Raw genomic sequence first — 57,671 nt, forward strand, 5'->3', positions numbered from 1 at the left:
AAAAATGGCATGCTTCTCTGGTGTGGTGCCTTTTGAACACCAGTCAGGAAGCTCCATTTACAAAAAGCCAAAAGTATCTTCCTATGCAGACAAATCGATTAAAAGTGTATTGCATTTAGGGGCATTGAGTGCTATTAGACTCGATAATGATCTAGGAATCTATTACAGAAGAAAGGTTGATCAAGGCAAAAATAAAATGTCTGTTTTAAATGCTGTTAGAAATAAAATCATCCATCGTATTTTTGCCGTAATTAGAAACCAATCTTTTTATCAAAATCGTTTGGTGGTGTCATAGAAATCAACCAGACAAAAATTAGACTTCTTTTAATATATCAAATGTCTTCGGTAGTCATTTCATCTTCAGGAATCTTCAGACTTGTTTTAAAATTTGGAAACACCAAATTCATCATCGCTTCATTTTTTAGTTGTTTAGCTTCCATGAAATACCAGAATTTTGCTTCACTATTATAAATTCCAAATAAGTAACTTTTAGATTTCATTCGCTTACCGCTCATAACCATCTGATTAAAACCTTCAATATAACAACGGTATTGGTCATCTTCAAAAACAACATCTGAAACTCCTAAAATTTCGGCTTTTTCAAAAACAAAACCACTTTCTTTCATCGTATTAAACGTTGATTTTAATAACTCAATAGCTTTTTCTTTACCTCCCATTAGTTCCAAAATACTCGGGTAGGTATAGTCTAAAAGTTTATCAAAATCCATTTTGAGAGTGGCTTGAGAAGCTGTTTTAGCATCTCTTAAAGCTAGTGCTTTTAACTCTTCGGTAGATTGAGCAAAAGTAATGCTACCACAAAACAGTAGTAGCATTACTATAGTTGAAAATGCTTTATTCATCTTTATTTTTGTCTTTTTTATTATTTTTCATAGCCTCACCAATTTGATTACTCGCTGTAAAACTAGCAACCATATCATTCAACATTTGGCTTCCTGCCTGTGGTGAATTAGGTAATAAAATTAAGTTACTGTTGGTTTCTTGTCCTATAGCCTGTAACGTATCATAATGTTGCGTTACTACTATAAGTGCAGATGCTTCTTGCGAGTTAATACCAACTTTATTTAGTACTTCAACAGATTCCTCTAAACCACGCGCAATTTCACGGCGTTGGTCTGCTATACCTTGTCCTTGCAAACGCTTGCTTTCTGCTTCTGCTTTTGCTTTTTCAACAATTAAAATACGAGCAGCATCACCTTCATACTGTGCAGCAGTTTTTTCTCTATCGGCAGCATTAATTCTATTCATAGCCTCTTTTACCTGAGCATCTGGATCAATATCGGTTACTAATGTTTTAATAATATCATAACCATAATCTTGCATAGCATCATTCAATTCAGATTTTACAGCAATAGCAATGTCATCCTTTTTTAAGAAAACATCATCTAAAATCATCTTAGGCACTTCTGCACGAACCACATCAAATACATAACTCGTAATTTGATCATGTGGATAATCCAATTTATAAAAAGCGTCTTCAACCTTAATTTTGATTACTTTATATTGTACAGACACTTTTAGACGCACAAATACATCATCTTTTGTTTTTGTTTCTACAATAACATCTAGTTGTTGAATTTTTAAACTTAATCTACCAGCAATTCTATCTACTAATGGAATTTTTAACTGTAAACCTGATTGACGAATGCTTTGAAACCTACCAAAACGTTCTATAATAGCTGCGGTTTGTTGCTTTACAATAAAGAACGACGAAATTAATATTATTAATGATAATACGATAATGGGAATAATGAGATAATCCATGATATTTATATAAAAAATGTTAGAAAATAACGAGTTACTAATTTAAGTTATATTTGCACACCTATCCCTATAAATAGTTATGAAAAAACAACTTGTCTTATTAGTAGTCATAGCAACCTGTTTTGTTACAACAAATTTTGCGCAAAAAGGACATTATCGAATCTCTAATGGCTTTGGCATTAATGGAGGTATCACCAAATTTGATATTACTACCAGTAACTTTGTTACCAAACAAGGAGATGGTTTTTTAGGTGGATTATCGGCTATGGTTGATATTCCTCACATGTGGTATAATATAAGCTATGGTATGCAACTATCTGAGAGTACTATTGAAATTTTAGGAAGGCCTAGTATCGCTAGTACAGAAGAAGCATTTATTGAATATAAAATGTTTGCTGCTCAATTGGCTTTTTTGGGTCATATAAAAATAATTCCAAATTATTTTACTATCGATTTAGGCCCTATGCTGCAATATAACAGTAAATTAGAATTTAAAAACAAAGATGAAAAAGGGTACTATATAAATAATTATACCAATTTATCTGCAGAAGATATTACTAATATTTCTCAATTTAATTTGAATGGCGCCATTGGCGCTTCGGTAGGTATAAAAAACATAAAACTGAAAGCACAATACCTTTATGGTTTTACAAATATTTTGAAAAAACTTGAAAATCAAGACTTAGATGCTACAGGTGGTAATGGGCGTTTTAAAGGAAATCAAACCATGCTAGTTCTTGGTTTAATTGCCTCGTTTTAATAGTATTCGCTCTTTCCCTTTTTTATTAATCTTTAAAGTTAAAGATTGATAAATTGTTCTTCTGTACAAACATAGGATGACAAACAGCTGTATTTAATTGAATTATATAAGATGTTTTTAATAAAGTTTACGTCGAGTTTAGGTTATTTTATAACGTTTCATAAATAAAAAAAGAGCTTAGTGCTTATTATCGCAAAGCACTAAAATGTTCTTTTTAATTTATCTAAACCAAAACTTATAAAGAAGCGATGGCTGCCTCAATACGCTTAATGCTCTCGTTTTCACCAATCATATACATAATATCGAATACATCGGGGCCTTGCAAAGCACCAACCAATGCTAATCGTAATGGCATCATCACTTTACCAAAACCAATCTCTTTATCTGTGATCCAGCCTTTAATTTTCGTTTGAAGTGTATCTACAGAAAAATCTTCTATCGTATTAATTATTGAAACTAATTCTAACATAAGATCTTTTGTACCGTCTTTAAAAGCTTTTTTCGATGCCTTTTCATCATAACTACTTGGTGCTTGAAAAAAGAAATGACTCAGCTCCCAAAAATCAGAAATAAACGTAGCGCGTTCTTTTATTAAACCAACAACCATAGCAATATAATTAACATCTATCTCACTTAATTCTGAGCGGCTATTTTTAAACAACTCTGCTAAAATAGTATTGTCTTGTTCTTGCATATAATGATGGTTAAACCATTTTGTTTTATCAGGATCAAAACGAGCTCCAGATTTATTAACTCGGCTTAAATTAAAAGCTTCAATAAGTTCTTCTAAGCTAAAAATTTCTTGTTCGGTACCTGGATTCCACCCTAAAAATGCCAAGAAATTTACCATGGCTTCTGGAAAATAACCATCTTCTTTATAACCTCTAGAAACCTCTTTATTTTTTGGGTCTGTCCATTGCAAAGGAAATACAGGAAACCCTAATTTATCACCATCACGCTTGCTTAATTTTCCTTTTCCTGTTGGTTTTAAAATTAATGGTAAATGTGCAAATTCTGGAGCATCCCAACCAAATGCTTTGTATAATTGATAGTGTAATGCTAAAGATGGTAACCATTCTTCTCCACGAATAACATGTGTAATTTCCATTAAATGATCATCTACAATATTTGCTAAATGGTAGGTTGGCATCCCATCACTTTTAAACAATACTTTATCATCTAAAACATTGGTGTCTATCTTAATGTCACCACGAATAATATCTGTTAAATGAAGTGTTTCATCTTGTGGCGATTTAAATCGAATCACGTAATCATCGCCAGCATCTAATTTAGCCTTCACTTCTTCAACACTAAGTGATAAGGAATTACTTAATTTTAAACGGTTATGCCAGTTATATATAAATGTTTTTCCTTTTGCTTCGTGGTCTTTTCTATGAAAATCTAATGTTTCAGAAGTATCAAAAGCATAATAAGCATTGCCAGAAGCAATTAATTCATCTGCATATTGTTTGTATAAATGTTTCCGTTCGCTTTGTCTGTAAGGCCCAAATGCTTCGCTTTTGGAGCTTGTACTGAGCGCAGTCGAAGTAGGTCCTTCATCATAAGGCATACCACACCAATTAAGAGCATCAACAATGTATTTTTCTGCACCTTCAACATATCTGGTTTGATCGGTGTCTTCTATCCTAAGAACAAACGTTCCGTTATGTTTTTTTGCAAATAAATAGTTGAATAAAGCTGTACGAACACCGCCTATATGTAAAGGTCCTGTTGGACTTGGTGCAAAACGCACACGAACGTTTTTGGTCATGTTTTATAAATTTGTTTGCAAAGATACAGATAAGCTATTATAGAAAAATACCAACACAGAGATTTTTAGTAATGACTCTATTCAAATTCTTAAGCTAAAAAAGAATTTCTTGAAACGAACTACCCTCGAGGCAGAGCCGTAGACTAACAGCTACAGTGTATCCACATCTTAAAAAAATCATTATTTACTTTTCTTTGCGCGTCCAAAGAAAAGTAACAAAAGAAAAGACGCCCCTTCGATAGGAATTTCTTCTTTTGCTTAGGCTCAAGAAGAACCAAGCACAAAACTTCGACGTCGCTCCAATGCGTCATCCAATACCATGCTCCTGGGTCTCGAAGCTTTTGTCCTTTATTCTTACGAAGGGTCGGGGCTTGCCTAATGGTCATTTCTTAACGAGCATCTTAGACTCTTTTTTATAATCCTCTATTTAAATGTTCAAAAGTGGGGCTATGTGCTGCCCTTCTGGAGGTGTTGAGGCTTCTACCTGTATAGATATAACATCATCATGATACAACTTTTCTAATATTATTTATGACTAGTCTAGGCAATATTTGTGGGTACACAGTAGCTGCCGACAGGCATGTCCACGGGAATGACAACTTCAACGAAAATCCTGAAGCAGAGCCTCGGGGAATTCTTAAACTATTAAATAATAGCATAAGTTTTTAAGATATAATCTCATTGAATACTTAATTATAGCTTCTTAAGGCCTTTTTATTATCATTCATATAAAAACAAAAGACCAGAATAGTTGAAAGCCTATACATTTATAACGTTGAGAAATAAATTGTAATGATAAAGTTATGGGTTGTATTGAGAGTTATAACACCCTACTTTTTATTACACTAAACTCCCTCATGCAAATTATACTTGTGAGGGGGTTTTATCTTTAAGTCTTTAAAATACTTCTAAAAATTCACCTTTTAATAGTTAACATCTACATAGATATTAACAATTAACACTTAATTATAAACGCTATACTAAATAAAATTGTAGTTTAGTAAGTCATTATAATAACTTTTCAATATTTTATTTAAGAACAATTAAATTTGTCAGCCCCAGATATTAGTAATCTATACCATGAATAGTAATTTTAAAAGCATACAGAATAAGTTAGAGGCATTTATTAAGCGTTATTATACAAACGAATTACTAAAAGGTGCCATTTTATTTTTTGCCATAGGCTTATTGTATTTTTTATTCACACTATTTATCGAGCATGTTTTATGGTTAAGTACCATGGCCAGAACCATTTTGTTTTGGTTATTTATAGCTGTAGAGGTAGCTTTAATTGCTAAATTTATCGCAGCACCTTTAGCCAAACTATTCAAACTTCAAAAAGGCATTAATTATGAAGATGCTTCAAGAATTATAGGGCAACATTTTCCAGAAGTAAATGATAAATTGCTTAATGTTCTTCAGCTACATCAAAACAAGTCACAGTCTGAATTACTATTAGCAAGTATAGAGCAGAAGTCGTTAGAACTTACTCCAATCCCATTTAAATTAGCTATTAATTTTAAAAAGAATATACATTATTTAAAGTATGCAGCTATTCCTGTTTTTATCTTATTGCTAACTTTTTTAACCGGTAATTTTAATTGGTTTAGTGATAGTTACGAACGTGTCATTCATTACAAAACAGCTTATGAGCCACCAGCACCATTTCAATTTTTTGTGGTAAATGATAATTTAAAAGCTATTGAAAATAAAGATTTTAAGTTGATAGTAAAAACAGCTGGAGAACTCACGCCAGAAAGTGCGCAAATAACTTATAATAATGAAACTTATTTTTTACAACAAAAAGGAGTAGGAGAGTTTGAATATGTGTTTTCACAACTTAAATCGGATATTAGTTTTCAATTATCAGCCAACGAGGTAACCTCTAAACCTTATGGAATAAAAATAATTAAAGTCCCTTCTTTATTGAGTTTCGAAATGGTTTTAGATTATCCAGGGTATACTAAAAAGAAAGATGAAACTATTAAAAGTACAGGAAATGCTTTGGTTCCAGAAGGCACTAATATTGTTTGGAAACTAAAAACGAAAGCTACGGATCAAGTTCATTTATATGCTCATGATACAACTGATATGTCTTCTAATGAATCTGGTGTTTTTGAAACTTCCAAACGTGTTTATAATAATTTAGATTATAGTTTAAGTACTAGCAATAAAAATCTTAAGAATTACGAAAACTTAGCATTTAGTATTGCTGTTGTAAAAGATGAATATCCAGAAATTAACTTGAAAGTAGAAACAGATAGTTTGGATTTACAATCGCTATATTTTTACGGACAAGTAAGCGATGATTATGGTTTTAGTAAACTACAACTTGTATACTATCCGTCTGATGATGAAAAAAATAAACAGTTTGAAACCATTTCGATTTCTAATTCCAATATTGCCGATTTTGTAAGTGCTTTCCCAAATAATTTAAATATTGAAGCTGGTAAATCGTACGATTTATACTTTCAAGTATTTGATAATGATGCAATTAACAAATACAAAACGGCTAAAAGTAATGTATTTACTTATAGAAAACGCACGAAAGAGGAAGAAGAACAAAAGAATTTAGAAGAACAAAGTAAAACCATTAAAGATTTGAACAAATCTTTAGAGAAGTTTGATGAGCAGGACAAACAACTAGAAGAACTCACTAAAACTCAAAAAGAAAAATCTTCTTTAAATTTTAACGATAAGAAGAAGTTAGAATCATTTTTAAAACGTCAGGAGCAACAGGACGAAATGATGAAAAACTTCAATAAAAAGCTGAAAGATAATTTAGAAGAATTTCAGAAAGAAAACCTAAAAGAAAATGTCTTTAAAGAGGATTTAAAAGAACGTTTAAAAGAAAATGAAGAGCAGCTTAAGAAAGATGAAAAAGCGCTGGATGAATTAAAAAAACTTATAGAAAAAATAAATAACGAAGATGTCATCACTAAAAAGTTAGAAGAACTTGCTAAACAAAATAAAAACAAAAAGCGAAGTTTACAGCAGTTGTTGGAATTAACAAAGCGATTTTATATTGAGAAAAAATTAGAAAAACTAAAAAGTGATTTAGAAAAACTTGCTGTAGAACAAGAAAAGCTATCCAACAAATCTGAAGATGAAAACACCAAAGAAAAGCAAGAAGAACTCAATAAAAAATTTGAAGAATTCTCTAAACAAATAGAAGATTTAAAAAAAGATAGCAAAGCTTTAAAAAAACCAATTGATATCCCTCAGGATAAATTAGAGGAGAATGATATTAAAAAAGAACAAGAAAAAGCATCTGATGCGTTAGAGAAAAAAGAAGAGGAACAGGCAGGTGAAAAACAAAAGGAAGAAGAACAACAAGAAGAAAAGCAAGAAAAACAGAAAAATCAAAATTTAAAGAACGCTCAAAAAAGCCAGAAAAAAGCAGCTCAAAAAATGAAAAAAATGAGTGAGCAAATGCAAAGTGCCATGCAAGGTGGGGGCGGAGAACAAATGCAGGAAGATGTAGATATGCTTCGTCAAATTTTAGATAATTTGGTATTATTTTCTTTTGATCAGGAAAGTGTCATGAATCAGTTTAAAAACATAGATGCCAACCATAATAAGTTTGCATCGTATTTACGAAAACAAAACTATTTAAAAGAACATTTTGAGCATATCGATGATAGCTTGTTTTCATTGTCACTTCGTCAACCTAAACTTTCTGAAAAAGTCAATAAAGAAATCACAGACGTTTATTACAACATTGATAAAGCTTTAAGCCTGCTAGCAGAAAATCAATTATATCAAGGAGTTTCTAATCAACAATTTGCTGTTACTGCAGCAAACAATTTAGCCAATTTTTTAAGTGATGTTTTAGATAATATGCAAGAAAACATGAGTATGTCTCCTGGAAAAGGAGGAAAAGGAGAGATGCAATTACCAGATATTATTATGAGCCAGGAAGAACTTAATAAGATGATGGAAGAGGGTATGAAGAAAGGCGAAAAAGGAAAACCAAAAGAAGGTGAAGGAAAAGGTGAAAAAGATGGTGAGAAAGAAGGTGAAAGTGAAAAAGGAAAAAAAGGCGATAAACAAGGAGGCAAAGATGGAGAAGGAAAAGAAGGGAATCAAAAAGGGGGAGAAGGCGAAGGAACTAATGAAGATATGAATGGTTTATTATATCAAATATACCAACAGCAGCAGGAATTAAGAAAAGCTTTAGAGGAACGATTAGCAAAAGAAGGAAAGGGAAAAGGAGGCAATGGAGATAGATTGTTAAGAAAAATGGAAGACATTGAATTGGATCTATTAAACAAAGGGTTTACAAATCAAACACTTCAAAAAATGATGCAATTAAAACATCAATTATTAAAACTAGAAAACGCTACGTTTCAACAAGGCGAGGATAATAAAAGAGAATCCGAAACGAATAAAAACAATTTTAATAACAATACAAATAATCAAATTCCGACTGCTAAACAATATTTTAAAACCACCGAAATATTAAACAGACAAGCTTTACCTTTGCAACAAGTTTATAAAAAGAAAGTGCAAGAATATTTTAAGCAGGATAATGATTAACTTCAATTACGAAACCGATTTTTCTTTAAAGAATGAAGACCTAATATCCAACTGGATTTTAAATACTATTTCTGAAGAAACACATAAACTTGAAGAAATTAATTATGTGTTTTGTGATGATGAATATCTTCATAAATTGAATGTAGAATTTTTAAATCATGATACATTAACAGACATTATTAGCTTTGATTATTCTGTTGGGAAATTAATACAAGGAGATATTTTTATATCTATAGAAAGAGTAAAAGATAATGCCAAAGATTTCTCTGTTTCTTTTAAAGACGAACTGAATCGAGTTATCATTCATGGCATACTTCATTACTGTGGTTATAAAGATAAAACAGATGCAGATGCTAAAGTCATGCGAGAAAAAGAAAACTATTATTTAAAACAATTAGCTTAGTATAAAACAATAATTTCAAAGTAACATTTTGAGATTTCTATTTAAAATATCTTTCTCTCATAATTATAGATTCTTAAAGCATATAGTTATTAACCTATTAAAACTATAGGTAAAGTAGGAGTATAAAAAATATGTTTTACAGAAACGACGTATATTTGCAAACTTAAATTATTGATATGTTCCACGTGGAACAACCATCTGTTTAAAATAAAAAATTATGTTTAACGAAGTGTATGATGTTATAGTTGTAGGAGCAGGACACGCAGGGAGCGAAGCTGCTGCTGCTGCTGCAAATATGGGTAGCAAAACACTACTTGTTACTATGAACCTACAAAACATTGCTCAAATGTCTTGTAACCCAGCTATGGGAGGTATCGCAAAAGGACAAATAGTTAGAGAGATTGATGCGCTTGGTGGGTATAGTGGTATTGTATCTGACACCTCTGCTATACAATTTAAAATGCTAAACAAATCCAAAGGACCTGCTATGTGGAGTCCGAGAGTACAGAGCGACAGAATGCGCTTTGCTGAGGATTGGCGTTTACTTTTAGAAGGAACTCCTAATCTTGATTTTTATCAGGAAATGGTATCTGGCTTGGTAGTAGAAAAAGGAAGAATTACTGGTGTAAAAACATCTTTAGGAATTGAAATAAAAGCCAAATCTGTAGTCTTAACCAATGGTACTTTTTTAAATGGATTAATTCATATTGGAGATAAAAATTTTGGAGGAGGTAGAGCGGGTGAAAAAGCAGCAACTGGAATTACAGAACAGTTAGTTGCTCTAGGTTTTGAATCTGGAAGAATGAAAACAGGTACACCTCCAAGAGTTGATGGCCGTAGTTTAGACTATTCCAAAATGGTTGAACAACCAGGTGATGATAGCCCAGAAAAATTCTCTTATTTAGATATTACAAAACCACTAGAAAATCAACGTTCATGTCATATGACCTACACAAGTCTTGAAGTACATGATTTGCTTCGTGAAGGTTTTGATAGGTCTCCAATGTTTAATGGTAGAATTAAAAGTTTAGGCCCTCGTTATTGTCCATCTATTGAAGATAAGATTAATCGATTTGCAGATAAAGATAGACATCAATTATTTATAGAACCTGAAGGATGGAATACCTGTGAAGTTTATGTAAATGGCTTCTCAACATCGCTTCCAGAAGATGTCCAATTTAAAGCATTACGATCTGTAGTTGGTTTTGAAAATGTAAAGTTTTTTAGGCCAGGTTATGCTATCGAATATGATTACTTTCCACCTACACAATTAAAACACACTTTAGAAACCAAGCTTGTAGACGGTCTATATTTTGCAGGTCAGATTAATGGAACAACTGGTTATGAAGAAGCCGCATCTCAAGGATTAATGGCTGGTATAAATGCCAGTTTAAAGGTTCAAGAAAAAGAAGCATTCACTCTTAAAAGAGATGAAGCTTATATTGGTGTTTTAATAGATGATCTCATTACAAAAGGTACAGAAGAGCCATATAGAATGTTTACATCTAGAGCAGAATATAGAACATTATTGCGTCAAGATAATGCAGATTTAAGATTAACACCTAAGGGTTTTGAACTTGGTTTGGCAAGTGAAAAGCGCTTAAGAAGAATGGAACAAAAACACAACGATGCAGAAAAATTTGTAGCATTCTTTTCTAAAACAAGTGTGAAGCCCGAAGAAGCAAATCCTGTTTTAGAATCTAAAGGGTCTGCTTTAGTTAAACAATCTGATAAGATGTTTAAGATCTTTTCTAGACCAAATATTACAATTGATGATGTACGAAAATTTAAAGCTGTCGAACAATATATTCAAGAAAATAATCTAGATAATGAAGTCATAGAGCAGGCAGAAATTCAAGTAAAATATTCTGGTTATATAGCCAAAGAAAAAAATAATGCAGATAAATTAAGTAGGTTAGAGTACGTAAAAATTCCAGAGAATTTTGATTACTCAAAAATTAAATCGATGAGTTTTGAAGCACGCGAAAAACTAAAAAATATACAACCAACAACCGTATCTCAAGCATCAAGAATTAGTGGTGTTTCTCCTAATGATATTTCAGTATTATTAGTTTATATGGGCCGGTAATTTTTAATTGTTCCACGTGGAACGTTTCATTTTAAATTCAAAAAGTTGATTCCAACATTATTAGTTGATAGTTTAATAACAAAATAAGTTAATTATAAGAAAAAAAATTCTCAAGAAAAGTGTATTGAATTCTTAAATTGGGTTGATAAAAATCATCCAGAAGTTAAAGCTTTTATATATGATCAAACTGAAAAAAGTGCAATAAGATATTTAAAAGCTATTAATTTATATCAAGAAACTAACTAGAAAATTAATTCATTATATATTACACTTATAGATTATATTTTCCTTTTATTAAATAAATATTAGAATAACCTTAATGAAAAATAGTTCCCCTTATTTAACTGTAAAAGATCATTCAGTTTCTAGTGAAACATTTAAATTAATTCAAAATAATGAATACGGTTTTCTAGAAACGATCCCTCAACCTTCTTTAGAAAAATTACCAGATTATTATAAAAGTGAAGATTATATTTCTCATACAGATTCTCAACGAAATTTATTTGAAAAAGCATATCATATAGTTAGAAGTATCTCTTTAAAAAAGAAACTAAAACTAATCAATTCTTTTTCTTCTGAAAGCAAAAATCTTTTAGACATAGGATGTGGAACTGGTGATTTTTTACAGACAGCTAAACAAAATAATTGGATAATCTCGGGAATAGAACCTAATCAAGAAGCCCGTAATATTGCAAACAAAAAGACAAATGATTCTGTTTTTGAAATAGAACAACTTTTAAAATTTAAACCAGCGAGCTTTGATGTTATTACGCTATGGCATGTATTAGAACATTTACCTAATTTAGAAAATCACATTTCAATTTTTAAAACATTATTAAAACCAAACGGTACTTTAATAATAGCTGTTCCTAATTATAAAAGTTACGATGCTAAACATTATAAAGAATTTTGGGCAGCTTACGATGTTCCAAGACATCTTTGGCATTTTAATAAAACATCCATATCTAAATTAGTTTTAAAAGCTTCTATGAAAGTCATAAAAATAAAACCAATGTTTTTTGATGCGTTTTATGTAAGCTTACTTTCAGAAAAATATAAGCATGGAAAAATGAATCCAATTAAAGGTTTTTGGATAGGATTTATCTCAAATTTAAAAGCTATCAAGTCTAAAGAGGCATCTTCTTTAATTTATATCATCAAAAACAGCTAAAACCTATTTAAAGTTAGTTGAATTAATCTAAACCATATAAAACAACCAAATACTAGTCTGTTTTTTAAAAGTCTCTTAAATCGTTTTAAATAGCTTCATTTTAAATAGATAATACTTATTTATATCTATAGTTAGTATAAAATTTCATTATAATCTAAATTCAAAATAATTCTGCTTTGAATTTTAAGCTACTTTAGTATTTTTGTTCAGATTTTAAAAAACAATAAAATGAAAAATATACTTTATGTATTATTAGTAGCCTTAGCTTTTACTTCTTGTCAAAAAGAAAAAAAAATAGCTTTTATAGATAATGGAAAAGTAATAAACGATTATCAAGAGAAAAAAGATGTAGAAGCTAGATTTCAAAAAAAACAAGAAGCCTTTACAAAGAAATTTGATAGTATTGAACAAATGTTCAAATTGGAAGTACAACAGTTTCAAAATAACGCAAAAAAACTATCACAGTCTAAAGCTCAAGAAAAATACCAAGAACTTGGTCAAAAACAACAATTCATAGAGCAGCAAAAACAAATTGAAGCACAACAATTCCAACAGTCATTTCAAACAGAAATTGATTCTTTAATAGTAAAAGTTAAAGATTATGTGCATGATTATGGAAAAACTAATGGCTATACTTATATTTTAGGAACTAGTGATGCCGCAGCTACAGTTCTTTATGGAACAGATGAAAATAATTTAACAAAAACTGTTTTAGATGCTTTGAACGAAGCTTATAAAAAATAGAAAATCAAAAATTAATAAATTTATTAATCCTGGCTTCGGCTGGGATTTTTTGTTTCAACAATTTAAAGCCTTATTATACAATTTAAATAAGTAAGATTTTTCCTAATATTAAAAAATTTCTATTTATTTAGAAACATTTTACAAACGCTAAGTATTAATAATTTATTCAACTACTAATTCCTTAGTAGTTTTATCATCTACAGCTTCTCCATTTATATCAATACCTATATATTTCCACGAACTAGATATATTTTTATAAGTAGATTATCTAAAGATTACTTTAATACCATCTGAAGAAAGAAAGACACTGAACCTAACTTATAAACAATATCTTTCTAATTGAAATCTGATCGACAGCTTCGTAATAAGTATAAAGGTTCAGTTAAATTTCACTAACACTAAAATTAGAATTAGCTTTATTATATTTAAAAGAAAAATTGAAATAAAAACAGATGAATGAGAGTTATCCACATTATATATTATAATACTATTTTCTTTTTAAAATTTAAAAAAACAATGGTGGTTATTATAGTATGTTAATAGCTAGGATAACTTTTTTAAGTTTTGTTTTGATAATAATTAATTTACGTTCTATTAATGGTTTATTAACAATAGAATTTATTTTAATAAGTTCATCTTTAATGATTTTAAACTTTATATACACAGTTGTTAACAACCAATATTAACTACTTTTTCTAATAACTATTTTATTTTTTTGTGTTCACATCTAATAATTTTGGTCTGATAACATTGCCAAAAAAAATGATTTAAATTTTTGGTAAACTCACGTGAGTTTTTGATTGGAAAAATAAATGGAATAACAATATTTTTCTTTTAGAAAGTAATGAACACTTATTAACAAGTAATGAATATAATAACACACATTGTTAACTACAGATTTGTACTTAAAGCTATCGACTTTTATTTGAAACCTTGGTATCTTTTTTAATAATGATGTTTATCAATTAGTTATAACCCTATCCTTGTTCTTTATTCAAATAGTGAAGTAGTCTTATTATGTATAAGTAAAGACATTATAGATTTTTAATATATAGTTAGTACCTTTATACCTTATAAAAATAAGATAATAAAATCATGACAATTTCTATAGGAAACGATCACGCAGGAACAGATTATAAATTTGCTATAAAACAGTATTTAGAAGACAAAGGATATACTGTTAATAATTACGGAACCGATGCAAATGATAGCGTAGACTACCCAGATTTTGTACATCCTGTGGCACAAGATGTTGAGAATAAAAAAGTAGATTTTGGTATTCTAATTTGTGGTAGTGCTAATGGTGTTGCTATGACAGCAAATAAATACCAACATGTGCGTGCTGGTTTATGTTGGACCAAAGAAATTGTGGAACTTATCAGACAACACAATAATGCCAATATATTATGTATTCCAGCTCGCTATACTGCTATACCGCAAGCATTACAGATGGTAGAAACGTTTTTAAATACAGAATTTGAAGGAGGTAGGCATCAAAATAGAATAGATAAAATTCCGTTATCTTGTTAACACAAATAAAATTATAATAACACATCTAAATTGTTTACCCAATCAAGTTGAGCACAGGTCTTTTTTACTATAATTTCGCTAAAAATAGAAACAGTAACTAAGGCTATGCTTTAGATTATAACTTAAAATAATTCAATTTCTTTATGCATTATTATATATTTAAATTGTTATAAATGGGTCATTCACATACTCATAATCATCACCATTCTCATAACGACTTAAAAGGGCGTAACCTTTTTATATCTATTTTATTAAATATATTAATTACTGTTGCTCAGGTAGTAGGCGGTATTGTTTCTGGTAGTTTAGCATTGTTAAGTGACGCATTGCATAATTTTAGTGATGTGCTTTCTTTAGTGGTAAGTTATATAGCTAATAAATTATCGAAAAAAAAAGCGTCTATTCATAGAACATTTGGATATAAACGTGCAGAAATTTTAGCAGCATTTATAAATGCATCTACGTTAATAATCGTTGCCGTTTTGTTAATAATAGAAGCTATAAAAAGATTTCAAAATCCTGAAGAAATAGCATCTGATTTAGTTATTTGGTTATCTCTTTTAGGCATCGTAGCTAATGGTTTTAGTGTGCTTTTATTAAAAAAAGATTCTGAGGCTAATATGAATATGAAAAGTGCCTATCTACATTTATTAACAGACATGATGGCCAGTATAGCTGTACTAATAGGTGGTTTGCTAATGAAGTATTACCAATTATATTGGGTAGATAGTGTATTAACATTTGCTATAGCACTCTATTTAATTTGGATGGGTTTCGACTTATTAAAAACGTCCACAAAAGTTTTAATGCTATTTACACCAGATGATATTCCTATAAAACAAATAGTGGCAGAAATCAATGCTTTCGATAGTATTAAAAATGTCCACCACGTTCATGTATGGCAATTAAACGAAGAAGAAATTCATTTAGAAGCACATATCGATTTTAATAATGATATTACCTTGTCTGAATTTGATATTGTTTTACATGAGATAGAACATTTAGTGTACAATAAATACGATATAAATCACGTAAATATTCAGCCTGAGTTTGGTAAGGATGATGCTAAAGATGTGATTGTACAGGATTGATAATTAATGTCATTCATAGCAAAGCGAACTTGTCTGCCGTAGGTAGAGAATCTCAAAATGATTAGCTCAAAAATATGGATAACATGTTAAGAATAGAAGTAAAAACATTCGAAGAATTAACAAAACAAGAACTATATAGTTTATTACAAATACGAAGTGAAGTCTTTGTAGTAGAGCAAGATTGTGTATATCAGGATATTGATGGAAAAGACCAAAAAGCATTACATGTTTTAGGTTTTAAAGAACATAAACTAGTCGCCTATACACGTATTTTTAAACCAGGTGATTATTTTAAAGAACCTAGTATTGGCAGAGTTGTGGTGATTAAAAGTGAACGTGCTTACAAATATGGCTATGATATCATGAAAACATCAATTAAAGCCATTACAGAGCACTTTAATACATCTTTAATAAAAATATCAGCACAAGTCTATTTAAAGAAATTCTATGCTAATTTGGGCTTTACAGCTATTGGAGAAGAATATTTAGAAGATGATATTCCGCACATTGCTATGATTAAAGAATAAATTAGCGCTTTAAAGCGAAATGCCCTCTAATAACTTCACCAGAATTCAGGGTGATTACATACCAATAATCATCTGTACTTAAAAGGTTGCCATTAAAGGTACCGTTCCACCCTTGAGAATTAGGAGGTAATGATTTTAAAAGTTTTCCATACTTATCGAAAATATGTGTCATTTTAATAGAGTTACTAGTATCGAAAACTTGCCATAAGTCATGGCTACCATCGTTATTGGGCGTGAAATATTTAGGAATGTAATAGTCATCCTCAATAATTAACACACTAAAGCTGGATTCATTGCTATCGCAAGTTGTTTCATTATAAATATAAAGGGTTTGCGAACTTGTAATTACATCTCCGGCATTAAGTTGAATACCATTTCCTCCAGATTGTGTAAAATAAGTTCCATTGCTTAGAGCAGGCAAAGTATAAGAAATATTGGTTACTACATTGTCAAGAAGGTCTACATTAACAAAATTACTGCAATCGTTTTGAGATGCTATATAATTAGAAAAAGTAACTGGCTGCCAGGTTGAATGATTTCCAGAAGGGGTATCAACAACCACGCAATTTAAATCAGGATTAACCCTAAAGTCCATTAAAGTAATACTGCTATTATTTCCATTTCTAATATTTAATCTACATAGATTATTATTACTACAATCCAATTCTATTAAATTCGAATTATTAGATAGATTTAATTCTGTTAATTGATTAAATGAACAATTTAAGTTTGTGAGTAAAGAGTTTACAGAAAGTTCTAAGTTGCTTAGTTGATTATTTTCACAGGTTAAAAAAGATATATTTAAGTTGTTGGAAAGATTAAGATCTGTTAATAAATTATTACCACATTGAAATATGTTTAACCTATTATTTTGAGACGTGTTTATGGATGTGATTAGGTTGTTATCACAAACCAAGTCTCTTATGTTAAGGTTTTGTGTTACATCTAAACTGGTAAGCATATTATTTCCACAAACGAATGCCCTCAAGTTTGGGTTTTGAGTAACATTTAAATTGCTTAGTTGATTAAAATGACACCATAAGATTTCTAAACTTGTGTTTTGCGTTACATCTAAATTTGTTAGTTGATTATTATTGCAAAATAACTGAAAAAGGTTTGTATTTTGTGTTACGTCTAAATTTGCAAGATTGTTAGATTGACAGTTAAGTATTTCTAATGCAGAAAAGTCTTGAATACCTGTGAGATCTGATATATTAAAACCTTCAAGATCTAAGTCTATAATACTAGCTATATTTGCAGTTGGCACAGAGCCATCCAAAGGACCAGAATCATGTCCTAAATCAATCAATCTTTGTTCAAAATTATTGTCTGGAATAAGAGTTTGAGAAGAAATACCAATACAACTTAGTAATACAAGCACTAAACTGCAAAAGTATTTTCTATTTACCCACATAGGTTATTAAAATTTCTACACGCCTATCAAATTTAGGGTCGCCGCCAAGCGGAAATTTTCGACGCATTCCTAAATGGCGCATCCGTTTTTTATCAACGCCTTTTTTTGCAAAATAGTCATATACATATTTTGCCCGAGCTTCAGATAAGTTACGTTTTTTAGTTTTTCTGTCTACAGCATCTCTACTATATTGCGTACAACAGACATGACCCTGTATAGTAAAATAAATATCTTTACGCTCTACAAGTACTTTAGCAATAGCTTCTAATGTTTTTTTGGATCCGTATGTTACCGTACTATAGCCAGTTTTAAATAAAATATTTTCAAAAACTATTTTATCACCCACTTTAAGGTCTCCTTTTATTAATTCGGGAGTATCTTTCTTTTTAACAACAGGCTTTTTTTCAACAGGTTTAGGTTTTGGCTTTTTTGGTGTTACTATAATTTCTACTTTTCGATTTAAGCCTCTTATTTTTAGTAGGTTTTTTTCTTCTACAATTTTTAATAAAATCTCACCTTTTCCATCAACATTAGTAATTAATTCGTCACTAATTTCATTGCTGGAAAAAATAGATTTTATAGCATCAGCACGTTGTTGAGATAGTTTTAAGTTATAAGTATCCGCACCAATATCGTCACAAAACCCAAAGATTGAAATGGTTTCAATATCTACATCAGTTAAAGTTGAAATAAAAAGAAGTAAACGATTTTTTTCAGTTGGTGGTAGGTTGTATTTATCCGTATCAAAATAAACTTCATGCCTTAATTCCTTTTGAGAGAATGCAAATACAGAGTTAAACGTTATTAAAATTAATACCAATAATTTATTCATAGTAGGGTAATAGAACAGGTATAAATATACTATTTTTAATTTTTTTATATAGAACTCATTTTGACTTTTTCAATTTGCTAAAAAATGGCTGTTTTCAGCTCTGTTTTTGTCTTTTTTTCCTTCCGTAGCTCTGCTATGCAACTCAAAAAAGTCTTCAACATAGGCAAAAACTTCTAATTTTCGCTTAAATCCAAAAAGTCTAAATGAGTTCATAATATACTAATAGGTAAATCTTACTTTAAGTAATTAAGATAAGTTGATGGGTTACTTAGTATTTCTGTCGCTTTTTTGATTCTAGGATCGTTTACCTTATAATACTCATATAATCCTTCTCTGTAAACATATCTTTTTACTATATCTTCGGTTAATAATTCTAACAAATAATTTTTATTTTCATCTATAACACTAGTTTTAGAGGCCTTTAAGTTAGCTATTAAGGTATTAAAATCGGTTTCAATATTGTCGTTCAATTCTTCTTTAGTGGCTGCTTCGAAAGCTTTATAAAGTGCTTTTTCCGTATCCGTTTCAAAAGAAAACTTATTAGTCTTTAGAAAACTTTTAAAATTTAAAAAATCTGTATCAGAAAGCTTTAAACTATTAATATCTTTTAGGTCATGCTTATAATAATAGTCTGTACCATAATTGAATATTAAGTCACTGTTTATAATAGCATTTGTGATGGCCGAATTTTTAGAAGGGTTAAAAATAACATCTGGAAACACACCGCCACCATCAAAAACTTTACGTCCATTTTTTGTCTTGAACTCGTTATAATTTTCCTGCTTAACACGAACAGCCTCTCCTTTTTCATTTCTATTCCAGTAATCTAAAGACTGTATACATCTACCAGAAGGCGTATAATATCTTGAAATAGTTATTTTAACCTGTGTTCCGTAAGTAAGTTGTTTTGGGCGTTGTACTAAACCTTTTCCAAAACTTCTAGCACCTACAATAACAGCACGATCTAAATCCTGTAAAGAGCCCGACACAATTTCGCTTGCAGATGCACTATTACCATCAATTAAAACCACTAAAGGTATTTCGGTATCAATAGGCTCGCTTTGCGTGTAATAGGTTTTATTATATTTTTTAACTTTAGATTTTGTAGTAACCACTAACTGCCCTTGCGGAACAAAAAGATTCACAATTTTAATAGCTTCATTAAGAAGCCCACCAGGGTTTCCTCTTAAATCTAAAATAATGCGTTCTGCTCCCTGAGCTTTTAAATCACGTAAAGCATAATTAGTTTCATAATGTGCTTTATTATTAAACCTACTTAAAACAATATAACCCGTTTTATCATTAACCATCGAAAAATGAGGCACAGCCTTAATTTCTACTTCAGCTCTTTTTATAGTAGCTTTATGTGTCTTGCCTTGGCGTTTATAAGTAACTTCAACAGGTGTATCTGAAGCGCCCTTTAATAAATCGCCAGTATTTTCTTTGTAGGTTTCAATAACAATATCACCAACTTTTATAATCTCATCACCTGCTTTTAAACCCGCTTTATCCGCTGGATAATCTTTGTAAGGCTCTACAATGACCAGTTTATCCTTAAAGGTTTTTACTTTAGCACCTATGCCCGTATAATCGCCTGTATTATTAATTCTGGCAGCCTCCACATCCTGCTCGTTCATAAAATTGGTATACGGATCTAAATCTGCTAACATACTCTTAATAGCAGTATCCATTAAATCACCAGGATTTATTTCATCAACATAGTTCATGTCGAGTTCCTTAAAAAGTGTTGTAAAGATCTCTATTTGCTTCGCTATTTCGAAAAAATCATTTTTAAAAGCAGTTCCTGTAAAAAATACAGTAAGCACTAGTATAGGAATTATGATTTTCTTTTTTAGTAAATGCTTCATAATGGAAGTATATTATTGTTCTGAAATTTTGCCGGAAAATTTTTCAAACAAACGTTTCATTCTAGATTCTACTTGAGTTATGTTTGGTTTGTCTTTGCCAATGTACAAAATCATAAACGCATATTGTGTTGTAATGTTGTTAAAGTACAAGGTTTTGTTTAACCTGTAAACCTCTCTTAATAATCGCTTTATACGATTTCTATCAACAGCTGTTTTAAAATTTCGCTTACTTACGGAAACCCCTGTTTTAGCTATAACATCATCATCAAAAGTTGTTTGAAGATAAACTAAACGTAAAGGAAAAGCCGAAACAGATTGTCCTTCGCTAAACAATCGCTCAATAAGCTTTTTACTTTTTAGTTTTTCTTTTTTAGGATATGACTCTGACATGGATAAAAATATGACTACAAAAATAGGAATAACAATTAACACCTCAACAGCAATATTTCTGCATGATAAAAATCATATTTAAACTCGTTGAACTATAGTAATTTAATAGTTTAAAAGATTAAACATTATAAAATGGGCGATTTAAATGTTACAAAGCTAAAGACTAAAAAAGATCGTGCTAATTATATCCATCATTTATTAAACGACATTGAAGCACTAGATTTAATGATTGAAAAGGATATGATTGAAGACGATGTTTTTAGAATAGGTGCCGAACAAGAGTTTTGTTTGGTTAACAATCAATTTTTACCAGAAAGTAGATCACTAGAGCTTTTAAAAGATATAGACGACAAACATTTTACAACAGAAATTAGTAAATATAATCTTGAAATTAACTTAGATGCTTTGCCTTTAGGAAATACTTGTTTTTCGCAGTTACATAAACAACTAGAGGCTTTGTTAGAAAAAGCTAAAAGCAAAGCATTAAAAAAAGATATAAAAATTATCATTACTGGTATTTTGCCTTCACTTTCTATTAATAATTCTACTGAAAAAAACATGACGAACGTAGAGCGTTATTCCGTATTAAATGACGCTATTAAAGGAATGAGACAGCAAAATTTTGATATTCATATTAAAGGAACAGACGAATTAAATTTGTTGCATGATTCTGTTATGCTAGAAGGTTGCAATACGAGTTTTCAAATGCATTTACAGTTAAATCCTAAGACATTTGTGGATAATTATAATTGGGCTCAGGCTATTTCTGGACCTGTTTTAAGTGCCTGTACTAATTCGCCATTATTATTTGGTAAAGAACTTTGGAGAGAGACTCGAATAGCCTTATTTACTCAAAGTATTGACACTAGAGCTAATTCTTACTTATTAAATGAAAAGCGATCCAGAGTAAATTTTGGTAGTAAATGGCAAACAGGGACTGTTACCGATATTTTTAAAGACAATATTTCCAGGTTTAGAAGCTTTATCACTACCGATTTCAATAAGAATAGTGTAGATATGTTAAATAATGGTGACATTCCAGGGTTAAGAGCATTGGGCTTACATAATGGTACGGTTTATCCTTGGAACCGGGTTTGCTATGGAAGAACGAATGGAAAACCAAACTTAAGAATTGAAAACAGGTATATTCCATCGGGACCTACTACTACCGACGAAATAGCAAATATGGTTTTTTGGGTAGGCATCATGTTAGGTAAACCAAAACGATATAATAATATTCATGAAAAGTGGAATTTTAAGGATATTAAATCAAACTTTTTTAGTGCGGCCCGATATGGAATGGCAACACAATTTTTTTGGAATGGCAACTATATATCTGCCTATAACTTAATTCTAGATGAACTTTTACCTATGGCTTACAAAGGCTTATACAAAGTTGGTATAGCACCAAAGGATGCTGAATATTATTTAGGAATTATAAAGGATAGAATTCTTGGTAATAGTGGTTCTGAGTGGTTGGTTAGAAATTATAGGCAGCTGTTAAAAAAATATAAACGTTTTGAGGCTATGCAAATATTAACCTCCGAGTTGTATAAAAAACAAGAAAAGGGGTATCCAGTTTCTACATGGCGTAAAATTAATGAAGGTGCCAAACTTACTTTTAAAAGCCAAAGAGTTGTGAAACATATTATGAATTCCGATATTTTTTCTGTTGACAAAAAAGATAGCATTGAATTGGTTTTAAATATTATGGAATGGAAGGGCATTCATCATATGCCAGTTATAAATAGCCATAGAGAATTGATCGGTTTAATAAGTTGGACAGATATTATATGTTATTTAGAACATCCTAAACAGCGAAACCATGCTGTTAGTAAAGTAATGAAAACAGATGTTATTACAACTAGTGAATATACCAATGTTCAAGCTGCTTGGAACCTTCTCAAAGAACATAATATTAGTTGCCTACCAGTAGTAAAACATAATAAGTTAGTTGGCTTAATCACAAGAAATGATTTTTAATTCATGGTTGATGTATATAGTAAAGCACGCGATAATAGAATAATAGTAACTAGAATAATTGGTAAAATTGAGGGATCGAAACCTGGATCAACTATGGTCTTTTTTGGTGGAATACATGGTAATGAAACCTCAGGGGTTTTTGCTTTAAAGGATGTTTTAAAAACAATTGATCCTTTACAATCTAAAGGTGTCATTTATGGAATTTCGGGTAATTTAAAAGCGCTTGGATTAAGCCAAAGGTATCTTGATGAAGATTTAAACCGATTGTGGACTAAAGATCGTATAAAGATTATTAAAAACAAGTCTGTTTTAAATAAAGATGAAACTGAATTATTAGAGCTTTTAAGTATTCTAGATACTATTTTAGACATTGAAAAACCGCCGTTTTATTTCATCGATTTACATACCACATCAAGTAAAACACTACCTTTTATAACCATTAATGATGCGTTAATAAATCGAAAATTTTCCAAACAATTCCCTGTACCTATTGTGTTGGGTATTGAAGAGTATTTAAATGGGCCTTTATTAACTTATATAAACGAATTGGGCTATGTTTCTTTAGGGTTTGAATCTGGGCAGCATGACGATTTAAGCGCTATTACAAATAGCATCGCATTTATATACTTAGCCTTAGTGTTTTCGGGTATTCTAAAAGCGGATCACGTTCCCAATTTTTCAGATCACTATAAACAATTACAAGAACAAGCGGCTAATATCGTTGATGTTTTTGAAGTCATTTATCTTCATAAGATACAACCCCATGAAACGTTCAATATGATAAATGGATTTAGAAGTTTTCAAGCCATAAATAAAGGGGTGCCATTAGCCATAAATAATAGTAGAGAATTAAAAGCGAAGTATAATGGGCACATATTTATGCCCTTATATCAAAACAAAGGTGCAGAAGGGTTTTTTATCATAAAACGTATCAAACCTTTTTATTTAAAACTATCAAGACTTTTAAGGCGTATCAGGTTTGATAGTTTATTAGTAGTCTTACCAGGTGTTTCTTGGTTAGACAAAGAAAAAGGCATTTTACAAGTGAATCTGAAAATTGCCAGGTTTTTTGTTAAATCATTTTTTCATTTGTTGGGTTATAGAAATAAACAAATAACAAGAACTCATTTAAGACTTAATAATCGCGAACGGGTTGCCAAAACAAGTATCTATAAAAATGAATCATGGTATTAAGATTTGGTTTATATATTTTCATCTTGACCAACATTAAAAACACCATGTATTATTTTAGGTCGAACATTAGTAATGAATAAAAACTTATTACAAGAATAATAATTCGATAGAAAGAGAAGAAAGGGTTCGATTTCTCAAAAATAAGACCTCTTTTTACTCACTTTTTTCAGCAAATCCAAGAACATAACCGCTAGGATCCTTTACATAAAACTCTTTCATGCCGTACCAAGCTATTTTTGGTTCTGTCTTTTCGGAAACTTTATTTTTAATTTCATTGTAAAACTCATCCAATCCTTCAATTTCCATATAAAAAGTAGCAGAAGCACCAAGAGTTAAGTCTTTTAACATGACGATATCTTTTTTGAACGTATCTGTTCTTTGAAACATAATTTCTACATGGTCTTTAGACATTAGTGCATATACGTATTGCTTTCCATCATCAATGGATTGTTCTATCCCATCTTGCGTATCTGGTACTGCCATTATAAGTGTAAACCCCAAAACAGTATTATAAAACTGCACCACTTCTTTAATGTCCCTTACTTCTAAATTAGGTGTTAATTTATTTGCTTTCATACTAATATGCTTTTTAGTTAATAAGCACAAAGTTATTATTCCTCAAGTGTAGATAATTGTAAAAATCGGTCGTTCTCGTTTTGGTATAACTCTTTGGGTGTGGCTCCTGTGTATTTTTTTATTTCTTTTATAAAATGAGGTTGGTCAAAATAATTTTTAGCTGGAAATAATTCGCCGTTTGCTATTTCAGAGTAAGAAGCTCGACACTTTAAAATATTTAAATATGTTTTTAAAGAAAATCCATATTGCTGATTAAAGTATCGGTTTATTTGTCGACTACTCCAACATATAGTTTCTGAAATAGCTTTTATGGTTAAATCGCCTTGATTTTTATAGATAAGTTTGAATAAATTCGATTTTCTACTGTCAATCTCTTTTATATTTTTCAACCCTAAATTTAACTTTTGAGTCATATTTTGGGTGAATGCATTGAGCGTATAGAGTGATGAGTTTTGTATTCCTAAGAAGTCAATTGGCAAGTTAGATTGCGTATTTAAAATAGCACTTATTGATTGTTGAAAAATGTATTCCGCTGCCATTAATTTAAACCGAATTCCAAGCAATTTTGTTTTTCTTTTTATTTGTGTATTAACAGGTTGTGTCCAAATTCCAGTTAAAAAAATAGTTAAGACTTGATGTTTGTCATTTACTACACAAATTAAGTCGAAATAACCATCAGGAATAATTATATATTCGGCTTCATTTAAATTATCAAGATTGTCGTATTCCCAAAAGCATTTAACAATATGCGATAACCCTCCATGTATTTTATTTTCCTTGTACCTCATTCTAAACTGGCATAGACTTTTTTAAGCCCGTCAAATTTTACAATTTTCAAAAACAGTAATTGTAATTTATCCTGTGAATCAGCTTTAGTTTTCAAACTCAAAAAAGAAAAAGGTTACTGCTGCCCATTCCTTTTTAATTCCTTTGGCATAACCAATAGTGCTCCGACTACTATTTTCAATAGTTCCATTGTCTTTAATGTAACCAATGGTACTTCGACTGCTGTTTAAAACCGTTCCGTTATCTTTAATATAACCAACAGTATTTCTGTTACTGTTTTCAATAGTTCCATTATCTTTAATATAGCCAATGGTGCTTCGATTGCTATTTAAAATGGTTCCGTTGTCTTTAATATAACCAACGGTACTCCGGCTGCTATTTTCAATGGTGCCATTACTTTTTATATAACCTGTTGTTGAACGATTTGCAGATTGGATTGTTTGCGCATTGGCAAATGAAATGCTTGTTAAAGCAATGATTATAAAAATATATCTTTTCATGTGTTAGATTATAAAAATAAGTAAACTTTAAGCAGTTGATTTCTACCCCCACCCCTATTGTTTTAGTTTTTCACATCAAAAGTTAAGCCAATATAGCAAACTTCACAAAACCTAAATGACTTAAAAAAGAAAAAACCTCTTTTTGAAACGAAGAGGCTTTTAAGATTTATAAGCTTATATATAAAAGCATTTATTCTACATGCGTAAATATCTTACTAACAATTTTCCACTCATTTTTGATTTTGGTTAAGGATAAATAGTCATAATAATTATAACCCAACATAGGCACATGTAATTTGGCCGTAGCAATTTTACCCATGATATCTATGTTAATAATTTTCATATTAAAAGTTTCGTTTAAATCTTTTGGGCTTTGTCTGTTTTTAACACCTTCCAGGTATTCACGTATACTTTTTAAATAATCGACACCCTTAATGTCCCCATAGAGGTAGGTGTTTTCATGAAAACAAGATTCCAGTTTGGTAACATCTCCGTAAAAAATGCCCTCAAAATAATTGGTAATTAAATTTTCGATTTCTTTTACATTCTCTTTATACATAATCTGTTTTTTAGATAGCGTGTCCAACAGTGTGTCCGCCCGCTACATTAATAGTTTCTCCTGTTACAAAATTTGATGTTGCTAAATAATAAGCTGCCTCAGCAATTTCATTGGCTTCACCAATTCTATTTAATAAGTGTAACCCCGCTAAACTGTCGGCATCTTCAATGCCTATTTTGCCTTGTAATGGACTTCTTATGATCCCTGGAGCTATGGTATTAACTTTTATATTGTTCTTCCCAAACTCTGCTGCTAATTGTCTTGTTAGGGAATGAATAGCACCTTTACTTGTTAGTGGTGCTGTTGCCGGAAATCCATCTATAGCATGTTCCACTAAAACGGTTCCTATATTTATTATAGAACCATTCTGTTGTTTTATCATTTCAGGAATGGCAGCTTGCGACGTAAAATAGGTACCTTTTAAGTTGACGTTCCAATAAAAGTCTAAATCTGTTTCTTCAACATCTAAAAAAGGTTTTGGAGAAAATACACCCGCATTGTTAATAAGAACATCTACCGAATTGAATTTTTCTAATGCCAAAGTGACAAGCTTCTGCCCTGTTTCTTGCTTACTAATATCTCCTGCTAAATAGACTGCATTTAAAGGAGACCCAAGTGCTTCGTAAGCCTTTTTTAAGTTGTCTTCATTTGAAGAATTCATCACGACATTACTTTTTCGTGCTATAAAGTATTTTGCAATTTCTTTACCAATTCCTGAAGATGCTCCCGTAATAATGACTGTTTTGTTTTCCATGGTTTTTATTTTTTAGTCCCTAAATATTGTTTCCCATTGACACCCCAATTTTCGACGGGTACTTCGTCAATAACAACATGTGTTGTTTTTGGATTTTTGTTAAGTACGTCGACCACAAGTTGTGTAGCACCTGCTATTAATTGACGTTTTTGTTCCTGTGTTACTTGCTCGTCAGTAACTTTAATGTTAATGTATGGCATAATCTTTTTATTAAATTAATAGTCATACAAAGGTGCTGTGGAATGAGAATATTACGAAGGAGCTATGTCACTTCTTTAAAGTGATGTATATCACGTTATAAAAAAGGTCTGTAGTTAGGAATCTAATCTACTAATTGTTTCTCTTGAAACACCCAGATAAGCCGCAATCATTTTTTTAGGAACCCGTTGAAAGAGTTTTGGATACTGCTCAAGAAGCAAATCATATTGCTCCTTAGTAGAATTTTTTAATAATGACAGAATTCTATTTTGAAGTGCAATTCGACCAATTTTACTCTTTTTAGCCCAAAAACGTTCCATTTTGTGCATTTTAGCTGTTAATTTATCTCTATTTTCAAAAGAGATATATAGTAATTCACTGTCTTCTATACAGTCGATGTAAGTTTTAGATTCGATTTGTTTTACAAAAGATTCATAATCTGTAATCCACCAGTTTTCCATTCCAAATTGAAGGATATGTTCTTTTCCGCTATCGTCAATAAAATAGCTTTTCAAACAACCTTTTATTATCCAGTATTCTTTATTAACAACTTCCCCTTCCTGAACGATATATTGATGTTTACGTTTTTTGACCTGTTCAAAATGACTTAAAACAAAATCGAATTCTTCATCAGTAAGACTGATTATTTCTTCAATATGCTGCCTGAGTGGATGTGCCATTTTTATGTTTTATGTGAGGTGTAAAGCGAAAGTAACTGAAATTTTTTAGAGCGTCAAATAGTGTAAAAACAAAAAACCGTTCTTTATTCTTTTACAGATAAAAAAGTTTCTACCTCGGCGTTGTCTCCATCGTAGTATTTTTTCCCGTGAACAGTAAAATCTGCTTTATAAGCTCGGTTTAGGTTTTTATTTTGCCATATTTCCACCCAGGTATTAAAAATGGCTTCTGGCATTTTACCTTTTGAAACGAATTTTTGGTACACTGCTTTTTTGATGGTTATTCCAACAAAACCTTCGGGAATATTTTCTAGTGAGTTTACTGCTAGTCCAATAACGGTAGTATATGGCCCGTTGACGTCGGTTTCATAATCTGTGTAAACAGCATAAATATCATCATTGATTTTGTTTGGAATTTGTTTTTGAATATTTTCTCCCCAAAATTTTCCCCATAATGATTCAATATCTTTGGCGGATTGTCCATTTTCATTGATTGTTCTTACGGAAATACCGATTACGTTAAATGTTTGAATAGTTTGATTGTTCATGGTTTTTTGGGTTTTTGTTTGTGATTGTACTTGAACTGTGAGTGCGAACAGCATGCATGTAATAAGTGTTAAAGCGTGGAATTTTTTCATTTAGTACCATTTATTTGTTATGCAGCAAATTTAGACTGGCCTTATGACAAATAGCGTCAGGGGTCGTGAAGATTTTTATAAAACAATTTGGTATGAAAATGAAAAAGGCACTTTGTAAAAACAAAGCACCTTTTCTATTTCAAAAATTTACTAATTAAGACTTACTTAGTATTATTCTTTTTATCCACATCTGCCATCATCCCTTCAGGATCAATTTGAACATTCTTAACAGCTTTTGAAGCTTCAAAGGTGTATGTCGGGAATGCCCAAGCCCAATCTCCTTTTAAAGTCGCTGAGGTTGGTTTTTCGCCACGCATCATTTGTAACGGGATATAGAAATCTTCAGAAGTACCATCTGTGTAGGATACTGTTACATCTATAGGCATTGGCATTTGTCCTATACGCTCTAATGTAATGGTTTTTTCTTCTATATTCTTTACAGCATAATCAATGCTATTGGTGGTTTGTGCAAAATCCATTAAATACCAATCTAATTCTAAGCCGGATACTTTTTCGGCTGAACGGATAATGCTATTTGGCGTTGGGTGCTTAAAAGCAAAATCGTTAAAGTATTTTTTTATAGTTTTCTTTAAATTGTCTTCACCAATAATATACCCCAGTTGTGCCAAAAACACAGCCCCTTTGCTGTATGCCGAAATACCATAAGCCTGATTATAATGATAACGGTCTGCATGTGTAGTAAGCGGTTGCTCTTTCCCCGATTTAGCTAAATATATGTAGTTCCCGTAAGATCCAGCTAGCGGTTTTTTTCTATTGTGGCCCATAACTTCATTTTCGGCTAACTCACTAATGTAAGTCGTAAAGCCTTCATCCATCCACTCGTGTTTAGCCTCGTTAGTGGCTAATAAAAATTGAAACCATGTATGTGCCATTTCATGAGCTGTAACACCAACTAAGCTCCCATAGCTACGATTCCCTGTTATTAAAGTACACATAGCATATTCCATACCGCCATCACCGCCTTGTATCACAGAATATTGTTTATATGGGTATTTGCCAATATGGTTGCTAAAATATTGCATAAGTTCCACTGTTTTTGGTTGCAATTTTTTCCAACCTTCTTTCTTTTCAGCATCTAAAGTGCTTTTATAGTAGAAGTGTAACATTGGACCATCTGGAACTTGTAAGGTATCGTGAATATAATCCGGATCTGCAGCCCAGGTAAAATCGTGTACTTTAGGCGCTTTATAATGCCATGTTATTTTACCGTTTTTTTCTGTGGCATCTGGATTTTGCAAGTATCCTGTACCCCCAACAACATAGTTTTTATCAATGCTTAGCTTCACATCAAAATTCCCCCAAACACCGTGAAACTCACGTCCAATATACGGATCGGCATGCCATCCTTCAAAATCGTATTCTGCTAATTTAGGATACCATTGCGTCATAGATAATGCGACGCCTTCTTTACTATTTCTTCCAGAACGACGTATTTGAAGCGGAACTTGAGCGTCAAAAACCATATTAAATGTCACGCTTTCGCCTGGTTGTATTGGTTTTGCAAGATCAACTTCTAAAACAGTTCCTACCGTTTGGTGTTTTAAAACAGTACCGTTTTGTTTTAATGAATTGACTTTTATATAACCTATTTCATTAGGTTTTAGTTTACTAATTCTGTCTCCAACTCTTGGGTCTGGATCTGCGATGGTACGAGAGCGTACATCCATTTCGCTACCAGGTTGAAACGCATTAAAATATAAATGGTAATAAACTCGATTTAAAACATCGGGAGAATTATTAGTATATACTAAGGTTTGATTTCCTTTATATTGATAGGTATTTACATCCATATCAATTTCCATTTTGTAATCTACATGTTGTTGCCAATACGTGTTTGAGGCTTGCGACGTTTGAATTTGCGACGTTGCCACAGTAGAAGCTTTCTGTGTTGTTGTACTTTTTGAACCGGTACAAGACATAAACATACTTAAGCTTAAAACAGAAAAAAAGAATCGTTTCATAGTATAAATAAGGGTTAAAAAAAGAGGCAGTTTAGAAAGTGTCATTCTGAATGAAATGAAGAATATCTTTATTTCTAAATGAATAAGATTCTTCGCTATGCTCTGAATGACAAAATATTTTACTTTCTAAACAGCCTCTTTTTTATTCATTAAATTAATATTATTTAGACATCTTAGATGCCATAATTAAAGCGTTATAAGCATTCACCATTTTAGATGATTTCGATATATCGGCAAAAGGTCTTACATCGTTAGTATCTCCACCAACAACCACTTTTGTTTTTACAGATAATCCAGAATCCATAAGTATTTGCTTTACTTGAGCAGCACTTAGTTTTGGATAATAAGAACGAATTAATGCAGCAACACCTGCAACAGCAGGAGCAGCCATAGACGTTCCTCCTTTGGTATCGTATTCGTTTTCTGGTGTTGTTGAATATACTTTAGCTCCTGGAGCAAAAACATCTACATTTTGTTTTCCATAATTAGAAAAACCAGCAACTAGTCCAGAACCATATTTTGGCGCTAATGCACCAACTCTAATATAAGTATCGGACACTTCTTGGCCATTTACATTGTCATCAGGAAAATTAGGTTCTGTATCAACATCTTTACTATCATTTCCTGCAGCATGTACAAAAAGAACATCCTTTTTACCAGCATAAGCTATGGCATCACGTACCCAGTCACTATGCGGTGAGTAGCTTTTACCAAAACTTCCATTTATAATTTGTGCGCCATTATCAACAGCATATCTAATCGCTAAAGCAACATCTTTATCATATTCATCTCCATTTGGTACCGTTCTTATACTCATAATAGCAACATTATTTGCTACACCATTTGCTCCTTTACCATTATTCCGTTCTGCTGCAATAATACCAGCTACATGTGTTCCATGACTTTCACTTTTCTTAACTGGCTTTACATTACCATTACCATAAGATGTGGTAGATAAATCGTTTTCATCATCACCAGTAACACGCCCTTTAAAAGTTTTGTTCAGGTTATAGTTTAATCTATCATTAATACCTTCTAAACCATTTGATATTTCTTTTTTAGCATCAGCTAAAGAATCCATACCATTGCTAAACATGTATTGAGCAACTTGTACAGCTTGTTTAAGTGAAGCATCCTCTGTTTTGATGGCATTAACATCTTCTTTAGTATAATTTTTTTTACCAAAATGCTTTGTTAGAGCTTCATCAGCAGATTTTATTTGTTGGAAAATCTGTTCATAGTTTCCTTTATAACCTGTATATTTTTGGTATTCTTTATCGTACTCAGATAGTGCTCTACTATAATCTGGATGACTTGTATCTCCTGCAGCTAAAATTCTAACAAATTCTAATTGCTCATCGTATCCGTCTCCTAAAAAATTCCATCCATGAATATCATCTATATAACCATTACCATCATCATCTTTTCCATTGTTTGGTTTTTCTTTTGTATTTGTCCACAAGACGTCATCTAAATCTTCATGATCGATATCAATTCCAGAATCTATAACGGCAACAATAACTTTTTTGCCTTTTTTATTTTTAATAATTTCAGCATAAGCTTTATCAACACTCATTCCGGGAATAGTATCTTTAACCAAATCTAAATGGCCCCAATTGTGTTTTTCTGCTTCAGTTAATTCTGAAACTTTTAATGGTATGTTATCAATATTTTCAACAGGTGTTGCCAGTATTTCTGCTGTTCCACCGCATCCTGAGATTAGTATAGCTGCAAAAGCAGAAGCTGTTATTGTCTTAAGTGTTCTCATACTATAGTATTAAATTTTAGTCTTAAATTATTTTAATTAAATATTTCCTGGGTTATATGTATGTTTTTAAGTCGGATACCTTTTTCGGTTTTTTTTACGGTAATAATTTCATTATGAGCATCGTGTTCTAAAAACAAGTAATAATTATTATCGGCCGCAATGTTAAGGAATTTTTCTTTTTCATTAAGCGACAATAAGGGCCTGGTATCGTAGCCCATAATATAGGGAAGAGGTAAGTGCCCAACAGTGGGTAATAAATCTGCCATAAAAGCAATGGTTTTATCTTTATATTTAATAAGTGGAATCATTTGTTTATCGGTATGACCGTTAGCAAAAAAAATATCGAAACCGAGTTCTGAATTTTTAAGTAAATCGTCTTGTGGAAGCGACGCGAATTTTAATTGTCCGCTTTCTTCTATTGGGATAATGTTTTCTTTTAAAAAAGATGCTTTTTCACGTTTATTGGGTTGAGTAGCCCACTGCCAATGATCTTTATTACTCCAAAAGTGTGCATTTTTAAAAGCAGGTTCGTAACCTGTTTTATCTTTATTCCATTGAATACTGCCTCCGCAATGATCAAAATGTAAGTGTGTTAAAAAAACATCGGTAATATCGTCCTGATGAAACCCATGAGCCTTAAGGGAACCTTCTAAAGTATGATTTCCCCAAAGATGATAGTAACTAAAAAACTTTTCAGATTGTTTATTGCCCATACCATTATCTATTAATATGAGCCTGTTACCATCCTCAATAAGCAAACAACGTGTTGTAAGCTCAATCATATTATTAACATCGGCAGGGTTCGTTTTTTGCCACAATGACTTGGGTACCACGCCAAACATAGCGCCACCATCAAGCTTTAGGTTACCCGCATTTATGGGAAATAAATTCATAGACGGTAAAATTAAACAAATCGCAATAAAAAGACTTGTTTGTTAAGGATTTATTAAGAAAAATTATATAAATAATTTATTGCATGAAAAAGTTTTGTGTTAATTTTGCTCAATACATCTAATTAATATATTAATTGAAATTATATCCATTTATTTTATTTTTTGCTTTCGCTTTAAGACCTGCATATAATATTGGGTATGTTGCCTATTTTCAATTAAACATAGATTATATTATTGAAACCTATTGTGTTAATAAAGAAAAACCGGAATTACAATGTAATGGTAAATGCCATTTAGCAAGTCAATTGGCTGTGAAATCAATTGATGACACTGAAGATCCTTCTTTTTTAGATTCCATATTCGAAGCTTTTATTCCTGTTTATTTTCATAAAAACACCTCTCATTTTTCTTTACAGCAACCTCTTTTTTTGGCTAAGAATAATTGGAACTACAACAATACGTTTACTACTTTAGTTAAAGATATTATAATTCCGCCGCCTCGGGTGTAATACTTCTTTTTTAGACTTTTTATAAGTTATATCTGGTTTTACCAGGTATGGCTCAATATCATTATTTAAAGATTAAATAAATGTCAGTCTGAGCGCAGTCGAAGACATTAGCCTATGTTTTAATAGCATTTCGTTAAGCTTCGCTAGGTATCTTCAATATAAAATACATTTTATATTGAAGATAATGCTCAATGTGACACAGAATATACCTATTTAGATAATGAGATTGAGATATAGTAAGTCTATTCCATAAATCAAATTCCATATAATCAGTATAGCTTCATGGATTATATACTGGTTGTATCTAAGATTTAAAATATTAATTAAAACTACAAATGAAAAACATATTGGTACTTGCAACGATGTTTGCAAGTTTATGCGTGTATACGCAAAACAAATACAACGGAAAAGTTGTAGATGTTAATAATCAACCATTGGCTCAAGCCACCATTCAATCTCAAATTAATTTACAAAATGCGATCGTCACAGATCGCAATGGTGAATTTTCAATGTCTTTAGAGGGAAACACGTCCGTTATCGTAAAGTTTATAGGCTATAAAACAGTTACCAAAACATTATCAAAAGAAGCAAATATTATTGTTCTTGTTTATGATGATGAAGCTTTGGAAGAAGTTGTTATTTCTGCCAGTAGAGAAACTCAAAAACGAAGAGAAGTTCCAGCGTCCATTTCGGTCATATCATCTAAAGATATTTTAGAAACTAAGGCGCTAGGGATAGACCAGTTAGTAAATGATGTTCCTGGAGTTTTAATGTCTACGTCCAGAGCAGCTAGTAACGAGCAACATTTTATGTCTGTGCGTTCTCCAATATCTACCAAATCGTTGTTTTTATATCTTGAAGACGGCTTACCAATTCGTCCAACAGCCGTTTTTAATCATAATGCGCTTTTAGAAATGAACGATGTCGCTTTTTCGCGTTTAGAGGTGCTAAAAGGTCCAGCATCCAGTATTTATGGAAGTGAAGCCATTGGTGGGAGTTTTAACTTTATTACTAAAAACCCCACCAGAGATTTTTCTGGACATGCCGGATTTCAAATTAATGATATGGGCTTAACACGCTATGAAATAGAAGCCTCTAAGTATGCTAGTAAAGATGTTGGTTTTTATATTGGCGTGCAATCTATACAGCGTAATGATGGACCAGTACAGCATAGCGATTATGAGAAATTTGCATTAACATTTAAGAATGTAAATCATTTGTCATCAAGGTTAAATTGGACGAATGCATTTCATATTATCGATTACCGATCGGACATGACAGGATCTATTAGCGAAGCAGATTATTCCGGAGGAAACTATGAAAGCGATCAAACCTTTACCAAACGAGCTGCTTTTTCTTTTAGGTTTAGAAGTACATTAGATAAAATTTGGAATGCGAATAACAAAACGGCATTCAACTTTGTGTTTAGAAAAAACGAGATGGGACAAACCCCATCGTACCGTATCAGGCAGTTTAGAAATAGCGGACAATTAACAGGTTTTGGAAGCGGAGAGATTAATGACAATTCATTTTTAAGTGTTGTTGGTTTGGTTCAGCATAAGGTAGATTTCGATTTTGCAAATTCTTCCTTAATTGTAGGGTCTTCGATAGACTATTCTCCGCAAGACTATGTAGCCGAAACCATTTCTGTTAGGGTTGATACAGAAACAGGGCAGAATATAGCCTACACATTAAATACTGGTGATTACATTCTTAATTATGATGCCAGTATTTTAAACTATGCAGGCTATTTTCAATATGAAATAAACCCTGTCGACAAATTAAAGTTAACAGCATCTTTACGATATGATGGTTTCGAGTATGACTATAATAATTTAGTTGATGGCGTTGCCGGACCAAAAGATTCTAAAAATACATACAGCAACGTATCTCCAAAATTAGGAGCGAATTATAATCTGTCTGAAAAAATGGGACTGTATGCTAATTACTCAAACGGATTTACACCGCCGCAAACATCCACCTTATACCGTAATAGTTTTGTTGGTGTTGGTGGTGATGTGTTCGATTTAAAACCGAGCAGTTACGATAATTTTGAACTGGGCACGTACATCAGACCATCAAACACTTTAAAAGCAGATGTGGCTTTATATCTTTTAGAAGGCAAGAATACGTTGATTACGTTACGTGATGAAAATGATGAATTTTTTAATGCCAATGCAGGAAAAACACGTTCGTTTGGTATTGAATATGGTCTTAAATATAAGCCAGTTGAAGCCTTAACCATTAGCCATAACGGAAGTTTTGCGAAGCACAGGTATGTTAATTTCTTTGATAGAGGTATTGATTATTCCGATACCGATAGAGAAACTGCGCCTCAGCTTTTAGGAACCTCTAAAATCATTTATAAACCGCAGGGTATTAAAGGGCTTTTGTTAAGTGTTACTCATGAGATGGTTGGTAAGTATAACACCAGTTTTGAAAATCAAGTTGATAATGGTGATGGCACTTTTGATACAGCCATTTACGATGGACACAACGTGTTTAATGCTTTAGTGTCTTATAATGCGAAACATTTTGAAATTTGGGTACATGCACTAAATATTTTTGATGAACTGTATGCTGCGAGAGCGAGTTACAACAGATTTAGAAGTGAAAACGGGTATGTGATAGGTAACCCGAGAGCGTTTCATGTTGGCGTGAATTATAAATTTTAATCATTGTGGGGTTTTCTAAAAAGTACTTAGATGTCTGTTCGAGCGCAGTCGAGAACTTTTAAACGTCTTGATAGCTAAGACATCTCGACTGCGCTCGATGGGACCATTTAGTTTTTAATACCTTTTAGAAAACCCCATTAAACCCTTTTAAACCATGTTTAAAAAAAATCATAAATTAAATCAATGGCTTTGGAAATGGCATTTTATAGCAGGCCTTATTTCCTTGCCGTTTGTAATTGTTTTAGCCATTACGGGAGGTATCTATTTGTTTAAAGATACTTACGAAGCACCAAAGCAAGCACATATAAAAGCGGTTGCCGTTGAAGGCGAAGCCATGTCGTATCAAGAGCAATGGCAATTGGTAAAACCATCCTTACACAAAGCACCTAATACCATGGTGATTCCCACGGAAGCAAATCAAGCCACCGCGTTTACTTCGGGGATGTTTAGTCATAAAAACAGTGTGTATGTAAACCCATATAAAGGTGAAGTTACGGGGCGTATTAGCCCAAAAGATTCCGATATGTATACCGTTAGGAAGTTACATGGTGAACTACTGCTGGGTAAATTCGGAACCAAAATCGTAGAACTTATTGCCAGCTGGCTTTTTGTATTAATTATTACAGGAATTTATGTGTTTTGGCCTGGTAAAAAGGAAGGCATTAAAGGGTTTTTTAAAGTACGTTTTAAACAGGGAAAACGCATCCTTTTTAGAGATTTGCATACGGTATTTGGGTTTTGGATTTCTGTTTTATTACTCATGACCTTAGCTGGAGGCATGCCTTGGACCGATGTTTTTGGAGATGGTTTTAAGTGGGTGCAAAAGGTGACCAATACTGGTTTTCCTAAAACATGGAATGCCAGAGGCTTAAAATCGAATGTGGATGGCGAGGCCATTTCTTTAGATGATATGGTAACACTTGCCAAGTCCATGAACTTAAAAGGGGAGGTTAGTATAGGGCTTCCAAAAGACGAAAACGGCGTGTATAGTATTTACAATACGACATTCGATTTAGGAGCGCAAAAACGGTTTCATTTCGATCAGTATTCGGGAAAACAATTGGTACATCATAATTGGGACGATGTTGGTGTTTTAATGCGAGGTCGTATGTGGTTTATGGCATTTCATCAAGGGCAATTTGGCACTTGGAATTGGATTTTAATGATCGTTGTTGCCCTACTGTTAGCTTTTGTAGCCATTACAGCATTAGTATCGTATTTAAAGCGTAAACCAGCTAAAAAGTGGGGCACGCCAAAAGTACCATCACAGTTTAAAGCGGGCTATGGTGTTATCGGCTTAATAGTTTTGCTTGGTATTGTGTTTCCGTTGTTTGGTGCTAGTGTTTTGGTTATTTTACTTGTGGAGTTTTTTAGGAATAGGAAGGAAAAAGTTGTCTAAAAATAAAAACGAAGCTGTCATTCTGAGGAGCGCCAAAGCGCGACGTGAGAATCTTTTGAATTTAACCTAAAATTTAACAGATTGCCACAGTCGTAGCTCCTTCGCAATGACAAGTTCCATTCATGAGATTTCCTGCCTTACTGAAACAAGTTCAGTATAAATCGCAGGAATGAAAGAGCCAAAAACACCCGAGAGAACGTGTTTTTTGGCTCTAGCTATCAACACATAGTACTTTGTTTGCTTTAACACATTGGTCAATATTTTCAATAATCATAATTTCTGTAATCAATTCTCTATTGTTATAATATATGTCGGGAAGTTGTTTAAAGAATGCATTGAATTCCTTTTTCTCTAAAAGATCTATTTCTATATCGTGGTTTTTACTCAAATAAATGATGGAGATAACTCTTAGCCCCATTATACAATGCTTTACAACATTGTCTGCCAATCCAGAGTCGTTTAACAATGAAATTAGTGTGGCTATAATGGCGCGGGGTGGCATTACAAAAGTATCTGGTAATAAATCGGCTACTGTTTTTTCCATGGGCATAGGTGTTACGTTTTTGTTAGTAAAACACAGATTTTAGTTGTCTAAAAAATGATGAATGTTTCGTTAAAGCCTATAATGTATGGAAACAAAAAAGGCGTGGAACTCAACTTATTGCACTAGAGGTACTGGTATACCGAGGAACAACAAGCGAGCTCACGCCCAAAGACGTGAGCATCTTACTTATCTTCTCGTTCCTGTAAAATTACCAGTTTTCTAGCGCGAGATTCAAAGCGAATGCTTCATATATTTTATTTGAAGAATCGCAAAATTACATAATTGATGACAATATAGTAAAATATATATTCATTACAAATTTGTACCGAATAAACTAAGCTATTTTTTCAAATTTTACAATATGAGAAAGTATGGTGAAATAGAATTACATCTTTTAAATATTCAAATAGGATGTGTTCTTAGGCTGGCAAGATTAAAGAAAGGTCTATCTCAGCATAGTCTTTCTTTAATGTTAGGCTCAAACCCTACTATGGTGGGAAGAGTTGAACGATTTGAAAACGTAAGTGGTTGGGATAAAATCTATTTTATAAGCCAACAATTAGATGTTGATTTTTGTAGCTTATTTATTTTAAAGAGTAAAGGTGATTTATTGTCTATAGTCGAAGCGTCTTTAAAACTTGAAAGTAAACTTACTCAAGATAAAAGAGACTATTATACTTTTTTGAAAACAACGATTACAAACAAATATGATTTACTAAAGAAAGGAAGATAAATTTAATGGTTTGTGCCCAGTAAATACATCTATCCAATTTACAGTAGCAAAACTTACAAAGTACAAGCCCGATTTATTATGAAACTTATAATTTCTACTCATAGCTCTAAAATACAAAAAGCTCTTCTAAAATGTTTTATTGTTTTTCGCTCATTGTTGACGCCACTAAACACAGTTTAGCGGGAGCGGTGTTTATTACTCTTATATCTGCCTAAATATAAGAAGTTTATTTAATTTATTGACAGATTTACCCTGCTACAGCCAGTTTGCAACTGGTGGCGAGAAACAGATAATTATCTTATTTTTTCTTTCTTACTATTAATATCAGTCAATATTGGTATATGATTAATACAACTAAAAATATAAGAGGGTGGTACTTTCATCTAACGACAGTTTACAACAGATCGCATAAAACAATAACCATTATTCTTACTCTTATCTCCACAAGTTAAAAACTTGCGGTAGCAAACATATTATTCTCCGCTACCGCTAAACTGTGTTTAGTGACTACAGACTAACTAAAAATTAACCAATTAGAATATTGTATTAATTCAAAATTTACCCTATAAAACCAACCGAATCTATCTCCAAAACCGTATTATCATCTTGAAAATTTCTTGCACTTGAATATTTCCAATCTATTGGGTTTGTTACAAATCCACTTTCTACTGGATTTTGATGGATGTAATCTATTTTTTGTTTTATAACTTTTTCACTCCACAATTCTATTGGTTTATTATGATGTTGCCAAAATTGATATTTACTTCTTGTTGCATTCTTTTTCCCTGCGCGCTCAAACATCCATAACAACCACTCTTTTCTACTCTCTTGAGAATTATTTTCTATAGTTTCTATTAATGTCCTCGCTGTATGTTTTTTAAAATCCCTTATCAGTCCTGATGGATCTTCATATGCCGACCTAAATATTAAATGTATATGACTCGGCATAAAGCAATACGCATAAAGTTCCATACCTTTCTCCTTTCTGCAATAATCTACACTTTTCGACAAAACATCAAAATAAATTTGTCTAGTAAATACATCTATCCAATTTATTGTAGCAAAACTTACAAAATATAAACCCAATTTATTATGAAATTTATAATTTCTACTCATAGTTCTAAAATACAAAAAGCTTTTGTAAAATATTTTATTGTTTTACTCACTGCTAACGCCACTAAACACAGTTTAGCGGGAGCGGTTTTGCTGGTAATCTTTACCACTACTAGTTTAAAAACTAGTGATAGCGAAGCTTTTTTCACGTCTTGAATTGGATTCCATTTAAGTCCTATATCTTGTAATTTAATGGTTTGTTGTCAGCTTTTTTTTACCCCAAGGATTGCAGCCATACGGTCAAGTTCGATTTTTCTATCTGCACTCCTTTTTCTGTAGCTTTTTAATTTTTCATACAGTTCTAAATAAACCTCTTCCTCCCTATCACTAAGAAAATTCATTTGAACATATGGTAATTTAGGATTGGAAATATCGGATTTCAAATACATGAAGGTATCTCGAGCTTCGTTTCTTATTAGGGCAAACGGTATGTTATCACTAGTTTCAACTTTATAATTTTTTGAAGGACAGAAATATATTTCGCAGCTTGAACTGTCCTCGTCAAGAGCATCAACAAACCTTTGTACCAATGTTTTTAAATTTGCATAGTACATACTTGTTTTATCTTGCATTAATTCTTCGTCCACAACAAAGTATCTTTCAATAGAAACCTTTCTTCGCGCAGCCTGTAGATTCGTTAAAAGAAAACTCTTACGGTATTTCTTAGGAACTCCTGGGAAATTCTTTATTAGCTCACTGTCTTTTTTGTCATTAAGCCAGATATCAATTGTTGTAACAGTTCTATATATATCACCACTCCTAAGTATATCTAGGGCACTTCTAAAGATATACATAAAATACATTCTTGAATTCAAACAGAATTGTTTGTACTCACCGTTTGACATATAGTTATATTTGTCAAGTTCAACTCCAAACCTGTAATCTATAAGTCGGAGTTTATATAAATCTGTATTTTTATTTAGTTTAGAGGTTAAAGAACGAATCTTTCCAGCTTGTTTTTTCAATTCTCTTTTGATCGTTAATACGGGAAGCTGACTTTCCAATCTTTTACGATTAATGTATGCTATAAATGGAATAATTAGGATAAGAAGAATAGTTAGAACGAGTGAGGTCTGGATAAAGGTTAGTCCAAGGTCCTGGTTAAGAAATTTGGTCAATGCTATAAAACCAACCACAAGAGGCACTAAAACCTTTGCAGTTTTCCAAGTATCCTCATTGAAGTGTTTTTTGAAAAATTCCATTTATAGTTCGTTTAGTTGCTGATAACAATTGCCTGTATCTGCTTCCGCTCCCGCTAGTTTAAAAACTAGTGGAGAGAAACAGATAATTATTTTATTTTTACTTTTAATACCAACCAATGTTGGCATGTAATTAATACAATTAAAAAGATAAAAGGGGTGGTACTAACATCAAATAGCGGCTTACAACTGGTCGCATAAAACAGAACCATTATTCTTACTTTATACCCACAAGTTAAAAACTTGCGGTAGCGAACATATTATTCCCGATTGGGAATAAATTCTATCAAAAAAATCAATCTTAGTTACGGGTTTCTGTAATAGCTGCTAATAATTGTATAAAACTTCTTTTATTATGTTTTTTTATTGGTTTTGCTGGTAATCTTTACCGCCACTAGCTTTTAAACTAGCGTTAGGGTATTTTGAGTTATCAAATAATATCCGTTTGTGTTCAATTATATTATTCCTCATTTTAATGGATTGGCCAATTGTAAACATACATCTACATGGATTATAGTCCATGAAATTATTATATAATGTTTTATGACCCCTATAGTGTGTTTTCTTTGGAGGACAAGGGCATTTAGGCGTAATAGAATAACATACAGCTGTTGCTCCTTTCTGTTTTGGTGTATCATCTATTAAATCATTACGATTTCCAAAGGTTACTCGCAGCCAAGAACTGTTTCCGATTTGTCCGAAAATATGATATAACCCCATCCAATGGCCTGTTTCGTGTGTTAGTACATGACTGCTCATTCCAACACTTTTGTAATTTAAGTGCACTCTATCACTCAGAATATCTGACGCATTCCCTTGTTTCGCAATAAAAACATTTAGACAATTTGAGGGATCAATAAGTAATTTGTTTCTTTTTTCGAGTTGCTTTGAAGAAATTCTTCGGATTCCTTTTTTTCCATTTTTTTGAAATATAGTATCAAGTAAATTAAACTCAATATTAGGATTGCCTACAAGATTACGAAAGTCGTTATCAAGTAAACTCATATCATTCTTTTGCGTAAAATTTAAATTTAAGTCTTGTAATTCATTTAAGATTAAACGATCACTTATGTTCTCAGAATCATTATTATAAATAACGTGGAATACAATAGGAATTTTAATTTTACGTCCATCATCAACCGAATTCCTTGTCTGACTGAACAGAACGGTCGTTTGTAGTAGAATAATAGCAACTAGAATATTTTTCATCGTATCAATATTTTTAAATTATGTTATGTTCTTGCCTTTCCTAATTGATCCCCGCTCTCGCCAGTTTGCATTTGGTGGAGAGAAACAGGTAATTATCTTATTTATTTTTTCTTGCTCTTATCTCCACAAGTTAAAAACTTGTGCTAGTAAACATATTATTTCGGAGCGTAAATAAATTTCTATCAAAAAAACCAATCTTAGTTACGGGTTTCTGTAATAGATGCTAATAATTGTATAAAACTTTTTTTATTGGTTTCAAGCTTTGAAGGTATAGATTGCTCTATTGTTTTTCATTATCGCTTATAGCCAATTTTACATTTGTGTTTTCATAATGATATGATTTTCCATGATGTATTTAAAACTAATAATCAGATTCCATCTATAGTTGTGCTACCTTTTCATCAAACCCGTCCATCATATCAGGAGTACTAAGTTTTTTTGGTAAAGAGGAAAAAGTCATTTCAAACGCACTAGTGGCTGCAGAACTGTAGGAACTTAAACCTTTTGCGCCTTTTTCAAACTCAGATTCTTGAGATGCTAAAGCTTGTGGTTGGTATAAATGATCGGCATGAACTTTTATCGAGATATTTCTGTCTTTTTTTAAACCCTCTAATCTTTCCTGACAACCTTTTTTACCATCGTCTCTAGTACAAAAAGTGCTACTACATGGGCTTGTAGAAAGGTAAACTACAAGGTTTCCGTTCTCCAGGCCTAGTTTTATAATATACGCTATTAGATTTTCTTCTGCATGATTGCCTTTTTCTGTTTTAAATAATCCGTTGGCACCAACAGGCTTTCCATTAAACTCAGCGTAAAGAAAAACGGTTGTCATAGTTGCTTTACGGTATCCGGTTTTATCTAAATCAAGTTTCTTCATAAGCCTTTGCACAGGCTGCTGGACATTTATTGGGTGTTGTGTTTGGGGGGATGCGATTACTTGCTTATTTGTTTGCAGAAGTGCTTTAGCTCCCATAACATCAGCTTCTTTCTCCAATCCGGCATCGTCATTTATATTCACCTTTCCTTTCATTTGCATAGTGGGCTTTACCCTTCCTTGCTTTTGCTGAACTACATGCCATGCTTCGTGAGGCAAATGTTTTTCTTGCCCTGGCCCTAAGTGAATGTTAGTTCCTTGCGCATAGGCATGCGCTTGTAACTGAGCTGGCTTATCAGAATTGCGATGCACCTTTACATCATCCATTGAGTAACCAGACAGGTTTTCAATTCCCGACTTCAAATTATCTGGTAAGCCCGTTTTATTTTCTTTTTTTTGGATTGTATGCTGTGGTTGCTGTGAATGATGATTGTTCGCCATTGCTTGTAATTGAGCTGCTTGTTTTGCTTGTGGGCTATTATTCGCTACCTCTTGCAGCTTTCTTTGAGCAATAGCTTCAGGGCGATTATCAATAAACCGAGAAGTAGTCTCACTATGTGGCTTTACCTTGCGGTTAGCGGCAGGAACTGACTGGCTTTTGTTTTCCTTTGTTTTGTCAGCGTGAGTATTCATGATTTATTCTTTTTAAGTTTTGATCTATTGCCTGTAACAATTAATATAAACGCATTTTGTGACGTTTACTTTTTTATATCTGCCTAAATATAAGAAGTTTATTTAATTTATTGACAGATTTATCTTATAATTTGAAATTATATAATTAAGAAGTCTTTTTGTTAATGCTACGCCGTTTTGAGGTTATGAGATTGAAGTATGGTTTTTTTGTGAAAATTCCCGTTTAAGAGATTCTTCACTGTGTTCAGAATGACATCTAATCAATGGCCAACAACATCTTTCAGACGTTTTCCAAAATCAAACAAGGCCTTAATTTCTTTTATACTTGCCAAACGCTCTTTTCCGAAAATTAATAAAGACTCTCCGTTCGACTCGATATGGTAATAAGGATTACTTTCAAAGAAATGAACCAGATCATCATCAAAAAAGGCTGTAATCGCTTCTTCGTTATCGCCTAATAAATAAAAACGGTTGGAAAAATCGGAATGGTTTTGAATAGGAATATCTTTAAACCCTGCGAAGGCATATACTTTTTCTAAAAAACCTTCCCTGTCTAATGTGAATTCGGGTATTGGACAATCTAATTTTATATGAAGCATGGTCGATCTAATAACTTCTTTGGCAATAAATTCACCTTCAGAAAACTCAATATCGAATAAATTTATAGCATTATTTTTATACGATAATTGATTATAGATATGGTTAATGTTTTTTGTGTTGAAGAATAAAAAATGATTTAAAAAATCGATATCTTTTTGTTTTTCAGATGTATAGTTTAATTTAAAATCTTCGGCCAGATCTTCTATACTGGTTTGACGTCTGGTAAGGTTGTTTTTAATAATGTTTGGTACAGGTAGCAAACGCCTTAAAGCAAAAGGGTGCTTGGAGTCTGTATCGTGCATATCTAAACCTATAACATCAAAATGACCATCTCGTTTTTTAAATAATTCCTGGAAATTATGCATGTTTTCCATGACGGTATGGTCCACAAAACTACACAGCGAAAAATCAACAATAACGTCTTTATCTTCCGGAACTGCGTCTAGCTTATCTTTTAACTTGTAATAGTTTAAAAAACTACAAAAATGTTTTACGCTCACGTAATAGTTGTCCTGACCTTCTTCCTGATACATTAAAACATTAGGTTTCATAACGTTTCTAACAAACAAGGAAACTGTTTTATTAATGACTATATGAATAATTAAAGTTGTAATAACACCTGCTAAGATGCCTGTTATCAGTCCTATTTTTAAGGTTATTAATAGGGTGACAAAAAATATAATAAGTTGCTCTTTACCAATAGAGAATATTTTTTTAATGACATTTGGAGATGCTAATTTATAGCCAGTGTATACCAATATAGCCATTAAAGCGGGTAATGGAATTCGCGTTAGTTGGGTACTGAATAAAACAATAAATAACACTAAAAATGTTGCGTGAAAAAAGTTAGAAGACCTGTTACTGGCACCATTATTTACGTTAACGGAACTACGAGCAATAACAGTGACGACATTAAGGCCCCCAAGAAACCCACTTCCTATGGTTGCCAAACCAAGCGCTTTAAGGTCTCTATTTACATTAGAACGTCTTTTTTCCGGGTCTAATTTATCTACGGCTTTTATGCTTAATAACGACTCTATACTGGCTATTAATGTAATGGCTAATACACTGGACCAAAAAGGAAAACTACCAACACTGGAAAAATCGGGCAAATGCATCTCTGCAATGATTGTTTGAATACTAGGTATACCAGAAATCATGTATTCTTTTGCAATAGGGTTTACCTCATGCACTATAAACTCGAAGTAGTAACTAAAGCCTATAGAAAGTAAAACAATCCACATGGGTGCTGGTATAAGTTGTAAATACTTATTTCTGATTTTGGCATAAAACATCATGATGGCCAAACTTATTACGCCAGCTAAAGCAGCAAAGATTAACCCTTTATTTTGGTAATGTAAAGCATCGTTAATGGTAAATGGTATTTCATACAGATAATCTAAAGTCGCTTTGCGTTTAATTTTATGGGCGAACATAATATGAAACTGCTTGGCTAAAATAATGAGCCCAATGGCTGCTAACATACCTTGAATAGCCGATGAAGGAAAAAAATCGGCCAATTTTCCCATTCTAAAAAAACCAAGCAAGAGCAATAAGAGACCTGAACATATAATGGCAGCGTAGGCACTTTCTATACCCAATGTTGTTATAGCTACCAAAAGCACACCAACTAAACCATTACCGGGGCCGGCAATCGTAACATGACTTCCACCAAAAATAGAAACAACAATACCACCAACTACAGCTGCTATAATACCAGCTATAGGAGGTGCTTCACTAGCCATTGCTAACCCTAACCCAAGAGGCAATGCAATAAGGCTAACTACAAAACCAGAAAAAATATTTTTTGGTAATGTACTAAGAAAATCTTTTATTTTATTCTTTTTTGGACTCATTGAAGGATTAAAACATCGGTTGGTAACTCTGTTAAAATATGCTCTATATCATGCGGAAATAAACGATCCCAAAAAGTCATTTTGCTAGGGGCGTTCATAACTAATAAATCGGCTCTGGAAATTTGAGCATAGTGTCCAATAGAATACCCTTGTTTACCAAAAATAGGCTGCAACTTTGTGACAATATCTTTGGTATATTTTTTAGGAATATGTTCTATAATATCGTTAATTCTTGAGTTTTCTCTAAGCCTTATACGTTCTTTAATTATATTAGCTTTACGCAACGATTTATCATCATCAACCTTTACCGAAACTTGTTTTTGTTTAATTTCTTCAACGATGGTTACTTTTTCAGCTTCAAGCTGTTTTGCAACATAAAATGCAGCTTTAATAGTTTGTTCTGTTTTAGGGTCTTCTAAGCCATTTACAACAATATGTTCGCATGCAACACGCTCAATCGAAGGCTTAACCAATAATAAAACAGAGCACTTTGCTTTACGTGTAATCTTTCGGGCAATAGACCCTACATAATATTTTAAAAAACGTTCACGCTGTACGGCTCCAAGAATTAAAAGATCTATATTTTTTTCTTCAGTAGTGGATAAAATAACATCTACAGGGTTTCCCGATTTGTATACAACTTCGTAATCCAGATTATCTTTTTCAAAAGGTTTTAAAAAGATTTTAAGCATTTTAACCTTGTCATCAGAAACTTCGCCGACATGAATTAAAAACAATTTTGAACTAAAAAAAAGCGAAAGCCTGGCCGCCTCATGGAGGTTTGCTTTTAAATTAGGTGAAAATGCGGCACCAATACCAATGCTTTTAAAAGGTTGTAAAGACACTTGAGTTATTTAGATAAAAAGAGTAGAAAGATAGTATTTTTTTTAAAAAAGAGAGACTGCGTTTAATATTAAGTCAATATAATTAAAAGAATCATTCAATTTTGTGTTAATGATTGCGACTAATGGAAACAAATAAAATATAAGTTAGTGAAATCATCTGTTTTACTTAAATTAGTGTCTTAATAGATTTTAAAAGATGTTAGAACTAGCAGGAATTATTATTTTAGGGATTTTAGCACAATGGTTTGCCTGGAAATTTAAGATTCCAGCTATTTTACCACTAATTCTTATAGGCCTTTTGGTGGGGCCAATTGCGGCAGAGTTTTTAAGTGATGATGGCTCTAAATGGATCGAACCTATCTGGAATGGTAAGCAAGGTTTGTTTCCTGGAGAAGGCTTGTTCTATTTTGTATCTCTGGCTATTAGTATTATTCTTTTTGAAGGCGGATTAACATTAAAGCGTTCTGAAATAAAAAATGTAGGTCCAGTGATTACCAAATTAATAACATTAGGGTCTGCTGTTACTTTTTTTGGAGCAGGGATATTAGCTCACTTCATTTTTGAATTAAGTTGGGAGCTATCATTTTTATTTTCTGGTCTTATAATTGTTACGGGGCCAACAGTAATAACCCCTATTTTAAGAAATATTCCCCTTAAAAAAGATATCTCTACCGTATTGAAATGGGAAGGCATTTTAATTGACCCTATTGGTGCTTTGGTAGCTGTATTGGTGTTTGAATTTATTAGCGTTGAAGGGGATAGTGGCTTTACTAAAACGGCTTTGATTGAATTTGGGAAAATTATTCTTTTCGGAACTACATTTGGTTTTACGTTTGCTCATGCATTGGCCTTTGCTATTAATAAAAAATTGATTCCACATTATCTGCTAAATGTTGTATCGCTTTCCACTGTACTGCTGGTTTTTGTTGAATCAGAAATCTTTGCTCATGAGTCAGGCCTGTTGGCTGTTGTTGTTATGGGTATGGTTTTAGGTAATGGTAAATTAGAAAACATAAAGGAACTTCTTTATTTTAAAGAGTCTTTGAGTGTTTTATTGATCTCAATTCTGTTTATTTTACTGGCAGCAAATATTAATATTGAAGATTTAATGCTTCTTTATAGTTGGAAAACTGCTTTGCTTTTTGCAGCCGTGGTTTTTGTTATAAGGCCGTTAGCTGTGTTTCTAAGCACGTCTAAATCTAAATTAAAAACTCGAGAAAAGGTATTTATTAGTTGGGTAGGCCCCAGAGGTATTGTTGCTGCAGGAATAGCATCTCTTTTTGGAAGTAAATTAGTGAAACAAGGCGTTGAGGGTGCAGAGTATATTACGCCTTTAGTGTTTATGATCGTTCTTGGAACTGTTTTATTAAATGCGACTACCGCAAGAGGATTTGCCAAAGTTGTTGGCGTTTTTCTAAAAAGTTCGGAAGGTATTTTAATACTGGGAGCATCACAAGTTTCTAGATTGATTGGACAGTATCTGGTGAATAACCAACGCCATGTAGTTTTAATAGACAGTAATCAAACCAATATTCAAATGGCTCAGGAATTAGGGCTTGAGGCTATAAATACGGACATATATTCTGAAAATCTGGAAGATAATATAGAGCTTAATGATGTCGGTTTTTTAATGGCTTTAACGGGTAGTGCAGATATTAATCAGTTTGCTATTGATAAGTTTGGAAAACAATTTGGTGAGAACGGCTCCTTTAGATTGGTAACGGTTGATGAAATGAATGATCCTGATAATAATCCAAAGGAGGGTTTATTTTCTCATACAGATGATTTTAATGTTCTTTCTGAAGTCGCTCGCAAATATCCAGAGATACACGAAATTGAAATTAATGACAGAGATCATTATGAAGATTTAATTGAAGCAACAAGTAAAGAGGATGACATAATACCGCTATTTGTTAAAGATAAAAAAGGTGTTTTAGAAATTATATCTTCTTACAATAAAGCTATTGAAAATGTTGAAAAAGGATACCTGTTAGTATACTTAGGAAAAGCCTTAGGGACTGAAGAAGTGACTTCTGTTTAACTGATGAGACACTTGTTTTAATGTTGTCAGTTCGATATATTATAAACTGATAATCAAATACTTAAAAAAGGTTCCGAAGAAGAAATCATGTCATTCATTACGAGGCACGAGGAGCCTGCTGGCAGGCGGGGAATCTCATCACTCATACTTCGCTCTGTCGACATGACAAATAGCTGTTTTTCATTGGATTAAATAAGATGTTTTTAATAAATTTTACGTCGAACTTAGGGTGTTTTATTTCAAAAAACTTTTCACATCATCAATTGCTTTGCCTTTTACAAGCCAAGAAATTCCAAAAGGTATCACTGCTGTTGTTTCAAAAATAAACACATAATACTTGAAAAACAATGAGCCTGTCCCTACTCCTAATTTTTCGAGTATAATCATGACAAGAATTAGTGCTACTGATATGAAAACAATGTTTCCGCAGATATTGTATAATTTATTATTTACATCATCTTTATTTCTAGTAAACTTATATTTAGACATCCATCCCATTGAAAGTATAAATATGGCCGCGCTTATTAAATGAATAGCATTTGTAGCTGCGCTTTTATGACCAAATAAAGGATAGTTTTCATTTTTGCAAATAAGGTCAATAATGGCACTATTACTATCTGTACAGCATGTTGGAACAAAAACAACAACAAGAGCTGCAAAACCGCCAATATTGGTAATAATATCATCACTTATAATTTCTGAAGTAGCATCCTTTTTGTAACCTCTGTAAGAGATTAAAAATAAAGCAAATGCAGACAAAATTATAATAAAGAATAAAGAGGATAAAGTAGCATAGTAATAATGACTCATTGAAGCCAATAATTCACCTTTAGAAATGAGCAATATAAAGGGAAGGCATAAACCTAAAGTCCCTATTAATTTTCTGATCCTATAATCTGAATTTTTTAGTTCCTGATGTACCATCGTGAAGTTTAATTTAAAAATTTTCAACACAATGTACGAATAATCTTTAAATTGATTCTTGTTTAAAAATAAAAATTTTTAATTGTTAGTTTATTGTTTGTTAGGTGATTAAATAGTCTTAATTATTAAAAAAGCTCCTGAAGATAAGGCAACAGGAGCTTTTTAATTAGTTGTATGATATGGTTCTAAGCCATAATATGAAGCTCTGTAAATTCCTTATCAAGAACTAAAGTATTATCACCATTAAGCTTAATATCCTTAAAAAGGATTTCTTCATTATCTACCTGGACTTTAGATATTTTAAATGGTAAACCATGCAAGCTTAATTTAAACGTTTTATACGTTGTTATAAACTTACCAGACTTATGCTGTTGAATAATTAATTCGTTTTCCTTACCAAGCAATTTGAAGTCTCTTAAACTATATCTTCCTTTAATGTAATCATAACCATCAGTAGCATCTTCGTAAACCATTGAGCTTTCTTTACCTAATTTGTAATATACATCAAGCAATAATTCATCAATAACTTTTTCACCTACGTATTGCTGTATTGGGTATTTAGGAATAATAGCGCCTTCTTTTACAAATATTGGCATGCTGTCTAGGTCTGCATCCACCCATAATTCCTGACCTCCATTTACGATCTCATCTGTCCAGAAGTTGTACCATTTCCCTCTAGGGATATACATGCGTCTTCCTTTTTGATTAGGTCCTGTTATTGGGCATGCTAAGATCTTTTCGCCAAAGATAAACTCATCGTTTCTATAATGTGTTTGAGCGTCTTCCTGATCGTATAATACAAGTGACTTTAAAATAGGAATGCCTTCTTCGGCATATCTCCAAAAAGCGGTGTATAAATAAGGCAGTAATTGATATCTTAATTCAATAAACTTTCTTACTACATTGGTTATAGTATCTCCAAAAGCCCAAGGCTCTTGATCTCCATGGTCTCCAGAGGAATGTGTTCTACAAAATGGGTGGAAAATCCCTAGCTGAATCCAACGCGCGTATAGCTCGCCATTAGGTTGTTCTGCAAATCCACCAATATCCGATCCAATAAAAGAGAATCCAGACATACACATACGTTGTGCCTGTAGGTTGGCAATGTTTAAGTGGTCCCATGTTGCTACATTATCACCAGTCCAACTAGACGTATAACGTTGTGTACCAGAATATGCAGCTCTAGTAATTACAAAAGGCCTTTTAGGATATGAGAATTTTTTTAAACCTTGATAGGTAGCTCTTGCCATTTGCATGCCATAAACGTTATGTGCTTTTCTGTGACTACAAGCATTGCCATCGTAATCATGCCTTACATCATTAGGGAAGGTTTTTCCTGGAACATCCATGACAGCAGGTTCGTTCATATCATTCCAAACGCCTTTCACTCCTATGTCTTCTACAAGTTCTTTAAACAAATCAGACCACCAATCTCTTACTTCTGGTTTGGTGAAATCTGGGAAATAACATTCACCAGGCCATACTTTACCTTTCATGTAAGGGCCGTCTGCCCGTTTACAGAAGTAGTCATTTTCTAACCCCTCTTTAAAAACAGAATAATCCATATCTATTTTAATGCCCGGATCTATAATAACAATGGTTTTAAAACCATCATCGGCTAACTCCTTAACCATTCGTTTAGGATCTGGAAAATGATCCTTGCTCCAGGTAAAACATCTAAATCCTTCCATGTAGTCTATATCTAAATAGATCGCATCACATGGAATTTGCAATTCTCTAAACTTCGCTGTAATTTCTTTTACGTTGGACTCAGGATAGTAACTCCATTTACATTGGTGGTACCCTAAAGTCCATAGAGCTGGAAGCTCATGAGGCTTTCCTGTTAAGTCGGTATAATTTACAACAACATCAGACATTTCTGGTCCATAAATGAAGTAGTAATTCATTTCACCACCTTGAGCCCAAAAACTCGTGATGTTACGACGTTCATGACAAAAATCAAAGAATGAACGGAAGGTATTATCGAAAAATATGCCGTAAGATTTTTTATTATGTAGGGCTGTGTAAAAAGGAATCGCTTTATAAATGGGGTCAGTATCTCTACCATAGGCATAAGAATCTGTTACCCAATTCTCGAAGCGTTTACCTTTAAGATTATTATCTACAGGTTTATCACCTAAGCCATAGTAGCTTTCACCTGGTTGAGATGTTTTAGACATTTTTACAATATCGCCACCGTGCTCATAACTTTCTTCCCAGTGAAACCCAAGTTCGTCTTCGCAAATTAAGGAGTTATCCTTAGCGTCAAAAATAGACGTTCGCAAATCTAATTTTGAAATACGACAAATAAGTTTTGATGTGGTTATAGTATAGTTATTTTCATCTTCTGTTACTTCAAGATGATTATAACCTCTACTGGCATATTTAGTGATGGCATAAGAGAAGTCATTTTCAAAAATACCCGTTGTAGCAAATCTGAATCGTAGGATACTATCGCGACGTACGGTAACTTCTAATATAACACCATTCTCTGTAGTAAAAGAAAGTACGTTTAGGTTCTTTTCGTATGAAACTATTTTGGAAGGAAACAGGTTTCCTTTATATTCTAATTCGGTATTTAAAATCATAGAGGTTAGCGCAATTTATTAGTTGCCTAAATTACTAAATTTAGCAACTAATAGTGGTCAGTATTTATTAAAAAAACATTATGATTATTTGATAAAACACAAATAATCAATGAGATAATTACATAAACCTCAAATAGAAACGTATTTACGTTGAAAAGATAACCAAGCCTAAAGGAGGTAATGTTATTTCTACTGAAAAATCCTTTCCGTTCCAGGGGTCTTTTTTTGCTGAAATTTGTTTTTTGTTTGTAATGCCACTTCCACCAAATTCTTTAGCATCGCTATTAAAAATTTCTTTAATTTTTGTTTTTAAAGGGACTCCTATTTTGTAATTTTCTCTAATGTTTGGTGTTAAGTTACAAACAACGATAACATCATTTTCAGAGTCGTACCCTTTTCTTATATAAGATAAAACACAGTTTTCATGGTCATCAAAACTAATCCATTCAAACCCTTCTCCACTAAATCCTTTTTCATACAAGGCAGGTGTTGTTTTATAGAGCTTGTTTAATTCCCTATAATAGTTTTGAAGATTTTTATGTGGTTCGAAGTCTAATAAATTCCAATCTAGGCTTTCTTGAAAATTCCATTCGTTATATTGACCAAACTCACCGCCCATAAACAATAATTTGGTTCCTGGATGGGTAAACATATAGCCGTATAATAAACGAAGATTTGCAAAGCGTTGCCATTCATCGCCAGGCATTCTGCCTAAAATAGAGTTCTTACCATAAACGACTTCGTCATGTGATAATGGTAACATGAAATTTTCGGTAAAGGCATATGCCAAACTAAATGTTATGTCATTTTGGTGGTATTTTCTATAAATAGGGTCTTTGGCGAAATATTCTAGGGTATCATGCATCCAACCCATCATCCATTTCATACCAAAACCTAGACCACCAGAAAAAACAGGCTTGGAAACCATTGGAAATGCTGTGGATTCTTCTGCGATGGTTTGAACATCTGGGAAGGATCTGTAAATTTCTTTATTCAATTCTTTTAGAAAACTTATAACGGCGAGATTTTCTCTACCGCCATACATATTAGGTTCCCATTCACCTTCTTCACGAGAATAATCCAAAAATAGCATAGATGCAACGGCATCAACACGTAATCCGTCTGCATGATATTGTTCCATCCAGAAAATGGCATTACTTATCAGGAACGATCTAACTTCATTTCGTTCGTAATTAAAAATCAGACTTTTCCAATCCTGGTGATAGCCTTTTCTTTTGTCTGGGTGTTCGTATAAATGAGAGCCATCAAAGAATCCTAAACCGTGTGCATCCTCTGGAAAGTGAGAAGGTACCCAGTCTAAAATAATACCAATATCGTTTTGGTGTAGTTTGTCTACCAAATACTTGAACTCTTCAGGATAACCAAAACGAGAAGTTGGTGCAAAATACCCTGTTAGCTGGTATCCCCATGAAGGATCATAAGGGTATTCCATAATAGGCATGAGTTCTACATGTGTAAAATTCATGTCTTTAACATAGTTTACTAAATCGTCTGCTAACTCGAAATAAGACAAAAACCGATCTTCTTCTAAATGTCTTTTCCAAGAGCCTAGATGTACTTCGTAAACAGAAAAAGGAGCGTCTATAGCATTATGCTTTTTACGCTTTTTCATCCAATCTTTATCTTTCCATGCATAGTTATCATCCCAAACAATTGATGCTGTTTTGGGAGGATGCTCACAGCGTCTTGCATAAGGGTCGGCCTTTTCTGTTTTTATATCACCATTGTAACTTTTAATGCTGTATTTATAAATAGTGCCTTTTCCTATCAAAGGAATAAACCCTTCCCAGATGCCACTTGAATCCCAGCGTACATTTAGTTGATGTTCGCCTTCTTTCCAGTGATTAAAATCACCAATTACTGATACAGATTTTGCGCTGGGCGCCCATACAGAGAAATATGTTCCTTCAATACCATCAATAATGGTAATATGAGATCCAAATTTTTCATAAAGACGATAATGAGTTCCCGATTTAAATAGATAGATGTCTAATTCGGTAAATAAGCTATAGGGTTTTATTTGTGCCATATATTATATTACAAAACCGTTAGGGATGGTTGCTCCATTTTTAATTACTACAATACCGTCTTTAATTGCATAGGTCTCGGTTTCCGTATCTTCTAAGTGATTCCCTCCATTTATTCTTACATCATCACCAATGCGGCAGTTTTTATCGAGAATGGCATTTTTAATAAAGCATCGTTCTCCAATTCCCATTAAGTTTTTTATTTTCTTTTCTTGTATCTCATGTAATGTTTCGTAGTAATCGCTTCCCATCATATAGGTTTTTATTACTGTGGACTCATCACCAATTCTGGAACGAATACCGATAACAGATTTCTCGATTTTTGCAGCACTAATAATACACCCTTCTGCAATGACCGTTTGGTTTAATGTTGTGCCTGCGACTTTTGTTGTAGGTAACATTCTGGCGTGTGTGTATATACGCTTTTTCTTATCATATAAATCGAAATCAGGTATATTGTCTGTTAATCCAATATTGGCTTCAAAAAAGGAATCAATGTTACCTATATCTGTCCAATATCCTTCGTATTGGTAGCTTAGTGTTTTATGTTTTTTAATATTTTGAGGGATGATTTCTTTACCAAAATCTATTGTAGAAGAATCATTCATTAATTTGATTAATAAATCCCGGTTAAAAATATAAATCCCCATAGAAGCCAGATAGTTTCGACCTTGGCCTTTCATTTCGTCACTTACTTCAGAAGTCCAGTCTGGTAGTAAGCTAGCCTCTGGTTTCTCTATAAAAGAGGTGACTACACTTTTATCATTAGCTTTTAGGATACCAAAAGAAGTAGCGTCTTTTGCATTAACAGGAATAGTAGCAATTGAAATTTTAGCATTACTTTTTTCATGAGCTTCAATCATTTTATCGTAATCCATTTGGTATAATTGATCTCCAGATAGTATTAATGCATAATCAAAATCATGCCTTAAAAAATGATGCATACTTTGGCGAACTGCATCAGCGGTTCCTTGAAACCAACCTTTATTCCCTGGTGTTTGTTCTGCGGCAAGTACATCAACAAAAGCACTACTAAAAAAACTAAAATGATAGGTATCTTTAATATGACGGTTCAATGATGCTGAATTAAATTGTGTTAAAACAAACATGCGTTTAATATCTGCGTTAATACAATTGGAAATAGGGATGTCAACCAATCTATATTTTCCTGCTATTGGTACAGCTGGTTTAGATCGTTGTTCAGTTAAAGGATGTAGTCTTGAACCTTGACCACCGCCTAAGATGATGGATAAAACCTTGTTATTTATCATATTTTTAGTTTAAATGGATTTATATAATTTAATGTACTCTTTTGCAGAAGCATTCCAGGAGTGATCAATTCCCATAACCTGCTTACTTAGTTTTTTATACGTTGTGTTGTTTTCATAAAGGGAGGTCCCTCTATCTATCGCATTTGTTATGTCTGAAACTGTAACGTCTTTATGGCAAATACCAAAGCCGTTTTTTTCTGAAATATCTATAACGGTATCTTTAAGACCTCCAATACGTCGCACAATAGGTATGGTGCCATATCTTAATGCATACATTTGGTTAAGTCCACAAGGCTCTACTCTTGATGGCATAAGTAAAAAATCTGCACCCGCATAGATAACATGTGATAAGGATTCATCGTACCCAATAAAAGCATTGTAAGTGCCTTTATAATCATTTTTAAGAGCTTCTAACTGAATTTCTGTATCGTCATGTCCAGAACCTAATAGTAAGATAGAAGCGTCTCCTTTTTCAAGAATATCTTTAAATGCTTCGGGAAACAAATCGGATCCTTTTTCTCCAACTAATCTACCAATAAATGCAAAAAGGGGTTTTTTAACGTCTAGATTAAAGGTATCGCACAAATGTTTTTTGTTTGCTTTTTTTCCAGAAACAACTGTTTTGGTATTGTAGTTGGAAACAAGGTAATTGTCGGTTTCTGGATCCCATACATTCCAATCGATACCGTTTAAAATACCCGAGCATTTTGCGCTTTCATGATTTAACAGATTTTCTAATCCGTTAGCAGATAACTTTAATTCTTCCATATAACTGGGGGATACCGTGGTAATCCGCCAAGCACATTTTATTGCTGCTGCTAATGGGTTTACACTACCGCCCCAATCTAAAAATCCTACATTCTCAAAATTAAAAGGAGGAATTAAATTTACTTTTTTATGCGAAAACCAGCCTTGGTATTGCGCATTATGTATGGTTAAAATATTTGGGATTTTTCTAAAAGCCTCATATTTAAAGCTTTCTTGAAGCATGAAAGGAATCAACCCTGTATGGTGGTCATGACAATGTATATAATCGGGATATGCATCCCAAGTTAGCATCCAATCTAACGTTGCAATTTGAAAGGCTAAAAAGCGTTCTGTATCATCATTGGAATACACATATTCTTTGAATAAAAGTTCGGGAACATCAACAAAAAAAATATCGAAATCTAGAAGAGGTTCTTTTAAGGT

At 32.4% G+C, this 57,671-nt stretch carries 48 protein-coding genes and 1 pseudogene (1 of these 49 running past the window's edge); 17 read left to right on the forward strand and 32 right to left on the reverse strand.

What is annotated here, in order from left to right:
- The coding region (locus tag Q4Q39_RS05090; RefSeq protein ID WP_303281313.1) for a transposase at positions 1–295 on the forward strand (295 nt) is incomplete at its 5' end.
- A 37-nt stretch (positions 296–332) separates the two neighbouring features.
- On the opposite strand, the gene Q4Q39_RS05095 is transcribed toward Q4Q39_RS05090, so the two are convergent.
- Positions 333–860, reverse strand: coding sequence for a hypothetical protein (locus Q4Q39_RS05095; RefSeq protein WP_303281314.1), 528 nt, complete (start codon positions 858–860; stop codon positions 333–335).
- Entirely contained in the window at positions 853–1,782 is a 930-nt protein-coding gene (locus tag Q4Q39_RS05100) for an SPFH domain-containing protein (RefSeq protein ID WP_303281315.1), read from the reverse strand. The genes Q4Q39_RS05095 and Q4Q39_RS05100 overlap by 8 nt, the downstream gene beginning before the upstream one ends.
- Positions 1,783–1,861: 79 nt before the next feature.
- Between Q4Q39_RS05100 and Q4Q39_RS05105 the strand changes: the two genes are divergently transcribed.
- On the forward strand, positions 1,862–2,542 hold the full coding sequence (locus tag Q4Q39_RS05105; RefSeq protein ID WP_303281316.1) for a hypothetical protein: 681 nt from the start codon (positions 1,862–1,864) through the stop codon (positions 2,540–2,542).
- A gap of 235 nt (positions 2,543–2,777) precedes the next feature.
- On the opposite strand, the gene gltX is transcribed toward Q4Q39_RS05105, so the two are convergent.
- On the reverse strand, positions 2,778–4,313 hold the full coding sequence (gene gltX / locus Q4Q39_RS05110) for a glutamate--tRNA ligase (protein ID WP_303281317.1): 1,536 nt from the start codon (positions 4,311–4,313) through the stop codon (positions 2,778–2,780).
- Positions 4,314–5,393: 1,080 nt separating this feature from the next.
- On the opposite strand from gltX, the gene Q4Q39_RS05115 reads away from it, so the two are divergent.
- The 8 genes from Q4Q39_RS05115 to Q4Q39_RS05150 all read left to right on the forward strand — a co-directional run bounded on the left by Q4Q39_RS05115 (position 5,394) and on the right by Q4Q39_RS05150 (position 16,407).
- Complete coding sequence (locus Q4Q39_RS05115; protein WP_303281318.1) at positions 5,394–8,852, forward strand: DUF4175 family protein; 3,459 nt, start codon at positions 5,394–5,396, stop codon at positions 8,850–8,852.
- The gene (gene ybeY / locus Q4Q39_RS05120) at positions 8,845–9,255 is read left to right on the forward strand and encodes an rRNA maturation RNase YbeY (protein ID WP_303281319.1); all 411 of its coding nucleotides are present in this window, start codon (positions 8,845–8,847) and stop codon (positions 9,253–9,255) included. The genes Q4Q39_RS05115 and ybeY overlap by 8 nt, the downstream gene beginning before the upstream one ends.
- A gap of 217 nt (positions 9,256–9,472) precedes the next feature.
- Complete coding sequence (gene mnmG, locus Q4Q39_RS05125; RefSeq protein WP_303281320.1) at positions 9,473–11,344, forward strand: tRNA uridine-5-carboxymethylaminomethyl(34) synthesis enzyme MnmG; 1,872 nt, start codon at positions 9,473–9,475, stop codon at positions 11,342–11,344.
- A gap of 319 nt (positions 11,345–11,663) precedes the next feature.
- Entirely contained in the window at positions 11,664–12,515 is an 852-nt protein-coding gene (locus Q4Q39_RS05130; RefSeq protein WP_303281321.1) for a class I SAM-dependent methyltransferase, read from the forward strand.
- Positions 12,516–12,743: 228 nt separating this feature from the next.
- Complete coding sequence (locus Q4Q39_RS05135) at positions 12,744–13,259, forward strand: OmpH/Skp family outer membrane protein (protein ID WP_303281322.1); 516 nt, start codon at positions 12,744–12,746, stop codon at positions 13,257–13,259.
- 1,095 nt (positions 13,260–14,354) lie between these two features.
- The gene (rpiB, locus tag Q4Q39_RS05140) at positions 14,355–14,789 is read left to right on the forward strand and encodes a ribose 5-phosphate isomerase B (RefSeq protein ID WP_303281323.1); all 435 of its coding nucleotides are present in this window, start codon (positions 14,355–14,357) and stop codon (positions 14,787–14,789) included.
- A gap of 173 nt (positions 14,790–14,962) precedes the next feature.
- Complete coding sequence (locus Q4Q39_RS05145; protein ID WP_303281324.1) at positions 14,963–15,880, forward strand: cation diffusion facilitator family transporter; 918 nt, start codon at positions 14,963–14,965, stop codon at positions 15,878–15,880.
- Between the two features lie 83 nt (positions 15,881–15,963).
- Complete coding sequence (locus Q4Q39_RS05150; RefSeq protein WP_303281325.1) at positions 15,964–16,407, forward strand: GNAT family N-acetyltransferase; 444 nt, start codon at positions 15,964–15,966, stop codon at positions 16,405–16,407.
- A 1-nt stretch (position 16,408) separates the two neighbouring features.
- Here the strand turns inward: Q4Q39_RS05150 and Q4Q39_RS05155 are convergent, their stop codons facing one another.
- The 5 genes from Q4Q39_RS05155 to rnpA all read right to left on the reverse strand — a co-directional run bounded on the left by Q4Q39_RS05155 (position 16,409) and on the right by rnpA (position 20,911).
- Positions 16,409–17,788 (reverse strand): T9SS type B sorting domain-containing protein, encoded by a 1,380-nt coding sequence (locus Q4Q39_RS05155; RefSeq protein ID WP_303281326.1) that lies wholly within the window; start codon positions 17,786–17,788, stop codon positions 16,409–16,411.
- Between the two features lie 19 nt (positions 17,789–17,807).
- Positions 17,808–18,653 (reverse strand): OmpA family protein, encoded by an 846-nt coding sequence (locus Q4Q39_RS05160; protein WP_303281327.1) that lies wholly within the window; start codon positions 18,651–18,653, stop codon positions 17,808–17,810.
- Between the two features lie 69 nt (positions 18,654–18,722).
- Positions 18,723–18,866 carry a hypothetical protein gene (locus tag Q4Q39_RS05165; protein ID WP_303281328.1) on the reverse strand — a complete coding sequence of 48 codons (144 nt, stop codon included), beginning with the start codon at positions 18,864–18,866 and terminating at the stop codon, positions 18,723–18,725.
- Between the two features lie 20 nt (positions 18,867–18,886).
- A complete protein-coding gene (locus tag Q4Q39_RS05170; RefSeq protein ID WP_303281329.1) occupies positions 18,887–20,521 on the reverse strand; it encodes a S41 family peptidase in 1,635 nt (544 codons plus the stop codon).
- Positions 20,522–20,533: 12 nt separating this feature from the next.
- On the reverse strand, positions 20,534–20,911 hold the full coding sequence (rnpA, locus tag Q4Q39_RS05175; RefSeq protein WP_303281330.1) for a ribonuclease P protein component: 378 nt from the start codon (positions 20,909–20,911) through the stop codon (positions 20,534–20,536).
- Between the two features lie 132 nt (positions 20,912–21,043).
- Here rnpA and Q4Q39_RS05180 point away from each other — a divergent pair, with 132 nt between their 5' ends.
- Positions 21,044–22,894, forward strand: a complete 1,851-nt coding sequence (locus Q4Q39_RS05180) for a CBS domain-containing protein (protein ID WP_303281331.1) — start codon at positions 21,044–21,046, stop codon at positions 22,892–22,894.
- A 3-nt stretch (positions 22,895–22,897) separates the two neighbouring features.
- Positions 22,898–24,088 carry a succinylglutamate desuccinylase/aspartoacylase family protein gene (locus Q4Q39_RS05185; RefSeq protein WP_303281332.1) on the forward strand — a complete coding sequence of 397 codons (1,191 nt, stop codon included), beginning with the start codon at positions 22,898–22,900 and terminating at the stop codon, positions 24,086–24,088.
- Between the two features lie 153 nt (positions 24,089–24,241).
- Here the strand turns inward: Q4Q39_RS05185 and Q4Q39_RS05190 are convergent, their stop codons facing one another.
- From Q4Q39_RS05190 to Q4Q39_RS05240, 11 genes are all read right to left on the reverse strand, one after another.
- The gene (locus Q4Q39_RS05190) at positions 24,242–24,664 is read right to left on the reverse strand and encodes a VOC family protein (protein ID WP_303281333.1); all 423 of its coding nucleotides are present in this window, start codon (positions 24,662–24,664) and stop codon (positions 24,242–24,244) included.
- A gap of 35 nt (positions 24,665–24,699) precedes the next feature.
- Complete coding sequence (locus Q4Q39_RS05195) at positions 24,700–25,452, reverse strand: helix-turn-helix domain-containing protein (RefSeq protein ID WP_303281334.1); 753 nt, start codon at positions 25,450–25,452, stop codon at positions 24,700–24,702.
- 84 nt (positions 25,453–25,536) lie between these two features.
- Positions 25,537–25,950, reverse strand: coding sequence for a 5-fold beta-flower protein (locus tag Q4Q39_RS05200; protein WP_303281335.1), 414 nt, complete (start codon positions 25,948–25,950; stop codon positions 25,537–25,539).
- Positions 25,951–26,140: 190 nt separating this feature from the next.
- Positions 26,141–26,509, reverse strand: a complete 369-nt coding sequence (locus Q4Q39_RS05205) for a nuclear transport factor 2 family protein (protein WP_303281336.1) — start codon at positions 26,507–26,509, stop codon at positions 26,141–26,143.
- Positions 26,510–26,519: 10 nt separating this feature from the next.
- Entirely contained in the window at positions 26,520–27,263 is a 744-nt protein-coding gene (locus Q4Q39_RS05210; protein ID WP_303281337.1) for an SDR family NAD(P)-dependent oxidoreductase, read from the reverse strand.
- Positions 27,264–27,268: 5 nt separating this feature from the next.
- A complete protein-coding gene (locus Q4Q39_RS05215; RefSeq protein WP_303281338.1) occupies positions 27,269–27,463 on the reverse strand; it encodes a tautomerase family protein in 195 nt (64 codons plus the stop codon).
- 114 nt (positions 27,464–27,577) lie between these two features.
- Positions 27,578–28,141 (reverse strand): Crp/Fnr family transcriptional regulator, encoded by a 564-nt coding sequence (locus Q4Q39_RS05220; RefSeq protein ID WP_303281339.1) that lies wholly within the window; start codon positions 28,139–28,141, stop codon positions 27,578–27,580.
- 83 nt (positions 28,142–28,224) lie between these two features.
- A complete protein-coding gene (locus tag Q4Q39_RS05225) occupies positions 28,225–28,776 on the reverse strand; it encodes a GyrI-like domain-containing protein (protein WP_345075326.1) in 552 nt (183 codons plus the stop codon).
- A 161-nt stretch (positions 28,777–28,937) separates the two neighbouring features.
- Complete coding sequence (locus Q4Q39_RS05230) at positions 28,938–30,758, reverse strand: M1 family metallopeptidase (RefSeq protein WP_303281340.1); 1,821 nt, start codon at positions 30,756–30,758, stop codon at positions 28,938–28,940.
- Between the two features lie 160 nt (positions 30,759–30,918).
- Entirely contained in the window at positions 30,919–32,526 is a 1,608-nt protein-coding gene (locus tag Q4Q39_RS05235; RefSeq protein ID WP_303281341.1) for a S8 family peptidase, read from the reverse strand.
- 32 nt (positions 32,527–32,558) lie between these two features.
- The gene (locus tag Q4Q39_RS05240; RefSeq protein WP_303281342.1) at positions 32,559–33,419 is read right to left on the reverse strand and encodes an MBL fold metallo-hydrolase; all 861 of its coding nucleotides are present in this window, start codon (positions 33,417–33,419) and stop codon (positions 32,559–32,561) included.
- Between the two features lie 134 nt (positions 33,420–33,553).
- Here Q4Q39_RS05240 and Q4Q39_RS05245 point away from each other — a divergent pair, with 134 nt between their 5' ends.
- From Q4Q39_RS05245 to Q4Q39_RS05255, 3 genes are all read left to right on the forward strand, one after another.
- A complete protein-coding gene (locus Q4Q39_RS05245) occupies positions 33,554–33,928 on the forward strand; it encodes a hypothetical protein (protein ID WP_303281343.1) in 375 nt (124 codons plus the stop codon).
- 335 nt (positions 33,929–34,263) lie between these two features.
- Complete coding sequence (locus Q4Q39_RS05250) at positions 34,264–36,603, forward strand: TonB-dependent receptor (RefSeq protein ID WP_303281344.1); 2,340 nt, start codon at positions 34,264–34,266, stop codon at positions 36,601–36,603.
- 154 nt (positions 36,604–36,757) lie between these two features.
- The gene (locus Q4Q39_RS05255) at positions 36,758–38,002 is read left to right on the forward strand and encodes a PepSY-associated TM helix domain-containing protein (RefSeq protein ID WP_303281345.1); all 1,245 of its coding nucleotides are present in this window, start codon (positions 36,758–36,760) and stop codon (positions 38,000–38,002) included.
- Between the two features lie 211 nt (positions 38,003–38,213).
- Here the strand turns inward: Q4Q39_RS05255 and Q4Q39_RS05260 are convergent, their stop codons facing one another.
- The gene (locus Q4Q39_RS05260) at positions 38,214–38,546 is read right to left on the reverse strand and encodes a hypothetical protein (protein ID WP_303281346.1); all 333 of its coding nucleotides are present in this window, start codon (positions 38,544–38,546) and stop codon (positions 38,214–38,216) included.
- A gap of 361 nt (positions 38,547–38,907) precedes the next feature.
- Here Q4Q39_RS05260 and Q4Q39_RS05265 point away from each other — a divergent pair, with 361 nt between their 5' ends.
- Positions 38,908–39,279, forward strand: coding sequence for a helix-turn-helix domain-containing protein (locus Q4Q39_RS05265; RefSeq protein WP_303281347.1), 372 nt, complete (start codon positions 38,908–38,910; stop codon positions 39,277–39,279).
- An 18-nt stretch (positions 39,280–39,297) separates the two neighbouring features.
- Here the strand turns inward: Q4Q39_RS05265 and Q4Q39_RS05270 are convergent.
- The 7 genes and pseudogenes from Q4Q39_RS05270 to Q4Q39_RS05300 all read right to left on the reverse strand — a co-directional run.
- Positions 39,298–39,381: pseudogene (locus Q4Q39_RS05270) on the reverse strand (transposase); the annotation flags it as partial.
- Positions 39,382–39,837: 456 nt separating this feature from the next.
- Positions 39,838–40,395, reverse strand: a complete 558-nt coding sequence (locus tag Q4Q39_RS05275) for an REP-associated tyrosine transposase (protein WP_303281348.1) — start codon at positions 40,393–40,395, stop codon at positions 39,838–39,840.
- A gap of 200 nt (positions 40,396–40,595) precedes the next feature.
- Positions 40,596–41,594, reverse strand: coding sequence for a hypothetical protein (locus Q4Q39_RS05280; protein WP_303281349.1), 999 nt, complete (start codon positions 41,592–41,594; stop codon positions 40,596–40,598).
- A gap of 360 nt (positions 41,595–41,954) precedes the next feature.
- Positions 41,955–42,800 carry a M43 family zinc metalloprotease gene (locus Q4Q39_RS05285; RefSeq protein ID WP_303281350.1) on the reverse strand — a complete coding sequence of 282 codons (846 nt, stop codon included), beginning with the start codon at positions 42,798–42,800 and terminating at the stop codon, positions 41,955–41,957.
- A gap of 379 nt (positions 42,801–43,179) precedes the next feature.
- On the reverse strand, positions 43,180–44,307 hold the full coding sequence (locus tag Q4Q39_RS05290; RefSeq protein WP_303281351.1) for an eCIS core domain-containing protein: 1,128 nt from the start codon (positions 44,305–44,307) through the stop codon (positions 43,180–43,182).
- Positions 44,308–44,567: 260 nt separating this feature from the next.
- Positions 44,568–46,763 (reverse strand): SulP family inorganic anion transporter, encoded by a 2,196-nt coding sequence (locus Q4Q39_RS05295; protein WP_303281352.1) that lies wholly within the window; start codon positions 46,761–46,763, stop codon positions 44,568–44,570.
- The gene (locus Q4Q39_RS05300; protein WP_303281353.1) at positions 46,760–47,608 is read right to left on the reverse strand and encodes a universal stress protein; all 849 of its coding nucleotides are present in this window, start codon (positions 47,606–47,608) and stop codon (positions 46,760–46,762) included. The genes Q4Q39_RS05295 and Q4Q39_RS05300 overlap by 4 nt, the downstream gene beginning before the upstream one ends.
- 196 nt (positions 47,609–47,804) lie before the next feature.
- Here Q4Q39_RS05300 and Q4Q39_RS05305 point away from each other — a divergent pair, with 196 nt between their 5' ends.
- The gene (locus Q4Q39_RS05305; protein WP_303281354.1) at positions 47,805–49,649 is read left to right on the forward strand and encodes a cation:proton antiporter; all 1,845 of its coding nucleotides are present in this window, start codon (positions 47,805–47,807) and stop codon (positions 49,647–49,649) included.
- Positions 49,650–49,883: 234 nt separating this feature from the next.
- Here Q4Q39_RS05305 and Q4Q39_RS05310 read toward each other — a convergent pair whose 3' ends face one another.
- From Q4Q39_RS05310 to Q4Q39_RS05330, 5 genes are all read right to left on the reverse strand, one after another.
- Positions 49,884–50,573, reverse strand: a complete 690-nt coding sequence (locus tag Q4Q39_RS05310; RefSeq protein WP_303281355.1) for a hypothetical protein — start codon at positions 50,571–50,573, stop codon at positions 49,884–49,886.
- Positions 50,574–50,758: 185 nt separating this feature from the next.
- The gene (locus Q4Q39_RS05315) at positions 50,759–53,161 is read right to left on the reverse strand and encodes a glycoside hydrolase family 31 protein (protein ID WP_303281356.1); all 2,403 of its coding nucleotides are present in this window, start codon (positions 53,159–53,161) and stop codon (positions 50,759–50,761) included.
- A gap of 145 nt (positions 53,162–53,306) precedes the next feature.
- Positions 53,307–55,211 (reverse strand): 1,4-alpha-glucan branching protein GlgB, encoded by a 1,905-nt coding sequence (glgB, locus tag Q4Q39_RS05320; RefSeq protein WP_303281357.1) that lies wholly within the window; start codon positions 55,209–55,211, stop codon positions 53,307–53,309.
- Positions 55,212–55,214: 3 nt separating this feature from the next.
- A complete protein-coding gene (locus Q4Q39_RS05325) occupies positions 55,215–56,480 on the reverse strand; it encodes a glucose-1-phosphate adenylyltransferase (RefSeq protein WP_303281358.1) in 1,266 nt (421 codons plus the stop codon).
- Between the two features lie 9 nt (positions 56,481–56,489).
- Positions 56,490–57,671 carry the 3' portion of a glycogen synthase gene (locus tag Q4Q39_RS05330; protein WP_303281359.1) on the reverse strand. It continues 222 nt past the right edge of the window, so only the last 1,182 of its 1,404 coding nucleotides appear in the window; its start codon lies beyond the right edge, outside the window; it ends in the stop codon at positions 56,490–56,492.

This window comes from Flavivirga amylovorans, assembly GCF_030540875.1.
GTDB classification, from domain to species: domain Bacteria; phylum Bacteroidota; class Bacteroidia; order Flavobacteriales; family Flavobacteriaceae; genus Flavivirga; species Flavivirga amylovorans.

Excerpts from the sequence above, each read along its gene's own strand:
- Q4Q39_RS05095 (WP_303281314.1), bottom strand. The coding sequence starts at position 860 with ATGAATAAAGCATTTTCAACTATAGTAATGCTACTACTGTTTTGTGGT.
- Q4Q39_RS05100 (WP_303281315.1), bottom strand. The coding sequence starts at position 1,782 with ATGGATTATCTCATTATTCCCATTATCGTATTATCATTAATAATATTA.
- Q4Q39_RS05105 (WP_303281316.1), top strand. The coding sequence starts at position 1,862 with ATGAAAAAACAACTTGTCTTATTAGTAGTCATAGCAACCTGTTTTGTT.
- gltX (WP_303281317.1), bottom strand. The coding sequence starts at position 4,313 with ATGACCAAAAACGTTCGTGTGCGTTTTGCACCAAGTCCAACAGGACCT.
- Q4Q39_RS05115 (WP_303281318.1), top strand. The coding sequence starts at position 5,394 with ATGAATAGTAATTTTAAAAGCATACAGAATAAGTTAGAGGCATTTATT.
- ybeY (WP_303281319.1), top strand. The coding sequence starts at position 8,845 with ATGATTAACTTCAATTACGAAACCGATTTTTCTTTAAAGAATGAAGAC.
- mnmG (WP_303281320.1), top strand. The coding sequence starts at position 9,473 with ATGTTTAACGAAGTGTATGATGTTATAGTTGTAGGAGCAGGACACGCA.
- Q4Q39_RS05130 (WP_303281321.1), top strand. The coding sequence starts at position 11,664 with ATGAAAAATAGTTCCCCTTATTTAACTGTAAAAGATCATTCAGTTTCT.
- Q4Q39_RS05135 (WP_303281322.1), top strand. The coding sequence starts at position 12,744 with ATGAAAAATATACTTTATGTATTATTAGTAGCCTTAGCTTTTACTTCT.
- rpiB (WP_303281323.1), top strand. The coding sequence starts at position 14,355 with ATGACAATTTCTATAGGAAACGATCACGCAGGAACAGATTATAAATTT.
- Q4Q39_RS05145 (WP_303281324.1), top strand. The coding sequence starts at position 14,963 with ATGGGTCATTCACATACTCATAATCATCACCATTCTCATAACGACTTA.
- Q4Q39_RS05150 (WP_303281325.1), top strand. The coding sequence starts at position 15,964 with ATGTTAAGAATAGAAGTAAAAACATTCGAAGAATTAACAAAACAAGAA.
- Q4Q39_RS05160 (WP_303281327.1), bottom strand. The coding sequence starts at position 18,653 with ATGAATAAATTATTGGTATTAATTTTAATAACGTTTAACTCTGTATTT.
- Q4Q39_RS05165 (WP_303281328.1), bottom strand. The coding sequence starts at position 18,866 with ATGAACTCATTTAGACTTTTTGGATTTAAGCGAAAATTAGAAGTTTTT.
- Q4Q39_RS05170 (WP_303281329.1), bottom strand. The coding sequence starts at position 20,521 with ATGAAGCATTTACTAAAAAAGAAAATCATAATTCCTATACTAGTGCTT.
- rnpA (WP_303281330.1), bottom strand. The coding sequence starts at position 20,911 with ATGTCAGAGTCATATCCTAAAAAAGAAAAACTAAAAAGTAAAAAGCTT.
- Q4Q39_RS05180 (WP_303281331.1), top strand. The coding sequence starts at position 21,044 with ATGGGCGATTTAAATGTTACAAAGCTAAAGACTAAAAAAGATCGTGCT.
- Q4Q39_RS05185 (WP_303281332.1), top strand. The coding sequence starts at position 22,898 with ATGGTTGATGTATATAGTAAAGCACGCGATAATAGAATAATAGTAACT.
- Q4Q39_RS05190 (WP_303281333.1), bottom strand. The coding sequence starts at position 24,664 with ATGAAAGCAAATAAATTAACACCTAATTTAGAAGTAAGGGACATTAAA.
- Q4Q39_RS05195 (WP_303281334.1), bottom strand. The coding sequence starts at position 25,452 with ATGAGGTACAAGGAAAATAAAATACATGGAGGGTTATCGCATATTGTT.
- Q4Q39_RS05200 (WP_303281335.1), bottom strand. The coding sequence starts at position 25,950 with ATGAAAAGATATATTTTTATAATCATTGCTTTAACAAGCATTTCATTT.
- Q4Q39_RS05205 (WP_303281336.1), bottom strand. The coding sequence starts at position 26,509 with ATGTATAAAGAGAATGTAAAAGAAATCGAAAATTTAATTACCAATTAT.
- Q4Q39_RS05210 (WP_303281337.1), bottom strand. The coding sequence starts at position 27,263 with ATGGAAAACAAAACAGTCATTATTACGGGAGCATCTTCAGGAATTGGT.
- Q4Q39_RS05215 (WP_303281338.1), bottom strand. The coding sequence starts at position 27,463 with ATGCCATACATTAACATTAAAGTTACTGACGAGCAAGTAACACAGGAA.
- Q4Q39_RS05220 (WP_303281339.1), bottom strand. The coding sequence starts at position 28,141 with ATGGCACATCCACTCAGGCAGCATATTGAAGAAATAATCAGTCTTACT.
- Q4Q39_RS05225 (WP_345075326.1), bottom strand. The coding sequence starts at position 28,776 with ATGAAAAAATTCCACGCTTTAACACTTATTACATGCATGCTGTTCGCA.
- Q4Q39_RS05230 (WP_303281340.1), bottom strand. The coding sequence starts at position 30,758 with ATGAAACGATTCTTTTTTTCTGTTTTAAGCTTAAGTATGTTTATGTCT.
- Q4Q39_RS05235 (WP_303281341.1), bottom strand. The coding sequence starts at position 32,526 with ATGAGAACACTTAAGACAATAACAGCTTCTGCTTTTGCAGCTATACTA.
- Q4Q39_RS05240 (WP_303281342.1), bottom strand. The coding sequence starts at position 33,419 with ATGAATTTATTTCCCATAAATGCGGGTAACCTAAAGCTTGATGGTGGC.
- Q4Q39_RS05250 (WP_303281344.1), top strand. The coding sequence starts at position 34,264 with ATGAAAAACATATTGGTACTTGCAACGATGTTTGCAAGTTTATGCGTG.
- Q4Q39_RS05255 (WP_303281345.1), top strand. The coding sequence starts at position 36,758 with ATGTTTAAAAAAAATCATAAATTAAATCAATGGCTTTGGAAATGGCAT.
- Q4Q39_RS05260 (WP_303281346.1), bottom strand. The coding sequence starts at position 38,546 with ATGGAAAAAACAGTAGCCGATTTATTACCAGATACTTTTGTAATGCCA.
- Q4Q39_RS05265 (WP_303281347.1), top strand. The coding sequence starts at position 38,908 with ATGAGAAAGTATGGTGAAATAGAATTACATCTTTTAAATATTCAAATA.
- Q4Q39_RS05275 (WP_303281348.1), bottom strand. The coding sequence starts at position 40,395 with ATGAGTAGAAATTATAAATTTCATAATAAATTGGGTTTATATTTTGTA.
- Q4Q39_RS05280 (WP_303281349.1), bottom strand. The coding sequence starts at position 41,594 with ATGGAATTTTTCAAAAAACACTTCAATGAGGATACTTGGAAAACTGCA.
- Q4Q39_RS05285 (WP_303281350.1), bottom strand. The coding sequence starts at position 42,800 with ATGAAAAATATTCTAGTTGCTATTATTCTACTACAAACGACCGTTCTG.
- Q4Q39_RS05290 (WP_303281351.1), bottom strand. The coding sequence starts at position 44,307 with ATGAATACTCACGCTGACAAAACAAAGGAAAACAAAAGCCAGTCAGTT.
- Q4Q39_RS05295 (WP_303281352.1), bottom strand. The coding sequence starts at position 46,763 with ATGAGTCCAAAAAAGAATAAAATAAAAGATTTTCTTAGTACATTACCA.
- Q4Q39_RS05305 (WP_303281354.1), top strand. The coding sequence starts at position 47,805 with ATGTTAGAACTAGCAGGAATTATTATTTTAGGGATTTTAGCACAATGG.
- Q4Q39_RS05310 (WP_303281355.1), bottom strand. The coding sequence starts at position 50,573 with ATGGTACATCAGGAACTAAAAAATTCAGATTATAGGATCAGAAAATTA.
- Q4Q39_RS05315 (WP_303281356.1), bottom strand. The coding sequence starts at position 53,161 with ATGATTTTAAATACCGAATTAGAATATAAAGGAAACCTGTTTCCTTCC.
- glgB (WP_303281357.1), bottom strand. The coding sequence starts at position 55,211 with ATGGCACAAATAAAACCCTATAGCTTATTTACCGAATTAGACATCTAT.
- Q4Q39_RS05325 (WP_303281358.1), bottom strand. The coding sequence starts at position 56,480 with ATGATAAATAACAAGGTTTTATCCATCATCTTAGGCGGTGGTCAAGGT.